The organism is Paenarthrobacter sp. NyZ202 (assembly GCF_049860755.1).
GTDB lineage: Bacteria > Actinomycetota > Actinomycetes > Actinomycetales > Micrococcaceae > Arthrobacter.
In genome coordinates this window covers 1363915-1421585 of the sequence record NZ_CP187556.1, presented here as the reverse complement: position 1 = coordinate 1421585, position 57671 = coordinate 1363915, and the positions used below count along the sequence as shown (strand labels likewise).

Annotated in this window: 49 protein-coding genes and 1 tRNA gene (2 of these 50 only partly in view); 22 read left to right on the top strand and 28 right to left on the bottom strand. The window is 64.9% G+C overall.

The window, feature by feature from the left end; translation table 11 throughout:
- From ACPFL9_RS06720 to ACPFL9_RS06690, 7 genes are all read right to left on the bottom strand, one after another.
- Positions 1–899, bottom strand: partial view of an AAA family ATPase gene (locus ACPFL9_RS06720; RefSeq protein ID WP_426006575.1) — the 5' portion only. Its footprint begins 1762 nt before the window's first position; the window shows 899 of its 2661 coding nt (coding positions 1–899); it begins with the start codon at positions 897–899; the stop codon falls past the left edge of the window.
- Between the two features lie 41 nt (positions 900–940).
- Entirely contained in the window at positions 941–3691 is a 2751-nt protein-coding gene (locus tag ACPFL9_RS06715; protein ID WP_426006573.1) for a LuxR C-terminal-related transcriptional regulator, read from the bottom strand.
- Positions 3692–3847: 156 nt separating this feature from the next.
- Complete coding sequence (gene pth / locus ACPFL9_RS06710) at positions 3848–4432, bottom strand: aminoacyl-tRNA hydrolase (protein ID WP_426006571.1); 585 nt, start codon at positions 4430–4432, stop codon at positions 3848–3850.
- Positions 4433–4537: 105 nt separating this feature from the next.
- The gene (locus ACPFL9_RS06705) at positions 4538–5137 is read right to left on the bottom strand and encodes a 50S ribosomal protein L25/general stress protein Ctc (RefSeq protein WP_426006569.1); all 600 of its coding nucleotides are present in this window, start codon (positions 5135–5137) and stop codon (positions 4538–4540) included.
- A gap of 304 nt (positions 5138–5441) precedes the next feature.
- Positions 5442–6422 carry a ribose-phosphate diphosphokinase gene (locus ACPFL9_RS06700; RefSeq protein ID WP_426006567.1) on the bottom strand — a complete coding sequence of 327 codons (981 nt, stop codon included), beginning with the start codon at positions 6420–6422 and terminating at the stop codon, positions 5442–5444.
- On the bottom strand, positions 6419–7924 hold the full coding sequence (glmU, locus tag ACPFL9_RS06695) for a bifunctional UDP-N-acetylglucosamine diphosphorylase/glucosamine-1-phosphate N-acetyltransferase GlmU (RefSeq protein WP_426006565.1): 1506 nt from the start codon (positions 7922–7924) through the stop codon (positions 6419–6421). The genes ACPFL9_RS06700 and glmU overlap by 4 nt, the downstream gene beginning before the upstream one ends.
- Positions 7925–8047: 123 nt before the next feature.
- Positions 8048–8119: transfer RNA gene (locus ACPFL9_RS06690), tRNA-Gln, on the bottom strand.
- A 190-nt stretch (positions 8120–8309) separates the two neighbouring features.
- Between ACPFL9_RS06690 and ACPFL9_RS06685 the strand changes: the two genes are divergently transcribed.
- Positions 8310–8996, top strand: coding sequence for a TetR/AcrR family transcriptional regulator (locus tag ACPFL9_RS06685; protein WP_426006563.1), 687 nt, complete (start codon positions 8310–8312; stop codon positions 8994–8996).
- A gap of 147 nt (positions 8997–9143) precedes the next feature.
- Positions 9144–9539: a VOC family protein gene (locus tag ACPFL9_RS06680; RefSeq protein WP_426006561.1), complete on the top strand. Its 396-nt coding sequence runs from the start codon at positions 9144–9146 to the stop codon at positions 9537–9539.
- Between the two features lie 146 nt (positions 9540–9685).
- Here ACPFL9_RS06680 and ACPFL9_RS06675 read toward each other — a convergent pair whose 3' ends face one another.
- From ACPFL9_RS06675 to ACPFL9_RS06655, 5 genes are all read right to left on the bottom strand, one after another.
- Positions 9686–11512, bottom strand: coding sequence for an ABC-F family ATP-binding cassette domain-containing protein (locus ACPFL9_RS06675; RefSeq protein ID WP_426006559.1), 1827 nt, complete (start codon positions 11510–11512; stop codon positions 9686–9688).
- Positions 11513–11543: 31 nt separating this feature from the next.
- Positions 11544–12536 carry a 4-(cytidine 5'-diphospho)-2-C-methyl-D-erythritol kinase gene (locus tag ACPFL9_RS06670; RefSeq protein ID WP_426006558.1) on the bottom strand — a complete coding sequence of 331 codons (993 nt, stop codon included), beginning with the start codon at positions 12534–12536 and terminating at the stop codon, positions 11544–11546.
- Positions 12533–13414, bottom strand: a complete 882-nt coding sequence (rsmA, locus tag ACPFL9_RS06665) for a 16S rRNA (adenine(1518)-N(6)/adenine(1519)-N(6))-dimethyltransferase RsmA (protein WP_426006556.1) — start codon at positions 13412–13414, stop codon at positions 12533–12535. Before rsmA ends, ACPFL9_RS06670 begins: the two co-directional genes overlap by 4 nt.
- 26 nt (positions 13415–13440) lie before the next feature.
- On the bottom strand, positions 13441–14586 hold the full coding sequence (locus tag ACPFL9_RS06660) for a transglycosylase family protein (protein ID WP_426006554.1): 1146 nt from the start codon (positions 14584–14586) through the stop codon (positions 13441–13443).
- A gap of 283 nt (positions 14587–14869) precedes the next feature.
- The gene (locus tag ACPFL9_RS06655) at positions 14870–15766 is read right to left on the bottom strand and encodes a TatD family hydrolase (protein WP_426006552.1); all 897 of its coding nucleotides are present in this window, start codon (positions 15764–15766) and stop codon (positions 14870–14872) included.
- Positions 15767–15936: 170 nt separating this feature from the next.
- Here ACPFL9_RS06655 and ACPFL9_RS06650 point away from each other — a divergent pair, with 170 nt between their 5' ends.
- The 3 genes from ACPFL9_RS06650 to ACPFL9_RS06640 are packed head-to-tail and all read left to right on the top strand — an operon-like array spanning position 15937 to position 20957.
- Positions 15937–17025 (top strand): AAA family ATPase, encoded by a 1089-nt coding sequence (locus ACPFL9_RS06650; RefSeq protein WP_426006550.1) that lies wholly within the window; start codon positions 15937–15939, stop codon positions 17023–17025.
- Positions 17026–17037: 12 nt separating this feature from the next.
- Positions 17038–18465, top strand: coding sequence for a DUF58 domain-containing protein (locus ACPFL9_RS06645; RefSeq protein ID WP_426006548.1), 1428 nt, complete (start codon positions 17038–17040; stop codon positions 18463–18465).
- Positions 18462–20957 (top strand): transglutaminaseTgpA domain-containing protein, encoded by a 2496-nt coding sequence (locus ACPFL9_RS06640; protein ID WP_426006546.1) that lies wholly within the window; start codon positions 18462–18464, stop codon positions 20955–20957. Before ACPFL9_RS06645 ends, ACPFL9_RS06640 begins: the two co-directional genes overlap by 4 nt.
- A 120-nt stretch (positions 20958–21077) precedes the next feature.
- On the opposite strand, the gene ACPFL9_RS06635 is transcribed toward ACPFL9_RS06640, so the two are convergent.
- Positions 21078–22559, bottom strand: coding sequence for an NAD-dependent succinate-semialdehyde dehydrogenase (locus ACPFL9_RS06635; protein ID WP_426006544.1), 1482 nt, complete (start codon positions 22557–22559; stop codon positions 21078–21080).
- 160 nt (positions 22560–22719) lie between these two features.
- Positions 22720–23583, bottom strand: a complete 864-nt coding sequence (rsmI, locus tag ACPFL9_RS06630) for a 16S rRNA (cytidine(1402)-2'-O)-methyltransferase (protein WP_426007505.1) — start codon at positions 23581–23583, stop codon at positions 22720–22722.
- Positions 23584–23838: 255 nt separating this feature from the next.
- Here rsmI and ACPFL9_RS06625 point away from each other — a divergent pair, with 255 nt between their 5' ends.
- Together ACPFL9_RS06625 and ACPFL9_RS06620 are read left to right on the top strand one after the other, a co-directional pair.
- Complete coding sequence (locus ACPFL9_RS06625; protein ID WP_426006542.1) at positions 23839–25521, top strand: dolichyl-phosphate-mannose--protein mannosyltransferase; 1683 nt, start codon at positions 23839–23841, stop codon at positions 25519–25521.
- 70 nt (positions 25522–25591) lie between these two features.
- Complete coding sequence (locus tag ACPFL9_RS06620) at positions 25592–27424, top strand: AMP-dependent synthetase/ligase (protein WP_426006540.1); 1833 nt, start codon at positions 25592–25594, stop codon at positions 27422–27424.
- 203 nt (positions 27425–27627) lie between these two features.
- Here ACPFL9_RS06620 and ACPFL9_RS06615 read toward each other — a convergent pair whose 3' ends face one another.
- On the bottom strand, positions 27628–28773 hold the full coding sequence (locus ACPFL9_RS06615; protein ID WP_426006538.1) for a TIGR01906 family membrane protein: 1146 nt from the start codon (positions 28771–28773) through the stop codon (positions 27628–27630).
- A 140-nt stretch (positions 28774–28913) separates the two neighbouring features.
- Positions 28914–29906 carry a stage II sporulation protein M gene (locus ACPFL9_RS06610; RefSeq protein WP_426006536.1) on the bottom strand — a complete coding sequence of 331 codons (993 nt, stop codon included), beginning with the start codon at positions 29904–29906 and terminating at the stop codon, positions 28914–28916.
- A gap of 115 nt (positions 29907–30021) precedes the next feature.
- Between ACPFL9_RS06610 and ACPFL9_RS06605 the strand changes: the two genes are divergently transcribed.
- Positions 30022–30825, top strand: a complete 804-nt coding sequence (locus tag ACPFL9_RS06605) for an RDD family protein (RefSeq protein WP_426006534.1) — start codon at positions 30022–30024, stop codon at positions 30823–30825.
- An 8-nt stretch (positions 30826–30833) separates the two neighbouring features.
- Here ACPFL9_RS06605 and ACPFL9_RS06600 read toward each other — a convergent pair whose 3' ends face one another.
- The 4 genes from ACPFL9_RS06600 to ACPFL9_RS06585 form a co-directional block, all read right to left on the bottom strand.
- Complete coding sequence (locus tag ACPFL9_RS06600; protein WP_426006532.1) at positions 30834–32054, bottom strand: Ig-like domain-containing protein; 1221 nt, start codon at positions 32052–32054, stop codon at positions 30834–30836.
- Positions 32055–32161: 107 nt separating this feature from the next.
- The gene (ahcY, locus tag ACPFL9_RS06595) at positions 32162–33640 is read right to left on the bottom strand and encodes an adenosylhomocysteinase (RefSeq protein ID WP_426006531.1); all 1479 of its coding nucleotides are present in this window, start codon (positions 33638–33640) and stop codon (positions 32162–32164) included.
- Between the two features lie 41 nt (positions 33641–33681).
- Positions 33682–33888: a Trm112 family protein gene (locus ACPFL9_RS06590; protein WP_426006529.1), complete on the bottom strand. Its 207-nt coding sequence runs from the start codon at positions 33886–33888 to the stop codon at positions 33682–33684.
- A gap of 112 nt (positions 33889–34000) precedes the next feature.
- Positions 34001–34396, bottom strand: a complete 396-nt coding sequence (locus ACPFL9_RS06585) for a DUF3499 domain-containing protein (RefSeq protein ID WP_426006527.1) — start codon at positions 34394–34396, stop codon at positions 34001–34003.
- A gap of 121 nt (positions 34397–34517) precedes the next feature.
- Here ACPFL9_RS06585 and ACPFL9_RS06580 point away from each other — a divergent pair, with 121 nt between their 5' ends.
- Positions 34518–35036, top strand: a complete 519-nt coding sequence (locus tag ACPFL9_RS06580; protein WP_426006525.1) for a metallopeptidase family protein — start codon at positions 34518–34520, stop codon at positions 35034–35036.
- A 27-nt stretch (positions 35037–35063) separates the two neighbouring features.
- Here the strand turns inward: ACPFL9_RS06580 and ACPFL9_RS06575 are convergent, their stop codons facing one another.
- Genes ACPFL9_RS06575 through ACPFL9_RS06565 form a run of 3 tightly spaced genes read right to left on the bottom strand, consistent with a single transcriptional unit; the run spans position 35064 to position 40715 of the window.
- Positions 35064–36821 (bottom strand): DUF5719 family protein, encoded by a 1758-nt coding sequence (locus ACPFL9_RS06575; RefSeq protein WP_426006524.1) that lies wholly within the window; start codon positions 36819–36821, stop codon positions 35064–35066.
- Positions 36784–40140 carry a glycosyltransferase family 2 protein gene (locus tag ACPFL9_RS06570; RefSeq protein WP_426006522.1) on the bottom strand — a complete coding sequence of 1119 codons (3357 nt, stop codon included), beginning with the start codon at positions 40138–40140 and terminating at the stop codon, positions 36784–36786. Before ACPFL9_RS06570 ends, ACPFL9_RS06575 begins: the two co-directional genes overlap by 38 nt.
- A gap of 29 nt (positions 40141–40169) precedes the next feature.
- A complete protein-coding gene (locus ACPFL9_RS06565; RefSeq protein WP_426006520.1) occupies positions 40170–40715 on the bottom strand; it encodes a WhiB family transcriptional regulator in 546 nt (181 codons plus the stop codon).
- A 368-nt stretch (positions 40716–41083) separates the two neighbouring features.
- Between ACPFL9_RS06565 and ACPFL9_RS06560 the strand changes: the two genes are divergently transcribed.
- Positions 41084–41779, top strand: a complete 696-nt coding sequence (locus tag ACPFL9_RS06560; RefSeq protein WP_426006518.1) for a TIGR03089 family protein — start codon at positions 41084–41086, stop codon at positions 41777–41779.
- On the opposite strand, the gene ACPFL9_RS06555 is transcribed toward ACPFL9_RS06560, so the two are convergent.
- Positions 41766–42338, bottom strand: coding sequence for a GtrA family protein (locus tag ACPFL9_RS06555; protein ID WP_426006516.1), 573 nt, complete (start codon positions 42336–42338; stop codon positions 41766–41768). The genes ACPFL9_RS06560 and ACPFL9_RS06555 overlap by 14 nt on opposite strands.
- A 240-nt stretch (positions 42339–42578) precedes the next feature.
- On the opposite strand from ACPFL9_RS06555, the gene ACPFL9_RS06550 reads away from it, so the two are divergent.
- The 5 genes from ACPFL9_RS06550 to ACPFL9_RS06530 are packed head-to-tail and all read left to right on the top strand — an operon-like array spanning position 42579 to position 48159.
- Positions 42579–43718: a 5-(carboxyamino)imidazole ribonucleotide synthase gene (locus ACPFL9_RS06550; protein ID WP_426007504.1), complete on the top strand. Its 1140-nt coding sequence runs from the start codon at positions 42579–42581 to the stop codon at positions 43716–43718.
- A complete protein-coding gene (gene purE, locus ACPFL9_RS06545; RefSeq protein ID WP_426006514.1) occupies positions 43715–44278 on the top strand; it encodes a 5-(carboxyamino)imidazole ribonucleotide mutase in 564 nt (187 codons plus the stop codon). Before ACPFL9_RS06550 ends, purE begins: the two co-directional genes overlap by 4 nt.
- A gap of 11 nt (positions 44279–44289) precedes the next feature.
- Positions 44290–45918, top strand: a complete 1629-nt coding sequence (locus ACPFL9_RS06540; RefSeq protein ID WP_426006513.1) for an LCP family protein — start codon at positions 44290–44292, stop codon at positions 45916–45918.
- A gap of 52 nt (positions 45919–45970) precedes the next feature.
- Entirely contained in the window at positions 45971–47221 is a 1251-nt protein-coding gene (manA, locus tag ACPFL9_RS06535) for a mannose-6-phosphate isomerase, class I (protein ID WP_426006511.1), read from the top strand.
- Between the two features lie 2 nt (positions 47222–47223).
- Positions 47224–48159, top strand: a complete 936-nt coding sequence (locus tag ACPFL9_RS06530) for a lipid II:glycine glycyltransferase FemX (RefSeq protein ID WP_426006510.1) — start codon at positions 47224–47226, stop codon at positions 48157–48159.
- Positions 48160–48212: 53 nt separating this feature from the next.
- Here ACPFL9_RS06530 and glpX read toward each other — a convergent pair whose 3' ends face one another.
- Positions 48213–49232: a class II fructose-bisphosphatase gene (glpX, locus tag ACPFL9_RS06525; RefSeq protein ID WP_426006508.1), complete on the bottom strand. Its 1020-nt coding sequence runs from the start codon at positions 49230–49232 to the stop codon at positions 48213–48215.
- 200 nt (positions 49233–49432) lie between these two features.
- Between glpX and ACPFL9_RS06520 the strand changes: the two genes are divergently transcribed.
- From ACPFL9_RS06520 to ACPFL9_RS06500, 5 genes are all read left to right on the top strand, one after another.
- Positions 49433–50110 carry a DUF4245 domain-containing protein gene (locus ACPFL9_RS06520; RefSeq protein ID WP_426006507.1) on the top strand — a complete coding sequence of 226 codons (678 nt, stop codon included), beginning with the start codon at positions 49433–49435 and terminating at the stop codon, positions 50108–50110.
- A gap of 53 nt (positions 50111–50163) precedes the next feature.
- Positions 50164–50778, top strand: coding sequence for a carbonic anhydrase (locus ACPFL9_RS06515; protein WP_426006506.1), 615 nt, complete (start codon positions 50164–50166; stop codon positions 50776–50778).
- An 87-nt stretch (positions 50779–50865) separates the two neighbouring features.
- Positions 50866–52293, top strand: coding sequence for a class II fumarate hydratase (locus ACPFL9_RS06510; protein WP_426006505.1), 1428 nt, complete (start codon positions 50866–50868; stop codon positions 52291–52293).
- A gap of 143 nt (positions 52294–52436) precedes the next feature.
- The gene (locus ACPFL9_RS06505) at positions 52437–53102 is read left to right on the top strand and encodes a TetR/AcrR family transcriptional regulator (RefSeq protein WP_426006503.1); all 666 of its coding nucleotides are present in this window, start codon (positions 52437–52439) and stop codon (positions 53100–53102) included.
- Complete coding sequence (locus ACPFL9_RS06500) at positions 53099–54772, top strand: MDR family MFS transporter (protein ID WP_426006501.1); 1674 nt, start codon at positions 53099–53101, stop codon at positions 54770–54772. Before ACPFL9_RS06505 ends, ACPFL9_RS06500 begins: the two co-directional genes overlap by 4 nt.
- A 3-nt stretch (positions 54773–54775) precedes the next feature.
- Here ACPFL9_RS06500 and ACPFL9_RS06495 read toward each other — a convergent pair whose 3' ends face one another.
- Both ACPFL9_RS06495 and ACPFL9_RS06490 read right to left on the bottom strand, forming a co-directional pair.
- Positions 54776–55252: an NUDIX hydrolase gene (locus ACPFL9_RS06495; protein ID WP_426006500.1), complete on the bottom strand. Its 477-nt coding sequence runs from the start codon at positions 55250–55252 to the stop codon at positions 54776–54778.
- Positions 55253–55269: 17 nt separating this feature from the next.
- The gene (locus tag ACPFL9_RS06490) at positions 55270–55818 is read right to left on the bottom strand and encodes a prepilin peptidase (protein ID WP_426006498.1); all 549 of its coding nucleotides are present in this window, start codon (positions 55816–55818) and stop codon (positions 55270–55272) included.
- Between the two features lie 61 nt (positions 55819–55879).
- Between ACPFL9_RS06490 and ACPFL9_RS06485 the strand changes: the two genes are divergently transcribed.
- Both ACPFL9_RS06485 and ACPFL9_RS06480 read left to right on the top strand, forming a co-directional pair.
- Positions 55880–56674: a hypothetical protein gene (locus tag ACPFL9_RS06485; RefSeq protein WP_426006497.1), complete on the top strand. Its 795-nt coding sequence runs from the start codon at positions 55880–55882 to the stop codon at positions 56672–56674.
- 53 nt (positions 56675–56727) lie between these two features.
- On the top strand, positions 56728–57372 hold the full coding sequence (locus ACPFL9_RS06480) for a GNAT family N-acetyltransferase (protein ID WP_426006495.1): 645 nt from the start codon (positions 56728–56730) through the stop codon (positions 57370–57372).
- Positions 57373–57434: 62 nt separating this feature from the next.
- Here ACPFL9_RS06480 and ACPFL9_RS06475 read toward each other — a convergent pair whose 3' ends face one another.
- On the bottom strand, positions 57435–57671 hold the final stretch of the coding sequence (locus ACPFL9_RS06475) for a PhoH family protein (RefSeq protein ID WP_426006493.1). It continues 1155 nt past the right edge of the window; 237 of the gene's 1392 nt are visible here — the last part of the coding sequence; the start codon falls outside the window, past its right edge — the gene reads right to left on this strand; the stop codon is at positions 57435–57437.

Genomic DNA, 57671 nt, shown 5'->3' with positions numbered 1-57671 from the left:
TTCAGCGCGCTGCCGGGGCCATTCGTGGACACCACCAAACGGCTGTCCATGAGCGACCTGACGGTGTCCCTCCCCACCAGGGCATCCAGCACCGCGGTAGGAACCGGTTCGGAAAGGGCCACGACATACATGGCTTCCCGCTCAGCGTCGCTGGTGCGGAGCACTTTGTTGCGGACCACCTCCGCGAGCCCTTCGCCGCTGCCGGACAGGGCCCTGGTGAGGAACCAGACGCTGTTGCGGCGCACCAGGTTGCCGTCTGCCTTGGAATCGTCCAGCAGACAACGGAGGAGCAGCGGATTCCCTTCGGAGACGGAGTGGAGGACGTCTACCGTACTGGCCATGACCGTGCCGCCCAGCATCATCTCAGCCAGCTGCGCAGCGGTTTCGCGTTCCAGGGGGTGCAGTTCGATGCGTTCGGCCAAGCCGTCGTACCAGAGCTGAAGCAAGGCGGCGGGCAGTCCCGGCCTGGGCCTGCTGGTGGCCACCAGCCGCGCCCACCCGGCCGATACCAGTTCGGCGAGGATCTGGGTGCTGCCCTCGTCGAGGTCGTGGGCGTCATCAACCACCAGGAGCAGCCTTGCTCCCTCACCGCCGCGTCGCTTCTCGAACTGGGCCCAGAACTCCCTCAGGATCGCCACCGGGGACGTGGCCTGCTCCACCGGAAGGTCCAGCAGGTAGGGTGCCAGCACGCCGTACGGTACCGCCGACAGGGCCGGACTGCCGTGGACGCGCATCACCACCATTTCGTGGGACAAGCGGGCGGCTATTTCCGCAGCCATGGCGGTTTTACCCACGCCGGGGTCGGCGATGAGCAGGACCGCCCCCGCTCCGTCCTGGCGCAATATTCCGGTAGCGAGGTCCAGTTCGGCCTCACGGCCCACAAGGTGGTCAGCTTGCATGGGCACCCCGAACCGCGCCATAGGAGGTCAGGGCCGCCACCTCACAGGAGTCCGTTGAGTTCGCCCCGGGACGATACGCCGAGCTTGGTGAAGACTTGGTAAAGGTGACCTTCCACAGTACGCACAGACACCCCAATATCCATTGCGATTTCACGGTTGCTGATACCCTTTCCGGCAAGTTTGGCGATCTGCCGTTCACGCTCAGTCAGGACCGGGGCGTCGCTCCGTGGTTGGATGGGCAACGCCGACACTGACTGTTCCAGCCGTTCAAGCCGCAACTGGGCCGTCCTGGCTGCCGTTGTTTCCCCGGCGTCCCGGGCAAAATCGAGGGCCATGGCCACACAGCGGGCCTCCACCACCAGCAGTTCCATGGCAGCGGCAGCGTCCGCCGCCGCAAGGAGGGACCGGGAGCTGCGGGTCAGGGATCCGCGGGCCAGGTCGCCTGAGATCCGAGCCAAGGGGCCTTGCCTCTTGCCCGCGATCTCTTCCAAAAGCCGGTACTCGGCATCGCTTCCTTCCACGGTGGCACCAAAGAGGCAGATGCCCGCCGTCGTGTACCGTTGCTTGTCCACATCCTGCAGGGCCTTGGCGAACAAGCGCTGCTTGACCTCCGGGTCACCCATCCAGCGGCCGGCCATGTCGGCGCAGAACTCCGCGACCGATTCCGCGAAGAACGTACCCACACCACGGCAGGTGCGGAACAGGTCGAGATACCTGGCCGCTTCCAGCGGGTTTCCCAGCTGGGCATAGGCAAACGCGGTGGCGGCGTAGGCCACTTTGACCATATTCATGGCCGGACGGAGTTCGAACTGCGCCACCGCCGAACGCAGCGGTTCGATGGCGGAAGACGGCTTGCCCGCGTAGGCGTAAGCAAGGCCAATCCCCAGTTCGGTGATGGCACCCCGGTACTGCAACCGTGACGGGGTGGACGGCGCCCGGCGCATCAGTTCAATGCATTTGCGCCACTGGCCGGACAACAGCAGCACCAGATACGCGTGCCGGGCAAAAGCTTCTTCGAGTTGGGGGGTCCGGTCGGTCGCGTTCATTTGGCGCGAAACAGACCGTGCCAGGTCCTGGGCGTCCAGCTCCCTGCCGACCATGCAGCGGGCTTCAATGAGGTAGCACGCCGACCTGAGCCAGTGTTCCCTGTCCTCGCCAGGGCCCTTGGCCAGTTCCGCTTCCAATGCATCCAGCATGCCGGCGTACTCACCGAGGTAGGTCTGGTAGTCGTAGTTGCAAAGGTCCAGGCGGTTGCGTGCCCGGGTGATGATGTGAAGTTTGTTGGTGGTCCCGTTCCCAGGGGCTGCGGCCCGTGCGTCCAACGCCTCACGGGCCGCCGCAATGACCCCTGGCACCAAACCGGACCGGCCATCGATCCAGGTCATGGCCTGGCATTTGGCAGCCGTCACCTCGGCGAACTCCAACGGGTCGGCGGCAGCCAGCAAAGCTTCCGGGATCTCGTCCAGCGCTTGGGCTGCGTGCAGGGGCAGGTCCAGCATCAGGTAGGCGGACGCCTTGACCCGCTGCCCGGGAATCCATTGCGGATCCTTCTGGTCCAGGGACAGCGTGCATTGGATCGCGAAGTTGGGATCGTAGTCATCAAGTGCCGCCCTGCCTGCGGCAAGTGCGTGGGCCGGAGAAGGTGCCGGTTCGTCCTCGCACGCGTGCATCCAGGCCGCATAGCTCAGCAGGTCCCGGGGAGCCAAGCCCTGGAGCTCGGGTTCCTTGGGGCCCAGCAGCATCAGGCGGAGTTCACGGCGCCTGCGGGTGCCAAGCCATCCCCGGACGACTTCCCCCACGTACGGATCGCGGAGGGAAACCCAGTGCTCACCCGCCCGGTCCACCGTGACGAGGCCGCCTTCTTCCATCTCCACCAGCACCTCGGCGCCGAAGATCGCTGCCAGGTCCACCAGGGTGGCGCGCTGGGCGCAGGCCAGAATTTCGACGACGGTCCGGCTGGCCTGCGACTCGCGCGCCAGCCGGGAGCGCACAAAATCCTCCACCACCGTGGCGCCTTCGAGCTTGACCCTGTCCCGCAGCGTCCATACGGAATCGTTCAGCACCAGGTTGCCGGAGTGGCGCTGTTCATCAAGCAAAGCGTGCAGCAGCATGGGGTTGCCGCCCACCGCTGCGTGCAACGACCCCACCAGCGTGGATGACACGTAATGCCCCAGAACCGAGCCCAGCACCTGCTTGGTCTGTTCCTCGGTCAGGGTATTGAGGTGGACCTCCCCCAGTTGCTCCTCCAGGACCAGGCGGTGGAAGTCCTCCGGCAGATCGCTGGCCCGTTGCACCGTGGCAATCATCTTGGCCGTTCCGGTGGCCATGAGGTTAAGCAGGACACCGGTGCTCATGGGGTCCATGCCCCCGGCGTTGTCCACGATGAACACCGCTTGGCGGCCACCGGCTTCTGCCCGGATCAGGGACGTCACTGCATGCAGGATGCCCGTGGGCGAACTGACGGCTTCGGACGGCAGCCGGGCCAGGAGGAAGCCAAGGCATCCGTAGGGCGTCTGGCCGTTGGCTACCGTGTTGCGCAGTTGAAGGCTGTGGACTTTGGGGCCAAGGGAAGCCACCACTGACCGGGCCAGCCCCGACTTGCCGATGCCCCGTTCACCGGTGAGCACCACGCCGTAGGAACCGGGTGACTCCAGGAACCTGCTGGCCCGCGAAAGATCGTGGCTTCTTGCCAGGAGGGACCATGTCTGCCTGTCTGAAGCCCCGCCCACAAGCTCCGGGGCCGCGGCCCTTGCCGCGCCTCCCCCGCTCCTGTTTAGCAACTCCGCCGACATCTGCATCCTTAGCTACACATTCGCGACAGTCCCCCACCGCGTGGCCCCCACCGCTTTCCTGCGTACCATGCACACTACAGCCGGTCAGCGACAGTTTGGTAGATGCAGGTGCCCCCTGTGCCGTCAGGCTTTGATCAGGCTTTCCTCAAGATTCCATCAAGACCGCGCGGCGTGGTGTTTTTGCTGGGCAGCAAGCAGTCCTTCAGCCATGAGCAGCTCCACTGCATCAGCGGCTTCATCGATCAGGAACGGCAGGTCTTTCTTCTCCGCGGTGGCAAAATCCCGGAGTACATAATCCGCAGTGTCCATGCGGCCCGGCGGCCGGCCGACCCCCACACGGACCCGGAGGTAGTCCTTTGTGGCCAGCGCCTTGGAAATATCGCGGAGGCCGTTGTGGCCGCCCTCGCCGCCGCCAATTTTCAGCTTTACAGTGTTGAAGGGGATGTCGATCTCATCATGTACGGCAATGACATGGTCCGGTGCGATGTCGAAAAACTTGGCCAGGTTGGCTACCGGACCACCGGAAACGTTCATGTAGGTCATCGGCTTTGCCAGCACCACGCGGGGTCCGCCGATGCCCAGGCGTCCTTCGACCACCTGCGCCCGCGACTTATGGACTTTGAACTTCCCGCCCACCCTGGCGGCCAGTTCATCCAGCACCATCTGGCCCACGTTGTGCCTGTTGCCGCTGTACTCAGTGCCGGGGTTGCCGAGGCCCACAATCAGCCACGTGTCAGTCATGATCACATCCTAGGGAATCTGGTCAGGTTCAAGGAGCAAAACAAAGTGGCCGGGACCCCGCAGGGACCCGGCCACTGAAAAGGCTAAGCCTCAGGCAGTCGCAGACTACTCGGCGGCTTCTTCAGCTGCAGGAGCTTCTTCGCCTTCGGCTGCTTCTTCAGCCTCGGCAGCAACAGCCTCGGAGACGTTGACCACCAGGGTGTCGGCTTCGGTCAGCAGGCTGACGCCCTTGGGAAGAACGACGTCGGAAGCGTGGACGTGCGCGCCGGCCTCGCGGCCTTCGATGTCAACCTCGAGGGCGGTGGGCAGGTGGGTTGCCTCGGCCTCGACGGAGAGGGTGACGGCTTCCTGGTTGGCGACGGCACCCGGAGCAACTTCACCGGTGACGTGGACGGGAACGTCCACGGTGACCTTCTCGCCCTGGCGGACCGTCAGGAGGTCCATGTGCTCGATGGTCTGCTTGATGGCGTTGCGCTGGATGTCCTTGACGATGGTCAGGTGTGCCTCGCCGTTGATGTCCAGGTTCAGCAGGGCGTTGGCAACGCGGACTGCCAGGGTGGTTTCGCGGCCCGGGAGGGTCACGTGCACGGGCTCTGCACCGTGGCCGTAGATGACGGCGGGGATACGGCCGGCGACGCGTGCGCGGCGGGCGTAGCCCTTGCCGAATTCGGTGCGCAGTTCTGCTGCGAGCTTCTGCTCAGACATGTGTACTCCTTGATTACTGGTGTGCCGTTCAAAAACGGCGTGGTGATCAGCAAGGGCGGAGGTCTGGAGTGACCTTCCACGCCCGCGGGCCTTTGGAAAACCGGCCCGCCTTCGTCGAAGGAGGTTACAGACCCAGTCGATAACGGAGACCCGCTCGGAGGCATGAATGCCATCCGGAAGTGCTCTCCCTCGCCAAGGTATCTCCGAAAGTTTACCAGCGGCACCTCCGAAAACTGAAAACGGGCCATCCGCCGCCCTCGGCGGTGGATGGCCCGTCATGCCGTGCAGCCTTGGCCGGGCCTGACTAAGCCTTGCCGTCGAACAGGCTGGTGACCGAACCGTCGTCGAACACTTCACGGATCGCGCGCGCGATCAACGGTGCGATGGACAGCACCGTCAGTTGCGGGAAGCGCTTCTCGGCCGGAATCGGCAGGGTGTTGGTGACCACCACTTCCCGGGCGCCGGACTCGGCAAGGCGCTGTGCGGCGGGGTCTGAGAAGACAGCGTGGGTGCAGGCGATGATGACGTCCTTGGCGCCGGCGTTCTTCAGCACCTGCACGGCGCCGGAGATGGTTCCGCCGGTGTCGATCATGTCATCGATCAGCACACATGTACGGCCCTCGATCTGGCCCACCACGGTCTTGGACACTGCCTGGTTGGGTACGGTCAGGTCGCGGCTCTTGTGCACGAACGCCAGCGGCGCACCGCCAAGGCGCTCAGCCCACTGCTCGGCAACCCGGACGCGGCCGGTATCAGGCGAAACAACCGTGATGTTCTCGGAGTCCACCTTGGTGCGGATGTAATCCGCCAGAAGCGGGATGGCCATCAGGTGGTCCACGGGTCCGTCGAAGAAGCCCTGGATCTGGGAAGTGTGGAGGTCCACGGACATGATGCGGTCAGCACCGGCGGTACGGTACAGGTCAGCGACCAAGCGGGCGGAGATGGGCTCGCGGCCACGGCCCTTCTTGTCCTGGCGGGAGTACGGGTAGAACGGGGAGACCACGGTGATGCGCTTGGCGGAGGCACGCTTGAGCGAGTCGATCATGATCAACTGCTCCATGAGCCAGTTGTTCAGCGGTGCCGGGTGGGCCTGGATCACGAAAGCATCGGTTCCCCGGACGCTCTCAGCCGAGCGGACGTAGATCTCGCCGTTGGCGAAGTCGTAGGCATCGATGGGCAGGAGTTCTGTCTCCAGTTCCTTCGCGATTTCCTGCGCCAGCTCCGGATGCGCCCTTCCGGCGGCGAGAACCAGTTTCTTCTCGCCGTGTGCGGTGATTTCGCTCATGCCTGATTGCCCTCTTCTGTGGTTGCTGGAGATTGTGAGGAAGTGGAAGCAGGGGTCAGCAGGGCATCCTGCGCTGCCTGGGCGAGCTGCGCGGAGGTGGTGCCCTGGCGGTTTGCCAGCACCCATCCCTCCGCGTTGCGCTGTGCGGCCAGGCTGAGGGCAAGGGCCCCAGGCGGGACGTCCTTGCGGATGACGGCGCCGGCGCCGCTGTAGGCGCCATCGCCAACAGTGACAGGTGCCACGAAGACCGTGTTGGATCCGGTGCGGACGCCCGAGCCGATCACCGTGCGGTGCTTCTTCTCGCCGTCGTAGTTGGCCGTAATGTTGCCGCAGCCGATGTTCGTGTCCTCGCCGATCTCGGCGTCGCCCGCGTAGCCCAGGTGGGAGAGCTTGGAACCGCGTCCGATCGTGACGTTCTTGGTTTCGTAGAACGCACCGATTTTGCCTGTTTCGCCCAGGACCGTACCGGGACGGAGGTAGGTGAACGGTCCAACGCTCGCCTTGGCGCCGATCGTGGAACCGGATCCGTGGGTGCGGACCACCTTCGCGCCTTCGCCGACATTGACGTCGGTGAGGGTTGTATCAGGTCCGACGACGGCGTCCCTCGCCACGGTGGTGGCGCCGTGAAGTTGCGTGTTGGGCAGCAGGCGGACGTCCTCGTCGAGGGTGACAGTGGAATCGATCCAGGTGGTGGAGGGATCCACTACGGTGACGCCTGCGCGCATCCAGGATTCGATAATGCGGCGGTTGTGCTCGGCGCCGAGGGCCGAAAGCTGGATGCGGTCGTTGGCGCCCTCGACCTGCCAGCGGTCGTCAGTAACGACGGCGGCAACCCGGCCACCGGCGTCGCGCGCCAGGCCGAGCACGTCGGTCAGGTACATCTCGCCCTGTGCGTTATCCGTGGTGACGCTTTCCAGGGCCTTGCGAAGGACCGCTGCGTCGAAAGCGTAGATCCCGGAGTTGATCTCACGGATGGCGCGCTCTTGGTCCGTGGCGTCCTTGTGCTCGCGGATGCCCAGCACGGTGCCGTCCTCTGCGCGGAGGATGCGGCCGTAGCCTGTGGCGTCGTCCAGGACCGCTGTGAGGACCGTGACGGCGTTGCCTTCGGACTCGTGGGTGGAGACCAGCTCGCCCAGCAGTTCCCCGGTGAGCAAGGGGACGTCGCCGTAGGTGACAACCACCGTGCCATGCAGCTCGGCCTCGGCGTCGAGGGCCTTCACCGCAACCTCCACCGCGCGGCCAGTGCCCGGAATGTCATCCTGGTCCACGATCAAAGCCTGGGGATCCTGCGCGGAGACGTGTTCAGCCACGCGATCGCGTTCATGCCGCACCACGAGGGCCAGCTTTGCGGGGTTGATGGACCGGGCCGCCAAGAGGGCGTGGCCCACCATGGAGCGGCCGCCGATCTCATGGAGAATCTTGGGAGTCCGCGACTTCATGCGTGTTCCGGCACCTGCAGCCAGAACGATGACCGCTGCGGGACCGGTGGATTCGGGGCTCACGTACTGGCTCTCCTTGCTCGGTTTTGTCCCGGGTAACCCGGCTTCGGAATGCTGCCATCCGGACGTGGACCCGGGCATCGTTCGAGCCGTTCCAAGTACACAGTGGAGCGCGTTTTCCGACCGTTCCGCCCATAGGATTCGAACCTATACTCCACGGCTCCAAAGGCCGGGGTGCTGCCGTTACACCAGAGCGGACCGTGCATGCTTCAGGCGTCCGGACGGCAGGGTCCGGGGCCTTCCGGCGATCACCGGGATGCACACACAAGAATCTAGTTTGCCATGACCATTGCGTGCTTCGCGACTTGACCCCGCCCGTGCGGGTTCCGGACGGCGTTCCGGGCACGTCAACGACCCTCCTGCCCGGCGGGTGGGGCATGATGGACAGGTGAGCAAGCGCACTGGACTCCCCCGCCCCACCACTGGACCTGCGGAGCTGGAGCACGGCCCCGCGGTACCGGCAGTGCGGGCACGGATGACCGGCCAGCAGCGCAGGTCACAACTCATTGGCATAGGCCGCGCCCTCTTCGCCGCACGCGGACTGGATGGCACCACCATCGAGGAAATCGCTGCCACCGCCGGGGTGTCCAAGCCCGTGATCTACGAGCACTTCGGATCCAAGGAAGGCCTCTACCGCCAAGTGGTGGAGACCGAATTCCGCATCCTCCTCGACTCGATCACCGAGGCCCTCAGCACGGAGGCCAAGCCCCGCGTGCTGGTCGAAAGGGCAGCCCTTGCCCTGCTCGGATACATCGAAGACCGGACCGACGGTTTCCGGATCCTCATGCGGGACGCTCCACCCTCCCAACCGGAAGGTGCCTTTTCCACGCTCCTGTCGCACGTGACGGCCCGGGTGGAACATCTGCTGTCGGACGAGTTCGCCCGCCGGGGTTTCAGCGCAGCCGACGGCGGCATGTATGCCCAAATGCTCGTGGGAATGGTGGCGATGACGGGCCAATGGTGGCTCGACAGCCGCCAGCCGGACAAGCGCGCGGTAGCGGCCCACCTGGTCAACCTGGCCTGGAACGGACTGACCGGCCTGCAGAAGGAACCGGAGCTCCGCTCCGAAACCTGACCGTCTCTCACCAAACACCCCCATTCGACCGACCCTCTCTCACCAAACACCCCCATTCGACCGACCCTCTCTCACCAAACACCCCTATTCGACCGACCCTCTCTCACCAAACACCTGGAGATCTGGATTCCCCGTTAGGATCGGGCCATGACTGGCTTGCAGATTTATGTCCTCTTCCCTGGAACGGCCAACGAAGCCCTGACCTTTTACGCGGACGTCTTCGGCGGCGAAGTCGCCCTCCATACATACAAAGAATTTGGACGTACCGACGGCCCTGCCGACGCGATTGCCCACGGCGTGCTGAGCGGACCAGTCGCCTTGGCCGGCGCAGATGCCGCAAAGGGCGAGACGAGCCTCAGGACCGAAGGCCTAATGCTCTCGTTGCTGGGCGCATCGGAGCCAGCTACCCTTCACAGTTGGTTCGAGAAGCTCTCAGAAGGAGGCAAGGTCATCGACCCGCTGTCTCCCAAACCTTGGGGTGCCAGCGACGGCCAAGTGCTCGACCGGCACGGCCTCCACTGGCTCATCGGCTACGAACACTGAGAGAGCGTCCGCCAAAACCCGGCAAACACTGAGAGAGCATCCGCCAAAACCCGGCAAACACTGAGAGAGCATCCGCCAAAACCCGGCAAACGGTGAGAGAGCATCCGCCAAAACCCGGCAAACGGTGAGAGAGCATCCGGGGGAGGCTACTCTCCGAGGATCTCGACAGCCTCAAGCCACTCGAGCTCCAGGCCTTCCTTCTCCTCGAGCAACTCCTGCAGCTTGGCATTGAGCTCGCCCAGGGCATCGAAGTCGCCGGACTCTGACTTCGCCGCCATCTGGGTGTGGAGCTTCTCTTCCTGCTGCGCGAGCTTGCCGAGTTGCCGGTCAATCCGGTTCAGGTCCTTGCGTGCTTCGCGTTTCTCGGCCTCGCTGGGACCGGAGGCAGAGGACGAAGAACCGCCGGAGGAGGCAGCCGTCGGCGCCGTCGATCCCCCGAAAGCGCCGGAGGCCAAGGCGGCCTCACGAAGTTCAAGGTACTGGTCCACGCCGCCGGGAAGGCCGCGGAGTTTGCCGTCGCCGAGCAAGGCCATCTGGTGATCGGTGACGCGTTCCAGGAGGTACCGGTCGTGGCTGACCACGACCAACGTACCCGGCCAGCCGTCCAGGACGTCTTCGACGGCGGCAAGGGTGTCGGTATCGAGGTCGTTGGTGGGCTCGTCGAGCATGAGCACGTTGGGTTCACCCACCAGCAAGCGCAGGAGCTGCAACCGGCGTCGTTCCCCACCGGAAAGGTCCGGCACCGGCGTCCACTGCTTCTCCTTGGTGAAGCCCAGCTGCTCCACGAGTTGCCCGGCAGTGAATTCCTTGCCGCCCACGTTGAACGAACGCTTCTCGCGTTCGATCACTTCGATGACGCGCAGGTCGGAAACCTCGTCGAGTTCCTTCACGTCCTGGGTGAGGACGGCCGTCACCACGGTCTTGCCGCGCTTGAGTCGTCCGGACGTGGGCTGGATATCGCCGTTGAGCAGCTTCAGCAAGGTGGACTTGCCGGCACCGTTGACGCCGACCAGGCCGAGCCTTTCACCCGGGGCCAGCCGCAGCGTAATGTTGTCGAACAGCTTCTGTCCGGCCTCGCCGCCTTCAAAATCCAGCGAGACGTTCTCAAGATCCAGCACGTCCTTGCCGAGCCGCGCCGTAGCCATCTTGTTCAGGGCCACCGAGTCACGCGGTTCCGGAACGTCGGAGATAAGTTCGTTGGCGGCCTCGATCCGGAACTTCGGCTTGGAGGTTCGTGCCGGTGCGCCCCGCCGCAGCCAGGCCAGTTCCTTCTTGACCAACTGCTGGCGTTTGTTCTCGACGACGGCCGCCATGCGGTCACGCTCGGCGCGGGCCAAAACGTACGCGGCGTACCCGCCGTCGAACATGTCCACCATGGCGTCGTGGACTTCCCAGGTGTACTTGCAGACTTCGTCAAGGAACCAACGGTCGTGGGTGACCACCAGGAACGCACCCTGGTTGGCGCGCCAGCGCGACTTGAGGTGCCGGGCAAGCCAGGCGACGCCCTCGACGTCCAGGTGGTTGGTGGGCTCGTCGAGCATGATGACGTCGTGGTCCTCGATGAGGAGCTTGGCCAGGGCAACGCGCCGCTTCTGCCCACCGGACAGCGAGTGAACGTTGGCGTGCCAGTCCACATCGCCCACCAGGCCACCCATGATTTCGCGGATCTTCGGGTTTGCCGCCCATTCGTGATCCGCGCGGTCGCCGACGATCGCAGCGCCCACTGTCAGGTCGCCGTCGAGCACGTCGCCCTGGTCCAGGTAACCGACGTTGACGTCGCCGCGTTTGGTGACCCGGCCGGAATCAGGCGTGGAGCGCTGCGCCAGCAGCCGCATGAGCGTGGACTTGCCGTCGCCGTTACGGCCCACCATGCCGATCCGGTCGCCATCCTCCAAACCGAGGGTGACGCCGTCGAGGACTGTGCGGGTTGCGAAGGAAACCGTCAGGTTTTCGCCGCCAAGAAGGTGGGCCAAGAGGTACTACTTTCTACAGCTGGAATGCGTACTAAAGGAGGGTATCGGAGATGATCCGGGCACCCGGCACCGGACCGTGGACCGCAAGGGCAGTGTGGCCTTGGTGGGTGAAGTCCTCTGCGAGGGCTTCGGCTGAACCAGCATCCCGGGCCAGGAGCGCGATGGTGGGCCCCGAACCCGAGACCATTCCCGCGAGGGCACCGCGGGCCTCGCCCAGCCCGATCGTGTCCTTCAACCCCGGCGCCAGAGCGATCGAAGCCCGCTGGAGATCGTTGATCAGCACGCGGCTGAGAGTCTCCGGATCGCCGTTGCGGAGGGCCTGCAGGATGGTGGGATCCACATCCACGGGTTCTGCAATGTCTGCACCTTCGGCGTCACGGAGGCCATCCAGCGTGCGGAAGACTTCCGGAGTGGAGAGCCCGTAGTCGGCGAACACGAGCACCCAGTCCATTTGCGCTTTGGCCAAAGCAGGCGACAGTTTGTCGCCCACACCAAGCCCGACGGCGGTGCCTCCGAGGAGCGAAAACGGCACGTCCGCGCCGAGTTCGGAGGCAACGTGCGCCAATTCTTCCCGGGACAGGCCGCTGTCCCACAGCGCATCGCAGGCGAGCAGCGTTGCGGCGGCATCAGCGGAGCCGCCACCCATGCCTCCGGCCACGGGGACCCGTTTGGTGATTTCCAGATGGACACCAGTGGGTTTCTCGGACATCTCGGCCATCAGCGCGGCAGCCCTGTACGCGAGGTTCCTCTCATCCAACGGAATGTCTACGCCGTCCAGGTCCAGGGTGCTGTGCGGGCTGATACTGACCGTGATACCCGGGGACTCGGTGCTGGTGGCGGTGACTTCCTCGTAGAGCGAGACCGCCAGGTAGACGCTGGCTACAGAGTGGTATCCATCCGGGCGCAAGGGGCCCACGCTCAAGGAGACGTTGATCTTCCCGGGCGCTTTGACGCGCACGGTCCGGGCCTGGAAGCGGTCTGCCGGATAGGGCAGGCCGCCGGTCTTTCTCGTCCCGGGGGTCATGCTGCCACGGTGTGGCGGGCTTCGGCGATCCGGACATAGGCGGAGATGTCCAGCACTTCACCGCGGGCCGTGGGGTCGACGCCGGCCGCCACCAGGCATCGTTCGGCTTCCGCGGCGCTGCCCGCCCAACCTGCCAGCGCGGCCCTGAGGGTTTTCCTCCGCTGGGCGAAGGCTGCATCGATGACAGCGAAGACTTGCTCGCGGGTGGCGTGGGTTGCCGGGGGCTCGTGGCGGGTGAAAGCCACCAGCCCCGAATGGATCTTGGGAGCGGGCCAGAAAACATTCATGCCGATCACCCCTGCCTTCTTCATCTTCCCGTACCACGCGGCTTTGACCGACGGCACACCGTAGATCTTGGAGCCAGGCGTGGCGGCGAGACGGTCGGCTACTTCGTCCTGCACCATGACCAGCCCGTGTTGGAGGCTCGGAAAATGTTCCAGCAAGTGCAGCACCACCGGCACGGCCACGTTGTAGGGCAGGTTGGCCACCAATGCGGTTGGCTGCACGGGAAGCTCGGTGACCTTCATGGCGTCGGAGAGCACCAGGTGGAAGTTGTCCTTGGCCTGGGGCCGCCATTCACTGACGGTGTGCGGGAGCTTTCCGGCCAGGACAGGATCGATCTCGACGGCCACCACGTGGCTTGCCGCGTCCAGGAGGCCGAGCGTCAGGGAACCCAGGCCGGGCCCCACCTCCAGCACTGTCTCGTCGGCCCCGATATTCGCCGAGGACACGATCCTCCGGATGGTGTTGCCGTCGATCACAAAGTTCTGCCCCAGGGTCTTGGTGGGGCGGACACCGATTTCCCCGGCGAGCCGCCGTATGTCTGCGGCCCCCAGCAAAGGGACGACGGCGGCGGGTTCGGAATTCGGTTCAGTCACCTAGGTATCGTATCGCCTGAACAGGATCAGGCCGCGTGCGCGCAACCCCAGTCGCGCAGGCCGTTCTTGGCGTAGAGACGGTTGGCGATGTCAATCTGTTGTGCCTTGGTGGCGAGGTTGGCCGTGGGGGCGTACGCTCCGCCACCGTTAGCAAGCCACGTGGGGCTGGAGAACTGGAGGCCACCGTAGTATCCGTTGCCGGTGTTGATGGACCAGTTGCCGCCGGACTCGCACTGGGCGATCCTGTCCCACATGGCTTCGTTCGGCGCACCGGTGGGGCCGCTGGAGGTTGCTGCCTTGGTGGCGGGAGCGGGGCGGGCCTTGGTGCCCACGGCGATCTTCTCGGTCACAGGCTGGGTGGTGACATTGCTGGAGACCAGGGTGCGGGAGGCTTCACGGCCATCCACGAGGACCAGTTTGAAGGTCTTGACCACTGAGCCGGCCACGCCCTTCTGGGTGACCTTCTCCTCGCCCTTGTAGAGCTCGGCGCTCTCGGTCTTGACGCTTTCGAACGGCACTTCCTCAGTGGCCTCGGCGGTCTTGGTGGCGTCCACCCGGGAGACCTTGATCACCATGTCCTGGATGACCGGGGCATTGCTGGGCTGCGAAACCCTGTCCGTGGCTCCGACCGTGATTCCGGCGTCCTTGAGGACCTCGGCGACGTCGGATGCGGTGGTGGTGGTGCTGGTGTCCTTGCCGTCAGCGATCAGGCTGATGGTCTTGGGAGTGGAGATGGAAACGAAGGAGCCCTGCACCTCAAGTGTGGCGTCCTTGGGCTGGGAGATTTCCGACGAACCGGCCACCCCGAGTTCGCTGACCAGCCCGGCAACGTCCGAAGCGTTGGTGTTGACGGTCTTGCGGGCGCCATCGAGCTCGATGGAGACCGCCTTCGCCAAGTTGATGTTCACCACGGAGCCGTTGTCCACGGCGGCGTCCAGGGAAGGAGAAACCCTGTCTCCGTCCTTCAACTCGACTTTGGCCGCCTTGACCACCTGGTCCACCGTGCCGCCGAAAGTCTGGATGGAGCTCACTTTGCCGTCCACATTGAGGGTGACGGTCTTGTTGTTGCCGACAAAGGCGACGACTCCGACCACCAGCGCTGCGACAACCAGCAGCTGGGCACCGACTTTGAGAAAGCTGAACTTGCCATCCGTTGTGAAGAACTTGATCACGTTTGCCCATAACTCCCAGACCATCCGGGCACGGGGAAAAGCGCCAAAAAACAATGCCAGCCGCAAAACGGAGGGGCCAGGCAAAAAGCCTGGTCCCACGTCTGCTGCCGGCACCTGCGCCGCCAAGAAGATTCAACTGAGCAGCCCGGAATGAACCGAGCCAGTTGTCCGCAGGCCTTCCCCGACCCCGGCTACTAGTTGTACACAGTAACCGATCCGTTATAAACGGGCCAAGAAAAATGCATACCCGGTATCCACCCGAAGCAATCCCGGGACAACGGAGTCAGTCCCAGGATCCGTATGCTTCCAAGGTGTTGGCGGCCAGTCGGGTACACAGTTCAGCGACGTCATCTTTTGTCACTTCGGCCATGGACCGGACGGTATAGGGCACCATGTAGCTCGCGTTCGGGCGGCCCCGGTACGGGTGCGGGGTAAGGAACGGGGAGTCGGTTTCCACCAGGATCCGGGTGGGTTCGGCGATGGCCAGGGCTGCCCGGAGGTTGGCGGCGTTCTTGAAGGTCATGGTTCCGGCGAAGGACATGTACCAGCCGTTGTCGTTGCAGATCCGGGCCAGCTCTTCATCTCCGGAAAAGCAGTGGAATACCACGCGCTCGGGCGCCCCTTCTTCCATCAGGACCTGCACCACGTCATCGTGGGCATCCCGGTCGTGGATCTGCAGGGTCAGCCCCAGTCGCTTGGCGATATCGATGTGACGCCGGAACGAGTACCGCTGGTGCTTAAGGCCTTCGCCATGGGTCCGGAAGAAATCCAGGCCGGTCTCCCCAATGGCACGTATGCGTGGATGCCGGGCGAGCTCTTCGATCTCAACCAGGGCGCTTTCCAACTCGCCACGTCCTGCATAGACAGGCGCATCGTTGGGATGGATGGCCACAGCTCCCAGCAGCCGGGGATCCGTATCGACTGCCTGCACCGTAAAACGTGAGGATTCAAGATCGCATCCCACCTGCACGGCACCTTGTACCCCTACGGCAGCGGCGGCATCCATGGCATCGCTGACCGCCACTTCGATCAGGCCGTGGCGGAAGTCCAGGTGGGTGTGGTTGTCCATGACCGGCACCGGCAGTGGTTCCGGGGCCGGGGGATATTCCTTGCGGGAGTCCTGGACCTCCGTGGCACCGGGCGCCGGGCGGTAGGGAGCGGGAGCGAGCGAATTGCACATGGATCCACCATAATCGGACCGCGGTCCCCACCGGCCCCTGCCGGGCTCGGGCATAAATTCCACTTGGCACATAAATTCATCCAGCACTCTGTAAGCGACGGCCAAAGACTGGGTAGTCTGGAACGGACAAGCGGCCAACAGCGGCATTGGCCACGGCTGAAGGGCAGTTCATGGAGTCCAAGCGACAAGTCACCGTTGATCCTTCCATGCTCCAGGGCGAGGCTTATGGAACCTTGCCCCGGGACGCGGCTGCGCTCAACGGGCATCGTCACCAGGTCATGGATCCGGAGCGTTTCCATGACGCCAGCCAGCGCATCCTGGACGCCATCAGCAAAGTAATCGACGGTAAAGCCGACGCCACCAAGCTGGCTTTGACCGTCCTTCTGGCCCAGGGGCACCTTTTGCTGGAGGACGTCCCCGGCGTCGGCAAGACGATGCTGGCCAAGACCCTGGCCCGTACCGTGGATTGCACTGTTTCCCGCATCCAGTTCACGCCCGACCTGCTGCCCTCCGACGTCACCGGCGTCTCCATCTACAACCAGTCGTCGCGCCAGTTCGAGTTCCGGCCGGGCGCGGTGTTCGCCAACATCGTCATCGGCGACGAGATCAACCGGGCTTCCGCCAAGACCCAGTCGGCATTGCTGGAATGCATGGAGGAACACCAGGTCACGGTGGACGGACACTCCTACCAGCTGGGACTGCCGTTCATGGTGGTTGCCACGCAGAATCCCATCGAGATGGAAGGCACCTATCCCCTGCCGGAGGCCCAGCGTGACCGCTTCATGGCGAGGATTTCCATGGGGTATCCGGACCAGGAAGCGGAGATCGAGATGCTCGAGACCCACCAGTCCGCTTCGCCGCTGGCCCAGGTGAGTCCCGTGGTCTCTGCCGCCGATGTCGCCGCCATGATCGCCACCGTCCAGCAGGTGCATGTATCCACCGCCATCAAGGAGTACACGGTTGCCATTGGCCGGGCTACCCGGGAAAGCTCCCGGCTGCGCCTGGGCGCCAGCCCCCGCTCCCTGCTTCAGCTGTTGCGTGCGGCAAAGGCAACGGCCGCCCTGGATGGACGCGACTTTGTCCTCCCGGACGACGTCGTTGACGTTGCGGAGTCCGTCCTCGCCCACCGCATCATCCTCGACCGCAAGGCGGCCAGTTCCGGCGATACGCCCCAGACCGTCATCCGGGGCATCCTTTCGTCGCTGCCGGTTGCCCAGGAACCGCCCGGTGCGTGGCGCCGGGACAGGCACTCCGCCTAGGAGGATGACCGAATGGCACTTGTGGACCGGCTTCCGAAACATCTGTTCACCAACCGGGGTTGGGGACTGCTGGCTGCCGGGGCGGTATCACTGGTGTCCGCCCACATCATGGGCCGGCGCGATCTCCTGACGCTGGCGGTGTTCCTGATTCTGCTGCCCCTGGTGGCCTTGGCCGGGGTCCGGGTGTTGAAGCCAAGGTTCCAGGTGTACCGCGAGTTCAACCCTGCGACGGTGGAGACGTCGATGCCCACCACCGTTCGATTGGCCGTTGCCAGGACGGGATTCGCGACCGGCCACGTGATCATGGAGGAACAATTGCCTCCCCGCTTCGGCGATCCACCGGCCTTCCGGTTCCCCGCCCGGTCCGCGTCCGGCGGCACCAGCCGCTACGAATACCATCTGCGGTCGGGCAAGCGCGGCCAGTTCCGTATCGGCCCGGTGACGGCCGAGTTCAGCGACCCGTTCGGTTTGTCGCTGCGGCGCCATGCAATCGACGACGGCGACCTCCTCACCGTGACGCCTGCCGCCGTCGAACTTCCCGCGACCGGCCTGGCAGGCGCGCGGGGCAACGACGGCGTCACCGCCACGCGCATCCGGGCAAATCCCAGCGACGACGATGTCATGACCCGCGAATACCGGCACGGCGATTCAATGCGTCGCGTGCACTGGCCGGCAACGGCCCGTCACGGACAGCTGATGGTTCGCCAGGAGGAATCCGTCACCACACCTGAAGCCACCATCATCCTCGACCAGCGTTTCACCGCGTTTTCGCAAGGTGCCGGTTCCATGTTCGGCGGTCACGACGACGATTCGGACCTGGTCACGAGTCCCGGCTTTGAGTGGACCGTGACAGCGGCCATGTCCATCAGCGCCCATCTTGCCGAACGCAACTACTCGGTGCGGACCCTCGATGTCTTCGGCAATCCGGCGTTGGCGCGTTCACGCTCGGCCTCGGACCCTTTGGCTGAGGAATTCAGCGGTGCCGGCGGACTCCATGCCATTGCCGAGGGCCTGGCTGCCATTGAACTGAGCGGGCCGAGGCACCACCGGGCCGAACACCAGGGGTCCGCCACTGAGCAACGGCCGGCCGCTGACGACGCGGTGGACTCGGCCTTCGATGACCGCCTCATGGACAAGCTGGCCGCCCACCGCCTGCGCGGTCCCCTGCTTGCCTTGCTGGGCAACATCCCGCTTGCCGAAGCGAAAGCCCTGGGACCGGCGGCAGGTTATGGCGCGAATGCTTTCGCCCTGCTGGTCACCGACCCTTCACGCAACGTTGACCAAGTGGTGGAGACGCTGCGGCGCGACGGCTGGCGGGTAGTGGCCGTGACCTCCAAAACGCCGCTGGCGGAGGCGTGGGCGGCGTTCGACGAGGGCGGCATCATGAAGGCCGCGAGTGCAGCCATGGACGTACGGCGTGGAGCGGCGGTGCCGCGATGACTGCCACGTCCCACCGGGCGGCATCCGCCACCCAGCCGTCCCGGCAACCCGACGGCGGACCACGAACTACGGAGCAGGGCACACCACGCCGCCAGGGGAATTCCCTGTATGCATGGGCGATGGCGGGCGCCGTGGCTGTGGCCGTGCTGGGTGCTTCACTGTCCCTCAATGGCGTCTTCCGGGGTTGGGCCTGGCTCATGCCATTGATCACCACGGTGGTGGTGGTATCACTGGCGCTTGCCATCCTCCGGACACTTCGCGTGCAGCCGATTCTCGCCACGGTGGGGGCACTGGCTTCCCTGGCGGGAATCCTGGCGTTCACGTTCTGCCGGCAGGAGAGCCTTGCGGGGTTCATCCCCACAGCCGGGACCTTCGAAGCCGTGGGCAGGCACATCAAAAGGGCGGCCGAGACGGTTGTCTCGGAGAGTTCCCCGGTGGCGCCGAACGCGGGCATCGTGTTTGTTGCCTGTGCCTGCCTGGGCCTGTTGGTCATCCTTGTTGACGCGTTGGCGGTACCGCTCGCCATGCCTGCGGCGAGCGGTATCGGGATCCTTGCGATCATGGTGGTCCCGGCCACCATCAAGCCCCAGAGCGTGGGTCTGCCCGGGTTCATAGGAGGTGTGGTCGGCTTCCTGCTGATCGTGGGGTGCAGCCAGTGGTTCGCCCCGGATTCCCGCCTCCAGTCGGGCGCACCCCGCAGTTCGGGTCAGTTCCGCAGGGCCGTGGTGACCGGGGCCGTGGCGCTGGGGTTGACCATGGTTGTTCCGGTGGCCATCCCCGGCTTCGAAACCGGTACGTTCCCGCAGGGGTCGCGGTTGAGCCCGTGGGGCACATCCAACGGGCTCAACCCCATGATCACTCTGGGCAACAGCCTCCGCAGCCCTACGGGCGCCGGGCGGATCACCTATGCCACGAGTTCCAGTTCGCCGCTGTATTTGCGGTCGGTCACCATCGACCACTTCGACGGCGAGACCTGGGCCCCGGACGACCGCTCGGCCACGCGCCGGGCCGGGGCGGACAGGATGGAGACGGGGTACTCTGTACAGGGCGAAGTCGTGAACGCGGTGACATCCATCAATGCAGGGCTTTTCACCAGTCCCTACCTGCCGGCACCCTTTGCCCCGGTCTCCGTGAACGGGCTCAACGGGCGCTGGACCTGGGATCCGGCAACCTTGAGCATCATGAGCACCGAGACCAGCACGCTGTCACAGCGTTACGTGGTCTTTTCGGCAACTCCCAAGGTGACGGCCCAGTCGCTGTCGCAGGCTACAGCCGCTGCCCAGTCCATCCCGGAGGACTTCCTTCGGGTTCCCGGCAACCTCCCGGGCATCGTCCGTGAAACCGCCGACACCGTGACAGCTTCCGCGGGCAGCAACTACGCCAAGGCCCTGGCGATCCAGAAGTACTTGCGCTCCACAGAGTTCACGTATTCCCTGCAGGCTCCGGTCCAGAACGGTTACGACGGCAACGGCCTGTCCGTCCTGGCCGATTTCCTGTCGGTCAAGAGCGGGTACTGCGTTCACTTCTCCTCAGCCATGGCCGTCATGGCGAGGGTGGAGGGCATCCCCAGCCGCATTGCCGTTGGTTATGCTCCCGGCCGCCTCACCGGGGAGACAGTGTCGTTGGTGGGACAGGGTTCCTTCCCCGAATACGAGGTCGATGCCCGCGACGCCCATGCATGGCCGGAACTGTATTTCGAGGGCCTCGGCTGGGTTCCCTTTGAGCCCACGCCGTCGCGGGGTTTTGTTCCCGATTACGCCACTGAATCGTCCGTGCCCGGCAACCTGAGCACCAACGCGGACGAGAAAGAGGTTCCTTCCACACCGGCCACGCCCGCCCCTTCAGTTGCTCCCTTGCCGCCGACAGGTACTCCGGCCGGCACCGCTGCGGCGCCCGATCCGCTGCCCGGCATTCTGGCTACCGCCGGCGCCGTGGTCCTGGTTCTCGGGTTCCTGGCCTCTCCGTGGCTCAGCAGGACCGTGGTCCGCCGGCGGCGGCTCAACCGGCGCGGCCCGCCCGTGGAAAGCCGCCCGCCGGGTTTCCAGGATCCTTCGGCCGCCTTGGCCTGGGCGGAGCTCCAGGACCTTGCCACCGATTTCGGGGTGCCGTCCAGACCGAGTGAAACTCCTCGACATTTCTCGGCGCGCCTGCGCTCCAGCAGGGCTCTGGGAGAGCCGGGAGGACTGGACGACGCCGCGCACACAGCGGTTGCCTCCCTCACCTCGGACTTCGAGAGGCAACGCTACGGCCGTTCCGCAGTGGTCCCTTCCGCAGCATCGGCGAGGATCGGCGTCGTCCGTCAATCGTTGCGGAACAACGCCGGCTGGGTGGCCCGCTTCCGCGCCACCTGGCTGCCGCCGTCGTTGATGCGCCGGTGGGTCCACGCCCTGGGGGCGCCGTTCCGCGCTGTGGCTTCCGGGGCCCGGCATGTGGGCCGCGCGGCAGTGCGTTCCGGACGGGCCGCCCGGGGCCTTCTCCCCCAGCGCCGCTAGGCAACACCAGGCCTACGAATGGGCAAGGGCCCGGCACCGGAACTTGTGGTTCCAGTGCCGGGCCTTTACCGGTGCCGGCCGTTCTTGTTGCGAGAGCGGCGGATGCGGATCCTGCGATGCCTAGTCGGCGTACGGGTCCGCGATACCTACGTACTGGGTGTAGAGGTACTCTTCGATGCCTTCGGAACCGCCCTCGCGGCCCAGCCCGGACTGCTTGACGCCACCGAACGGTGCTGCGGCGTTGGAGATGACGCCGGCGTTGAGCCCGAGCATGCCGGTCTCGAGGCGCTCACTGACGCGCAGGCCACGGTTGAGGTCCTTGGTGAAGACGTAGGCCACCAGGCCGTATTCGGTGTTGTTGGCCAGGCGGATCGCATCGTCCTCGGTGGAGAACTTGATGATCGGGGCGACCGGTCCAAAGATCTCTTCCTGCAGGATGCGGGCGTCCTCGGCGACGTTCTTCAGCACGGTGGGCTGGTAGAAGTAACCGGGACCGTCGACGGCGGCACCACCGGTGACTGCCTCGGCGCCACCGGCCACGGCGTCGGCAACCAGGGCGTGGACGCCGTCGCGGGCCTTGCCGTCGATCAGCGGACCGACCTTGGACTCCGGCTCGGTGCCGCGGGCGGTGGTGAGCGAACCGATCCTGGCCGCGAACTTCTCAGCGAAGGCGTCGGCGATGGACTCGTGGACAATGAAGCGGTTGGCTGCAGTGCAGGCCTCGCCCATGTTGCGCATCTTGGCTGCGATGGCGCCTTCGACTGCCTTGTCCAGGTCGGCGTCCTCGAAGACGACGAACGGTGCGTTGCCGCCCAGTTCCATGGAGGTGCGCAGGACCTTGTCCGCGGCTTCGCGGATCAGGGCCTGGCCCACCGGCGTCGAGCCGGTGAAGGAGATCTTGCGGAGGCGGTCGTCCTTGATCAGCGGACCGGTGACGGCACCGGCGGTGGAGGTCTGGATGACGTTCAGGACACCTGCCGGGAGACCGGCTTCCTGCATGACCTGGGCGAACAGGAGGCTGGTCAGCGGGGTCAGGTTTGCGGGCTTGAGGACCATGGTGCAACCCGCGGCGACGGCCGGGGCCACCTTGCGGGTGGCCATGGCCAGCGGGAAGTTCCAGGGGGTGATCAGCAGGCAGGGGCCAACCGGCTTCTTCTGCACGAGGAGGCGGTTCTTGCCGTCCGGAGCGGCGGAGTAGCGGCCCGATACGCGGACAGCCTCTTCGGAGAACCAGCGCAGGAACTCGGCACCGTAGGCAACCTCGCCGCGGGCTTCGGCCAACGGCTTGCCCATTTCCAGGGTCATCAACAGGGCGAAGTCCTCGGCGCGCTCCGTGACGAGTTCGAAGGCGCGGCGCAGGATTTCCCCGCGTTCGCGCGGAGCGGTGCGTGCCCAGTCAGCCTGTGCGGCAGCAGCCGCGTCCAGAGCTGCGGCACCGTCTTCGGCACCGGCGTCGGAGATGCTGAGCAGGACCTTGCCCGTGGCCGGGTCCTCAACATCAAAAGTCTTTCCGGATCCCGCCGGACGCCACTGACCGTTGATCAGCAGGCCAGTGGGGACGGAAGCCAGCAGTTCGCTTTCGCGCTCAACCGTGACAGTCATGGCGACTCCTTCGTCTTGGGTGCTTTTGGAGTGTTGCACCACTAGGGTTCCTTGCCAGAAGTGGCTTGAATTACTGCCACGGTACTGCCCGGCCGGAAGCAGTGTCTACGCCTTCGCGCACTGCCCCGCGCCTCTCAATTTGTGCAGCTGCACAGGGCTGTCACCGGGCCGCGAGCACCGCCGCGTACAGCTCCCGCTTGCTGATGCGGGCGTCGTCGGCCACCGCTGCCACGGCTTCTTTCAGGCGGATGCCTTGGGAAACGAGCCCGTTGACGGCGGCAACGTGGTCCTCGGGCTTCGCCGGGGCCTGTTCAGGTGCACCACCGACCACCACGGCGATCTCGCCCCGGACCTCGTTGGTCTCCGCCCATTCCAGCAGCTCGCGCAGGCTTCCGCGGATGACTTCCTCATAGGTCTTGGTCAGTTCACGGCAGACCGCTCCGCGGCGATCCGGGCCGAAGCGTTCGTGCAGGGCCCGAAGCATCACTTCCAGGCGGTGCGGCGCTTCAAAGAACACCATCGTGCGGCGTTCATCGGCCAGGTCGGCCAGGCGGGAGCTGCGTTCACCGGCCTTGCGCGGCAGGAAACCTTCGAAGCAGAAACGGTCCGTGGGCAGGCCGGACAACGCCAGGGCCGTCAGCACAGCCGATGGGCCAGGGACTGCGGTGACCGTGAGCCCGGCAGCGACAGCGCCTTCCACCAAGCGGAACCCAGGGTCGGATACTGCGGGCATTCCGGCGTCGCTGACCATGAGGATGCTTTTGCCTGCGCGCACCTGTTCCAGGAGTTCGCCGGTCTTGGTGGCCTCATTGTGTTCGTGGTAACTGATCACCCGACCGGAGACCTCGACCCCCAGGGCATGGACCAGCCGGTGCAGCCTGCGGGTGTCTTCGGCGGCAATGATGTCGGAGCTGCCCAGCAGCTCAATCAGGCGGGACGAAGCGTCGCCTACGTTCCCGATCGGGGTCGCCGCCAGGACGATCCTGCCGGTCCCGGTGCCGTCAGCCTGTGCGGGCGCTTCCAGCCCGTCCTCAGGAAACTCGTTGTCCAAGGACGCCTCAGCAGGCTCACTACGTTCTTTTTCCACAGGCCAAGCCTAGTGCCCGCGCGTGCCGACCGGCATTTCAGCTTTGCACCAAGAATCGACAGGTAGCATGGGCGGGTGAACCAGTCGTCCGTTCCTGATACAGATTCCGGGACTCCCGTGACGCCGTCCCCGCCCAAAGGGCCCGAGGCGACGGCACAAGGATTTGTAGCCCATCAACCGGTAAGGAAACTGATGGCCTGGCAGCCATCGGGGTCAGCCTTGGGCGGCGGGGCTGGCCACGGACGCGGGCTTGAAGGTCATCGGTGGGTGCAGCGGCCAAGCGAAGCCTTCACCGCGGAAGCATTGCGGACCAGGCTCATCGGCGGGATCCAAAGCTGGCGGGACTACCCGCCGTCGTTGCGTTTATGGTTTTGGCTCATCCCGGCCATCACCGCCGCCATCGGGGGAATCCTCCGCTTCTTCCGCCTTGAAACGCCGCACAGCCTGGTCTTTGACGAGACCTACTACGTCAAGGACGCCTACTCCTATCTGGTCAGCGGCTACGAGCGCAGTTGGCCGGCGAAAGCCAACGACTCCTTCAACGCCGGCAACCCCGATGTCCTCCTGAGCACCCCTGAATACGTAGTCCACCCGCCCGTCGGCAAATGGATGATCGCATTCGGTATGTGGCTGTTTGGGCCGGACAACCCTTTCGGATGGCGGTTCGGCGCGGCCTTGACGGGCACGCTGACGGTATTCCTCGTGTCCCTGATCGCGCTGAAACTCTTCCATTCGCACACCCTTGGCGCTGTCGCCGGGCTGCTGCTGGCGATCGACGGCCACCACCTCGTGTTGTCCAGGACGTCGCTGCTGGACATCTTCCTCGCCTTTTGGATCCTTGCCGCCTTCGGTGCGCTCCTGCTGGACCGCGACGACGGCCGCCGTCGTCTGGCAGCCCGGCTCGCCGCGCAAGCGGCTGCTTCGCCCGGCAAGCGGCCCACGGCGGTCCAGCTCCTGTCCGGTCCCTGGCTGGGCATGCGTTGGTGGCGTCTCGTGGCCGGTATATGCCTGGGGCTGGCCGTGGGCACCAAATGGTCAGCCCTCTTTTTCGTGGCGGCGTTCGGCCTGATGACGGTGTTCTGGGATATGAGCGCACGCCGGATTGCCGGCATCCGGAGTTGGCCGAGTGCCGCGATCATCAAAGACGGCATTCCGGCATTCCTGACCATCATCCCTGCGATGGCCGTCACCTATACGGCCACATGGACCGGGTGGTTCCTGTCCAGGGATGCGTATTACCGGCAGTGGGCGGTCACCAATCCGGCGCCGGGCTGGGACTGGCTGCCCAACCCGGTACGATCGCTTGCGCATTACCACCTGGAAGCCTACAAGTTCCATCAGGGCCTCAGCTCCGACCACCCGTATGAATCCAGCCCCTGGACGTGGCTGGCTATGGGGCGGCCCACCTCGTTCTACTACCAGTCCCCCAAGCAGGGGACGGCGGGCTGTGTGGTGGAAACGTGCTCGGCTGCAATCTCTCCCCTGGGCAACCCCATTGTCTGGTGGGGTGGCGCCATCGCCCTGGTGATCCTGCTGTTTTGGTGGGCAGGCCGCCGGGACTGGCGGGCCGGGGCCATCCTGGCAGGCGTCGCTGCGGGATATCTCCCGTGGTTCATGTACCCCGAACGCACCATGTTCATCTTCTATGCAGTCTCGTTCGAGCCGTTCCTGGTGCTGGCAGTGACCTATGTCCTGGGGCTGGTGCTCGGCCGCAGCAGCGATCCACCCTGGCGCAGGCGCTCCGGCCTCTACATGCTCGCCATCGTTGTGGTGCTGGCCGTGATGGCTACGGCCTTCTTCTACCCCGTGCTGACGGCCGAAGTAGTCAGCTACCAGGAGTGGCGGATGCGTATGTGGATGCCGTCGTGGATTTAGGCTGGACACGCGGGGAACCTCGAAGGAGCCGGGTACAAGACACCCATCCAGGCAGAAAGTGATCAGGGTAGTGAGGGAAGCAAGCACGGAACTCTTGGTGGAGGCCGGCGAGGACACCAACGTGACGGACCTCCTTCTGGAACGCTGCCACAAGGACCCCTACGGGATCCTGTACGCCCACAAGACTCCCAACGGCTGGCTCAACGTACCCGCGGCAAAATTCCTGGCCGATGTGCAGGCACTGGCCAAAGGGCTGATCGCCGGTGGTGTTGCTCCAGGAGATCCTGTGGCTGTCCTGTCCCACTCAAGTTTTGAGTGGACACTGGTGGACTTTGCCATCTGGATGGCGGGTGGCGTCACCGTCCCCATCTACGAGACGTCCTCGGCCAGCCAGATCGAGTGGATCCTCGTGGATTCCGGCGCGCGCCGCATCTTCGTCGAACACGCCGGCAAGGGCGCGATGGTTCACGCGTTGGTGGAAAAGTCGGCTGCTCTCGGTGACGATCCCGTGACGATCATCCGGATGGAGCATGAAGGCGAGGCGCATAACCTGACCAGCCTGGCCGCCGTCGGAAGCGGTATCACCGATGCCGAGCTGGAACGGCAACGCAGCAAAGCCAACCTGGCAGATGTCGCCTCCATCGTCTACACCTCCGGCACCACCGGCAACCCCAAGGGCTGCGAAATCACCCACGGCAACTTCGTGCTCGTGGCCAGGAACGTCATCCCGTTCCTCCCCGAACTCCTGATGCAGGAGGGCGCCAGGACCTTGATGTTCCTCCCTCTGGCACACGTGCTGGCACGGGCTGTGCAGGTCGTGTGCCTGACTGCCGGAGTCACCTTGGGACACAGCGCCGGAGCCAATGGCCTCATGGCCGACCTCGGAGCCTTCAAACCCACATTCCTGCTGGCCGTGCCCAGAATCTTTGAGAAGGTCTACGCCGGCGCAGCCCACAAGGCCGCCATGTCCGGAAAAGCGGCGCTCTTTGCCGCAGCTTCGGCGACCGCCGTGGAATATTCGACGGCGGCAGACCTCGCCTCACGCGGGGAGGGCAGCGGCCCCGGTTGGTTGCTCAGCTTGAAGCACAAGGCGTTCAACAAGCTCCTCTACCCCCGGGTCAGGGACGCTTTTGGCGGTGCCGTGGGGTACACGGTCTCCGGCGCCAGCCCGCTCAGCCTTCGGGAGAACCACTTCTTCCACGGCGCGGGCGTACCCGTCCTGGAGGGCTACGGGCTTACGGAAACCACCGCCCCCTGCACCGTCAACACGCCTACCATGTCCCGCATCGGGACGGTAGGCATTCCACTGCCCGGTACCACCATCCGGGTTGCCTCCGACGGTGAAATCCTGGTTAGGGGAATCGGCGTCTTCAAGGGTTATCACGGCAATGAGCAGGCCACCGCGGAGGCTTTCGTGGACGGATTCTTCCGCACCGGCGACGTCGGCCAGTTGGACAAGGACGGGTTCCTGACCATTACGGGCCGGAAGAAGGACCTGCTGGTCACGGCCGGCGGCAAGAACGTGGCACCCGGACCTCTGGAGGAAAAACTGCGGGAGCACCCGTTGGTGGGCCAGGCGGTGGTGGTAGGCGACGGGCGTCCTTTCGTAGCTGCCCTGGTGGCCCTTGACGCCGAAGGCCTGGCCGACTGGTGCGAGGAGAACAAAGTGCCGCTTCTCTCCCCTGCCGACGCTGCCCGGGATCCACGCGTCCGTGCAGCCGTGCAATCGTCGGTGGATGGGGCCAACACGCTGGTATCCGCAGCGGAGTCCATCAAGAAGTTCGGCTTCATCAATGCCGAGCTCACTGTGGAATCGGGGCACCTCACGCCGTCGCTGAAACTCAAGCGCGCCGCCGTGGTCAAGGACTTCTCCGGGGCGGTGGAAAAGCTTTACGCGAAATGAACCACCACGTGCGCGTATCTGAACCGTCCGCGCGTGGCTGATTCTCCGATTGGACGCGGCAGTGATGCTCGCCGTTGTCTTCAGCTCCGTAGCTCCGAACGGCGAACTACGGGCGCTATTCCTGAACCGGGTGCGAGGGCTCGTCAAGCAACTCCGAACGAAACGGAAGAGGCTGCACCCGGATATTCGTAAGCTGTGAATGGCTAGCGGACGCCGGCCACCTCAGGGCCCTCCTCCGGAGCCTCATCGTTTTCCTCTTTGCCTTCTTGCTTCGCGCCCAACCCACGGCGCTTCCGCGTGGGCCAGGTCAGGATGAAGGTCAGCGTCGCTGCCAGGAAGGCCAGTGCAGCTATCACGATCCCCGCGTCCACCCAGAACTGTCCCGGGAACAAGCGGATGAGGGTGTCCTCCAAGGCGAAGGTCCATGTGCCGCTGGCGAAGAAGATGCGGTGGAACTCGGTGAAGAAGGTCTGCCAGCTCAGCGTGGCAAGGACGGCCAAGCCGATGATGATGGCCAGCGTGACGATTGATCCTGCGAACAGGCCACGCCGTACGCCGCCTTGGCTCCGCTTCCGCAAGTACAGGATGGCGATGATGCTGAGGATGATGAGGAGCAGTCCCGCGCCGAAGGACGACAGTATGACCAGCTTGACGTCGGCCATGTGGGCAACTTCGCTGTCCTTGAACAGCTTTCCGCCATCCTGGTTGACCAGCCCGCCCAAGTATCGCGGGCCGGCCCAGTTACTGAGGTAGTCCACGGCGTAGGATCCGTAGGTCATGCGGTCGTCCGTGCTGAAGCCGTAGCCGTCGCCAGGGAATCCCGGCCGGTTGTACTCCACCCAAAGGAAGAGCGGACTGGTGACGGCCCGGACTGCGAGAACGAGCAGGATGATGGGGTAGAAAACGGCGAGGAGGACCTGGAAGATGCGCGGACCCAGGGGTTTGACCTTGGCTGCCTGCTCCCGTTCAGCGTTGCGGCGGGCGACTTCGTCCTCCGGTGGCCGCACCTGGAGCGCCGACGTCGGCAGTGACTCAGAGTAGTGCCGCGTTTGTTCTCCGGTGGCCGCTACGGTGTCAGCAAAGAGCGGCGGTTCGGGGTCCGCATCGGCGGCTTCGGCAGCTTTGCGGTCGGCACGGCTTTCGGGCTGTCCGGTCACGGCTTGCCCTGGCGCCTGCCCCGAATCGGGCACAGTGGACGAGGCAGCCGCTGCGGGCCCGGCGGAGGCCGGAGAAGCTGCCGCGGAAGAACCACTGGATGATTGCGGCTTCATCCAGTCAAAGGCCGGTTCCTCGGTGTCGTCATGGACGTCCGTATCCGGTTCCTGTGGTTTGGGGGTCTTCTCGCTCACAGCGTTTCCACTTCCGTAGGCATCGACCGGCATTCGAACATTGCCGGCTCTCTTGTCTGCATTCGAGCCTACAGTCAGGGCTTGCTCTGACACGCTCTGCCACCCCGCAGGCCGCCACATTGAAACGCAACTGTAAGGTGCTAGGCAGCGATGCCGCGGTACCCGGCGTCGTGGGCGTCCAGGTCGCCGGTGGCGCCGGAGCGGAAAGCCCTGCGTCCCAAAACCAGGGTATAGACCCAGTACGCGGCGAGCACCAGCGCGCCGATCGCGATCTTCGCCCAGACAGGCAGCGGGCTTGGCGTGACGAAGCCTTCCACCACGCCGGACACCAGCAGGACCAGCACGAGCCCCAAAGCCACGGTGATCAGCGAGCGCCCTTCGTCGGCCACCGCCTGCATCCGCGTCCGCGGCCCCGGGCGGACCATGGCCCAGAAAATCCTCAGGCCGGCTGCGCAGGCAATGAACACGGCCGTGAGTTCCATGAGCCCGTGGGGAAGGATGTAGCTGAAGAAGATCTCCAATTTCCCGGTGGCCACGAACAGGCCCGCGGCGACTCCGACGCCCTGGGCGTTGAGGAACAGGATCATGGGGACCCAGAAGCCGGTGATGCCAAAGGCAACGGCTTGCGCGGAAATCCAGGCATTGTTCGTCCAGACCGCGCCGGCGAAGGAGGCAGCAGGGTTCTCGGAGTAGTAATCGATAAAGTCTTCCTCCACATAGCGGCGGACTTCTTCCTCGCTCGCCACCGCGCGCAGCGCCTCTGTGGACGTTCCGATCCAGAAGGCGTAGGCACTTCCGACCACAACGAAGAACACCCCGCACCACACCGTCAGCCAGCGGATGCGGTAGAAAGCCGCCGGGAGGGAGATCACGAAGAACCGGGCCAGGTCCTCCATGAAGTTGGAACGGGCACCGGTGAAGCGGGTGCGGGCCTGCGCCAGCGCTGCGGACAACGACGACGACACGGCCGATTCCGGTGCCACCGACCGTATGAGTGAAAGGTGCGCAGAAACTGTCTGATACAGGCGCAGCAGTTCGTCGGCTTCAGCCCCGGTCAGCCTGCGCTTATGGGCCAGCAGCGTGAGCCGCGACCATTTTTCCCCATGCACCGCCGAGAAGGCATCGATGTCCACGCCACCACACTAATCCCTGCCGGCCCCGGGGGCGTCCATCCGGAGGCAGAGATAGACTCGTGCTGCAGGGGTCGGTATCAGCCGGACCCGGACAAAGCAGAACCGGGGGGCGGTCTTGAGTTCGATCATCACTGGCGAGGCAGTTGTCCTGGAACTTCGCCCGGCCTCATTCGCCGCGAGGGCCCTTGGCCTCATCCTGGATGTCATCGTCCACGTGATTCTGCTGGTCGTGCTCATCATCCTCATCGCCATGGCCTCAGAAGACTGGGACGAGGCCGCCATGCGGGCTGCGATCATCTTCAGCGTGGTCTTTTCCTTCGTGATCGTGCCGGTCACAGTGGAGACGCTCACCCGCGGGCGGTCGTTGGGCAAGCTGGCTGCCGGACTCAGGATCGTGCGCGACGACGGCGGCGCCATCCGCTTCCGGCATGCCGTCATCCGGGGGCTCCTTGGATTCCTGGAGGTCTACCTGACGTTCGGAGGCCTGGCCATCGCTGTGGCGCTGTTCAACGAGCGGTCCAAGCGCCTTGGCGACGTTGTTGCCGGTACCTACTCCCTCCGGCAGCGCGTCCCCTCGGTGCCGCGGATCCTGCCGGCGGCCCCGCCCTACCTGCAGGCATGGGTATCCATGGCCGATATCGGGAGGGTGCCGGACGCCACCGCGCGGCGTGCGGGTACTTTTGTGCAGCAGGCTTATTTGATGGCACCAACCTCGCGCAGCAGGATGGCCGGATCGCTGGCCACTGAACTGGCAGGTTTCGTGGCTCCTCCCCCGCCCGCCGGCACACTTCCCGAGGACTACATCGGGGCAGTGCTCGGGGAGCGCCGCAACCGTGAACTCAACCGCCTGCGCCAGGCCGAGCAACGCAATTCATCCGTTGGCGCCCGGCTGAGCCGCCTTCCGTTCACTGACGGTTAGGCAGCGGCTTACCTCTGGGCGTAGGAGGCCCAGGGAATGTTCCAGTCCCCGAAGCCCTCCAGCGGCTCAACCGCGGGGGCTCCCGTATTGAGGATCTGCACCACATCGCCGGTCTTCATATTGTTGAAGAACCACGCGGCGTCCTTGGGCAGCAGGCCCACACAGCCGTGCGAGACGTTGGCCACGCCGATGGAACTCCATGCAGCTTCGAGTGCCTGGTGGACGTAGACCCCGGACCAGGTGAGGCGGTTGGCGTACTCCACCACCAACGGCGGGTAGTACCCTTTGTCTCCGGGCTTCAGGCCGATGGTCCCGGCATTGAAGTTGGAATGCCGCTCCTGTTCCATGATGACGGCGTACCCGGTAGGCGACAACCAGTCCTCGCCGCCCAGGGAAACCGGAGCCGTATGCGCCAACTGCCCGTCGATGTAGACGTTCATGGTCTTGGTCTTGTCGTCCACTACGGCAATGCGCTGCGGCCCGGTGGTGAAGGTGGAGGTGACGTCTCCGTTTCCGATCATGCCGTTGCCGAAGTCCACGCCCAGCAGTTTCATGTCCACAGTGACCGTGGTTCCCGCCGCCCAGAAGGCCTCAGGACGGATCCGCACCTTCTTGTCCGAGTACCAGTGCCACGCCACCGGCTGGCCGGAGGAAACGGTGATGCCTACCCGCTTCTCCATGGCCGCCTTGTCCAGCACAGGTTCACTGAAGTTGATTTCAATGGGCTGCCCGGTCCCGGCCACGGCACCATTGCGCGGGTAGATCGAAGCATCTGCCTCGTACGCCGCAGATACCGTGGTGAAGGTCTGGGTCTTCCTGGTTTCCTTGCCTGCGGTATCCACCACAGTAAAGGAGTAGCTGTATTGGGTTTTGAACTGCAAAACCTCCTGGGTGGTCCAGGTAGTGCCGTCGGGACCCGTGGTGCCCTTGACCGGTTCCCCGCCGCCCACAGGGGCCAGGACGACATCCTTGATCTTGCCGTTGACGGCCTTGATCTGCGGGCCGACCACTGGATTCCATTCGACGGCTCCGTCCAAGGGCGTAACACCCAGTTCAACGGGCTTGGCCTCCGGCGTGGGGGTCGGCTGCGCGGTGGTGGCGCTGTTGGTTCCGGACCCCGGCAGCAGACCCGGGATGGTGGCAACGCCGACACCGCCTGCGGCTATGGCAGCGCAGATCCCCACGATCGCGAGGATCCTGCCCGTTTTGCGCTTGGCGACTTCCGTCATGGTTTCCGTCTTCCTGTCCCCCGGCAAGCAATACTGAACATCCAATTCTAGCCGAAAGGCCGGCAACGCCTGGTCAGCGTGTCCGGCCCTTCGGGTGTTTCAGGCTATTAGTAGCGGTAGTGCTCCGGCTTGTACGGGCCTGCAACGTCCAGGTCCAGGTATTCAGCCTGTTCCTTGCTCAGCTCGGTCAACTCGACGCCCAGCGCGGCAAGGTGGAGGCGTGCGACCTTCTCGTCCAGGATCTTGGGGAGGACGTACACCTGTTTTTCGTACTCACGTTCGCCGGCCGGCTGGTCCTTTTTGGTCCAGAGTTCGATCTGCGCGATGGTCTGGTTTGCAAACGAGTTGCTCATCACGAAGGACGGGTGGCCCGTGGCGTTGCCCAGGTTCAGCAGTCGACCTTCGGACAGGACGATGATCGAGCGTTCGTTGTCAGACCCGGAGTCGAAGACCCATTCGTGGACCTGCGGCTTGATCTCGACCTTCTTCACGCCGGGAACCTTCGCCAGGCCGGCAATGTCGATCTCGTTGTCGAAGTGGCCGATGTTGCCCACGATCGCCTTGTTCTTCATGCCCACCATGTGCTCGGCCAGGATGACGTCCTTGTTGCCGGTGGTGGTGATGAAGATGTCGCCCTGGGCCAGGACGGATTCGAGCCTGGCAACCTGGTAGCCGTCCATGGCGGCCTGCAATGCGCAGATGGGGTCGATCTCGGTGACCACCACGCGGGAACCCTGGCCCCGCAGCGCTTCCGCGGCGCCCTTGCCGACGTCGCCATAGCCACACACGACGGCGACCTTGCCGCCCATGAGGACATCGGTGGCACGGTTGATGCCGTCCGGCAAAGAGTGGCGGATTCCATACTTGTTGTCGAACTTGCTCTTGGTCACGGAGTCGTTGACATTGATGGCCGGGAACAGCAGCATGCCCTGCTCAGCCAACTGGTAAAGCCGGTGGACACCCGTGGTGGTTTCCTCGGTGACGCCCTGGATTTTTGCCGCCGTCCGGGTCCACTTCTGCGGATCTTCGGCGAGGGTCCGGCGCAGAACGCCCAGGATGATGGCGTATTCCTCGGGGTCATCCTCCGTGGCGGCTGGAACGGCGCCGGCAGCCTCGAACTCCACGCCCTTGTGCAGCAGGAGCGTCGCGTCTCCACCGTCGTCGAGGATCATGTTGGGGCCCAGTTCCGGGTTGCTGTCCGCGCCCGGCCACGTGAGGATCTGCTCGGCCGTCCACCAGTATTCCTCCAGGGTTTCGCCCTTCCAGGCGAACACGGGAACACCCTGCGGGTCCGCGGGGGTGCCCTTCCCAACAACGACGGCGGCAGCGGCCTCGTCCTGCGTGGAGAAGATGTTGCAGGAAGCCCAGCGGACCTCGGCACCCAAAGCCGTGAGGGTCTCAATCAGCACCGCGGTCTGCACGGTCATGTGCAGTGAACCGGCGATACGTGCCCCCGCGAGCGGCTGCGAAGGGCCGAATTCCTCCCGCAGGGACATCAAGCCGGGCATCTCATGCTCCGCGAGGCGGATCTGGTGGCGGCCGGCCTCGGCAAGGTTGATGTCGGCCACTTTGTAGTCGAAAGTCATGGAAGTCCTTAGGGGTACCGTGTGGTTTTGGTGGAGGAAAGTCAGGCGTGCGGGCCGGATGCAGCGTCAGCCGCGGCGCGCAGTTCCGGCGGCAGGAGCAGGGGAATTCCGTCTTCGATTCCGTAGCGGACCGGCTTGCCATCCTTGGCGGCGGTGGTGGACACGAGTTCCTCGCCCTCCTGGACCAGCGGCGAACCCGTCACGGGGCAGCGCAGGATGGACAAGAGTTCAGGACTGACCTTAGGCATGGATGATGCTCCCTGGGTGGCGCCGTTGTGCGCCGCTGGCGGATTTATCTGCAGATTCCAGCCTACCTCGCACCATCACGCCGCACGGAGCCGGCGATGTAATACATGCAGGTCAGGACGGCTCGCGCAGGATACGGAGGTGGCCCCGGCGGGTTCCTTCAGCCACTGGCGCTTCAACAGGCGGGTGGCTGGTGCGGATGGGCGTTTCAGGCGCCGACGATGCGGCTTCCCGGACGGCGTTGGCCAAGGCCAGCAAGTCGTCGGGTCCTGGTTGGGGTGGCGTCCCGGGCATGGCAAGCCGGAGGACTTCCCAGCCCCTGGGTACGGTCAGTGTTTCTGCGTGCTGGGCGCACAGGTCATAGGCATGGGGCTCGGCGTAGGTGGCCAGGGGTCCCAGAACGGCCGTGGAATCGGCATACACGTACGTCAGAGTTGCCACCGCGGACTGGCGGCAGGCTGACCTTGAACACTGGCGAATAGCACCCACAACATCCCAGATTAGCGCCATTGGACACCGGAACCGTGCATTGGCCCCCTGCGACGCGGTGTCATGACGCAGGCGTTGGCCGCTACGGCGCGGCAGTACCCATGGTGTCGCGTTGGGCGATTCGCCGGACTAAAGTCGATATATGCAGTCACAGCCACATGTTCCCGGCTTCCAGGTCCGGTGGGCTGACGCCAATGGCGATCAGGCAGAGGGACTCGTTCGCTCCGAGGCCCGGGGCTTCCGCCGGCGCCGGCGGAACCGTCACGGCCGGGGATTGCGGGGAGAACTGATGCTTCCGAGCCTTCCGGGTTTCCGGACACGGGCCGAGCGCTTTGATGACATGGTCCTGGACTCCGCCGAGCGCCTCCAGGACATGTGGGGCAAGCAGTTGGACGGCGTATTGTTCGCCGTTGATGAGATTCCGCCCAACCTCGAGCAGCTCGTTTCAGCAGGAACTGCGGCCCCGATGGGCGCCTACACGCCGGGAGGCCGCGGAGAGCCCCCCATGATCACGGTGTACCGCCGCGTGGTTGAGCAAACGGCCGGAACCCGCGACGAGCTGCAGGACCTGGTCCACGACGTCGTGGTGGAGTACACGGCCGAGATGCTCGGGGTACCGCCGGAAACGCTGGACCCTGTGTACCGCCGTCGTTATCAATAACAACGGCGGAACAGCCGGCCCGCAGGCTCAGTAGCCCACCGACACCGGGACCTTCTCCAGTCCTGCGGCGGCATCCTGGATAGCCACCACCGAAACGTCGTTGCGTCCTTGCTTGCCCAGGAAAAGCGCCCCGTACACAGGGTCGCCCGAGGCGGAGACCACATACCCGGCGACAACAGCTTCACCGGATTTCGCCGGCAACTCGATCATGGACGTCGTACCGCCCGAGATGTCCACATCGACTGCCTTGCCTACTGCACCGTCGTCCGTCACGGGTGCGTAGCTCACGGTTGCGCGGCCTTCGGGCACTCCGAAAGCCAGGAAGCGCTGGCCGTCCCGGGGCACGGCCACCAGGTGCTGGCTGCCGAGCCGCGAGGACGACGGCGACCATGCGAAGTCCGTAGCCTCCTCAGCGTTGGAGCCGCGGGCGACCCTGGCGGAGGCCACGAAGGAAACATCCGAACTCGCCGCCACCGTGTAGCTTCCGGCCGGGACGCCATCGAGGTTGAGGGTAGCCACCGTTCCGCCCTTCACCGTCACAACTCCCCCACTGGGGAGCTTGCGTTCGCCGTTGGCTCCATACAACCGGACCTGCACCACAGCGTCAGCCGTTCCCGGCACGGCAATCTGGAGCGCGGGCACGGCGTCCGGGAATCCGGCCTTCCCGCTGAGCGCCTTCAGCGCTGCCGGGTCCTGGATGTCGACGCCGGCCATCACCTGGAGATTGGCGGGCCCGTTTCCCGGTGCCAGAAATTCAACCCCGCCCGGAACCAGGCCCCGCAGGACGCTCTGCTGGACCGTGGCAGCCACCGGTCCACCGGTGCTGCGCACGCGAACGGCCAGTTGGGCCTCGCCCGGGGCGAGTCCGGCGAGGTTCACCGAGCGCGTGGTGCCCGGGGCTACGAGGAGGCCCCTCGCCCCGGGCGCCTGGATCTGTCCCTGGTACCCGAAGAGGTCCAGGCTGACTGTGGCCGGGGTTTCGGACGCGTTGCTGACGTTCAGGACGGCCGTGCGGCCCAGGGAAGTGTTCGCTCCGAGCAGCCACGAGTCATTCCCGGGCTGCTGGCACGGGGCAACTGCCGAACCGCGCAAGTCACCGTCTGTAGCGGAGTAGCTGAGATTGGCCGCAAGGGACGCCTGCTCGTTGCCGATGGGGTCCGCACCCACCACGACCGGGGCCGTGACAGGGCTGATGGACGCCGTACCGGCAGCGAGGACCGGAGGGCCGGCCGTAGGCGAAGGAGTGCTGGTGGGTGCCTTGGCGATCTCGGCAACCTGGTCTCCGGCAAGCGACGTCACCTTGGTACCCGGGACAGTACCGGCGGGGTTGCTGAGCACTACGGCATTGAGTGCACTGGTTGCCGTGGTGGAGACAGGGCTGAAATCGGCGTCCGTGCCCACCACGGTTCCGCTGACCAGGCGTGCCGGTTCCGGGCAGACCCCCAGCGAGCGGCCAGCAGGGACATCGGCTTGCCTGATGTCCGTGGCGGTGCCACCGGAAGGCTGGGGAACCATGGTGGCGGCGGCCACCGCACCACCCCCGGCAGCAAGGATCACTACTGCGGACAACACGCCTGTCACCACTCCCGTTCGGGAGCCGCGGCCGCTTCTGCTGCCGTTCCGGGACTCCGGCCGGGTTTCGCTGGAACCGCGGGCGCGCTTTTGCCGGGCGTCTTCGGGCCGAGCGGCCTTTACGGGCCGCCCGTCATCCGGCGTGGGGGTTTGGCCGACCGTCTTCCGGGGGTCGTCAGACACTGCTGTACTCCTTACGGAGGGACACTTCATCCCTCGACATGCCCGTTCGGGAACGACGCGCCGGCATGGGTACGGCCAGCAACGCGGTGAGTCCGAAGACGGCGGCCTGCAGGATTTCCAGCCACGGCGCCCAGGGACTCGTGTACCGGATTTCCAACTCTCCGCCTCCTGCGGGAAGTTCAAAAGCCTGCGACCAGCCCACTGTTGCCGGCTTCAGCCCGCGGCCATCCAGGGTCGCGGTCCAGCCCGGGTCTGCCCGCTCAGCCAAGACCACCCGCCGGCCTTCCGCGCCGGGAGCAAGGTCGGCTTCCACCGTAATCTCCTCCGAGGGGAGCGTTCCGATGACAGCACCCTCCGCATCCACGATCCTGGCGCGGTACGCGGTGTCCGCGGCTGCACCGGATGACTCCCCGCGCGGTGTGACCCGCCACAGCCAGCCCGCATTCGTCTGGCCGACGGCCACCAGGCCAGGGACGGCGTCAATCCTGCTCGCGGTGAGCTGTGCTGCGTTGTCGGCTGCCTTGAGCACCACGAAGCCGACGCCCAGCTGTTCCAGGTCGGCACGGGGATCGACGTCGCTGCTCGCCACGATCGTGGCAACGGCTCGTCGCATGGAGGAGGTCGCGGCGTCGTCGGTGGTGATTTCCTCACGGCCCGGAGCGCCCATGATCGTCCGGGCAGATGCAATGGTGGACAAGGTGTCCAGTGTGGTTCCAGCGTCCCGCATCAGCGAGGAGGTGTATGCCCCCTGCTCACCACTGGTGATCACCAGGGTCCGCGTCCGCTCCGGCCCCGTCCCGCGGTCGACGGCGGTGGCAGGCAGGGTGCTGCTCTCCACCGGCCACACCAAGCGGGCCGCGCCGAGGGATCCCGGCGGCGTATCCGGGTTATCGGAAGCTCCCCCTTGCGCGGCTGGCTGGGAGCCGGTGACCGGGCGCTCGGCTATGTTATTGCTCGCCCATGCGGTCATCGCCGCGAGCGGTCCCGCTATAAGGACCATGACCACCGCTCCGGAGGCCGCACGCCGCAGAGGCAAGCGCCAACGAGCGCCGTCGTTGTTCCTTCCCGCAGCACCGGCAAAGATCTTCTCTGCCCCGAGGAGGGCGGCCCCCAGGAACATCATCATGGCCACAGAGACTGCCGGGCCCGTAAAGGGTCCCACAATGACATCGTTGTTGACCCCGGTGGCAACGTGGCCGACCAGCCAGTTGCTGGCCAGGGTGCCCAGGGCCACGAGCCAGAACACCCTGACCAGCGGGGCCCGCTTGCCCGGAACGAACAATGCAGCCACAGCGAGCAGGACCACCGGCGCACCAACCAGGATCGCAAGGATCAGCGCCCATGGCACAGCGCCGGGTCCCAAGGCACCCAAGCCGGTCAAGCCGCCGTCGGACTCAAATGCCAGAGGCTGGCCCAAGACCTGCTGCCACAGCGGAGCGGCCTCGAAGGTGAGCGGAAGACCTGGATCTGAAAGCAGGGACCGCGGTCGGTCCAGCACGGACACAACATAAGGAACAAACAACGCGAGGCTGGGAAGGAGGGACCACCACAGTGTCCTGCCGCGGTGGCCGAGGACCACGGCTGCCAGCACAATCGCTACCGTGATCGGGCCCAGCAAGGACGGAGCCGACGCCGTGATCGCGGCCATGGCCAGGCCAGCAGCAGCGGCAGCAGTCCATGACGGTGTTCCATTCACTCCCGGCTTGCCCCGGAGCGGCTGGGGCCGGCGACCGGCCGTGACCCCGGACGTCGCTGCCGACCTCGGCTGCACTATCCCCGAGCCGGAGGCACGCATCAGCGCCAGCAGCAGCAGCGGCATGAGAAGGTGCGCGATCAGCGCACCAAGGCGGCCTTCATTGAGGGCCGCCAGCAGGGCAGGTGCGCCCGCCCAGACAAGTGCAGCAACAGTCCGGTAGCGGCGTTTGGTGGTCAGGGCCCCGGCGGCAAACCACGCCGCCACGGCTGACAGCGGCATGGCCAGGACAAGGAGCCAGATGATGGCGGCGTTGCCGTCTCCAGCACCAAGAATCGACAGGACCCACAGGACGTAGCCGAAGGGATCACCGTGACCGGGAAGTCCTGCTCCCAGGGGGATCCACCAGGTAGACGCGTTGGCCCAGATATCACCCGGAGCAGCTGACACGGGAAGGAGGGCACCGCCGGCAGCGGCCTGGGAGCGCAGGAGGCCCAGGAATCCCACCAAGGCTGCGGCGAGGGCGATCACGGCCGCCGTTACCGCGCCGGTTCCCACCCATCCGCGTTCGTTGGTTGCCAGCGCCGCGAAATCGTCTGCGGCGTCGCCACTGGGTTCCGGCGCCAAGAGGTCCGTGACGGCCGGGCTGTCCTCGCCGGGACGGATGGCTTCCAGCAAGGACCGGCGGTTCGCCCGAACCTCCCGGGACGGCTTCTGCAGCCCACGGACCTGGGAACGCGGAACCGCACGGGTACGTGCGGCCGTACGCCGGCCACGGGCGATGGCCGCGGGACGCGACAAAGCTGCGATGGTGGCTGTGAATTGCGAGAAACCGTAACCGGGTTCCTTTACGAGGATGCTGAGCAGCAACCGGATCAAAGCACCGAGCGCGGCTCCGACACCTTGGAATGGGACCTTCCACCACTGCGTGTGCTTGAGCCGCATATGGATCTGGGCTTTACGGGCGGCCGATGGGGTGCCCAGCCCGTGCGGCCGGTTCTCCACATGGAACATCCGTGCGTTGGGAACCACCACAACACGGTTGCCGGCAAGCCAGTTGCGCCAGCAGAAATCGACGTCGTCACCGCTGCCGGGCAAGGCCGGGTCGAACCCCTGCAGGTGCTCCCAGACATCGCGGCGCACCAGCATACCGGCTGAGTTCACGGCGAAGGTGTCCGTACGGGCGTCATACTGCCCTTGGTCGACCTCGTCTGCATCAATCAGGGTGAGCCGTTCAGCCCATCGGCTGGTGGACAAGCCAACGTCCACCAGGTGGCGCTCGTTGTCCCAGCCAAGCTGCTTGCAACCGGCCACAGTGACGGATGTGGTGCGCTCCACGGCGTGCAGCAGTTCGGCCAAAGCGTCGGGCGCCGGTGCGGCGTCGTCGTGAAGCAGCCAGATCCATTCCACGGTCTCCGGGCGCGGATCGCCTGCGGGCGCCAACTCCCGCAGCCCGGCCTGGACTGCGGCGCCGAACCCGGTTTTGGGATGCGCGAAGACAGTGACGTTGCCGGCGCCCAGCGCTTCACGGAGCAGTTCCGGGGAGTTGTCGGAGGATCCTGTATCAACGCCAATGGCGGCATCTGCCGAACGCGTCTGGTTCGACAGAGCCGCCAAGGTCCTGGGGAGATAGTCGCCGCCGTTGTGCGCAACCACAACGGCGGTGACGTGTACTTCCTTAAGAATCAGACCGCTCGCTTCCTCAGCCGACGGCGCTCACGCTCAGAGAGGCCGCCCCAAATACCGAACCGCTCATCATTCGCGAGAGCATACTCAAGGCACTGCGACCGGACGTTGCATGCCCCGCAGACCTTCTTGGCGTCCCTCGTGGAACCGCCCTTCTCCGGGAAGAAAGCCTCCGGATCAGTCTGGGCACACAGTGCGTCGGTCTGCCATCCCAGCTCGCCTTCGTCATCGAAGCCGTCCTGCGTGGGGAGCCCGATCCAGACCGGCTGCCCCGGGTTTTCGAGCGGCCGGTGCAGCTCCATGGGAGGATCGTCGAGATCCTCGTCACCGCCATCGGGCAAATCCCCGATCAAAGCCTCATGTGCGGCCAGAAGGGCAGTTGCCTGGTCCTCCAGCGACTGCTGCACGTTCTGGTTGTATTTTTCTGCCGCTTCCGGATCCGCCGGGTCCACATACCAATCCCCCGGCACCTCCCGCGATCGGTACTTGACCGACGCGTGTTCTGCGACGACTGCATCTTCCTGGATACGCAACGCTTGCCCCATGGCGTCCCTCCTGAGTTTGCAGCTGCTGCCTGAATGTCTTTCAGATTCCCGGCGGTGTTCCGGTCCTCTATGCAGCGGCGTTGATTACTAATTACACGTGTGTAACTACCCGCCAGTCAAGCCGCGCCGGGATAATAATCAAGGTTTTGTAGAAACGTGGGATGCGCCACGCCCAACAATTTTCGGCGTGCCGCCGGGCGCGTCGCTGCGAAAAACGGAAGCCTTACGCCACTTGGCTGAACATTCGCTGAATTTCCGGCGCTGTGGACGTTCACTACCCTGTCCGCGGGCCTTCACGTCGGAACCTTATGTGCGGCATCTCACAGAAGCGCGGGTCCCGGCCAGCCGCTCCGTGCCAAGATGGACCCATGAGCATCCCGGCAGCAGACCTGATGACCGCCCTTCGTTCCGGACATTCAACGTCACCACGGCTGACCTGGTACGGACCGGATTCCGAGCGCGTGGAGCTATCCGGACGTGTCCTGGACAACTGGGTGGCAAAAACCAGCAACCTGCTGCAGGACGAACTCGATGCCGAACCAGGAACATCCGTGAGGCTGGACCTGCCCGCGCATTGGAAATCGTTCGTCTGGGCGCTGGCTGCCTGGCAGTTGGGCATGGAGGTGGTTTTCGACGATACCGCTGCGGACCTGTTGGTCACTGACACTCCCGACGGCGGTGCCGGAGGCCGCTACGACGCGGTGGTCGCCGTGCCACTGGCGGCACTGGCCATGCGCTGGCCCGGCGAACTGCCGGCCGGCGTCGTGGACTACGCAGCGGAAGTACGCTCCCACGGCGACGTGTTCATGGCCCATAACGAGCCGGAAACCGGGCGCGGAGCCGTCCGAAGCGGCGCGGCGCACCGTCACGAGGAACTGCTCGACGGCTTCGCCACCGCCCAGGACACCGGCGTACGACTGCTGGTGAAGGCGTCCGAAGGACTGGAAGCAGGATTGGCCGCCGCTTTGGGCGCATGGAAACAGGACGGGTCAGTGGTGCTGGTCCATCCGGACGTTCCGGTGACTGAACACCTTCTGGAGAACGAGCGCGTCAGCCGTTCTTGACCGAAGGCAGTTCCCCGGTGTGCGGTGCGGCAGCGACGGTATCGACAGCGCCCGCCCGGGGCTTGTGGTGCAGGTCGATTATCTCGTGGTCGTGCGAGTACGCGGGCTCTGCATCCAGTTCTTCGTTGAAGACCCAGAAACGGTAGGCGAAGAAACGGAAGATGGTGCCGAGGATCAGGCCGACCACGCTGCCTGCGATGAACAGCGAGAATTTGTCGTTGAGTTCAAGGATGTACTTGGCCACCCAGACGCAACCTGAGGCAATGAGCAGGCCCACGAAGTTCATGATGGCGAACAGCACGGCTTCGCGGACCACGTTGGCCTGCTTGCGGTGGCGGAACGTCCAGAACCGGTTGGCCACCCACGAGAAAATACTGGCCACGATGGTGGCAATGGCCTTGGCCCACACTTCGCTGCCATGCATCGGCCCGGAAAAAAGCCAGATGAAGACAGCGGAGTCGATGACGAAGGCAACACCGCCCACGGCGCCGAACTTGGCTACCTCACGCCAAAAAAGCGAGGCAAGTCCGCGGATGCGATCTGCAAGTGTGGTGATCATGACCCTCCAGGCCGTTGTAAAGATGGGCCAGTGGGCCACGTCCATTTTAGCGCCCATTTCCAAACGTTGCCCGGGACAAGGCTGGGAGAACGCCCGGAAAGCAGGCCCGGCGGCATTTAATACAGCCTCGAAAATTGCCCGGGAGGGCGGCAGAATAAGTGATCCAGCCGCCGGTTCGGTAGGCTGAACCTTGTGACTTTTCCAGTAATCGGCGTTGTTGGCGGCGGCCAGCTCGCCCGCATGATGGCCCCGCCCGCTACCGCTTTGGGCTTCGAACTGCGTGTACTTGCCGAGGGTGAGGACGTATCAGCCGTCCCCGCCGTGGCAACCGCGCCGGTCGGAGATTACAAGGACCTGGATACCCTGTTGGAGTTCGCCAAAGGCGTGGACGTCCTGACTTTCGACCACGAGCACGTCCCCACGGACCACTTGCGTGCCCTCCTGGACGCCGGCGTCAACGTGCAGCCCGGTCCGGATGCCCTGGTGAACGCCCAGGACAAGCTGGTCATGCGGGCAGCGATTGACCGTTTGGGCCTGCCCAACCCCGAATGGTCTGCGGTCGGCACCGTGGAAGACCTTGTGGAGTTCGGCGACAAGATCGGCTGGCCCGTTGTCCTGAAGACCCCTCGCGGCGGATACGACGGCAAGGGCGTCAGGATTGTAGATTCCGCCGATGAGGCGGCCGGCACTGCGGACTGGTTCCAGTCCATGAGCCCCCTGCTCGCAGAAGCCAAGGTGGACTTCAGCCGTGAACTCTCGGCCCTGGTTGCACGCACGCCAGGTGGCGAGTCCCGCGCCTGGCCGGTGGTGCACACCATCCAGGTGGACGGTGTCTGCGATGAGGTCATCGCTCCGGCCCAGAACATCCCGGTGGAGGTCGCCGCGGCTGCAGAGGAAGCCGCGTTGAGGATCGCCAACGAGCTCGGCGTCACCGGTGTCATGGCAGCAGAGCTGTTCGAAACACCCGGGGTCGGCGCAGGCTTCCTGATCAACGAACTCGCCATGCGCCCGCACAACACCGGCCACTGGACCCAGGACGGTGCCATCACCAGCCAGTTCGAACAGCACCTGCGCGCGGTCCTGGACCTGCCCCTGGGAGCCACGGACGCGTTGGCGCCCGTGACGGTCATGAAGAACTTCCTTGGCGGCGACAACCAGGATCTTTTCAGCGCTTTCCCCCTGGCCCTGGCGTACGAACCTGCAGCCAAGGTCCACTGCTACGGGAAATCCGTGCGCCCGGGACGCAAGATCGGGCACGTCAACCTTGTTGGCTCCGCAGCATCGGATGCAGACTCCGTCCGCCAACGCGCAACCGCCGTGGCAAACATCATCCGCGACGGCCGCGGACCGGCATCGACAACCCTCGAGGAGACCGAATGACGTCAGCAGCTCCAGCCCCCCTCGTAGGGCTCGTCATGGGCTCGGACTCGGACTGGCCCGTTATGGAAGCCGCGGCCGACGCCCTGGCCGAGTTCGGCATTCCGTTCGAAGCAGATGTTGTCTCCGCGCACCGCATGCCCACGGAGATGATCCGGTATGGGCAGACAGCGCATGAGCGCGGCCTGCGCGTGATCATCGCCGGTGCCGGCGGAGCCGCGCACCTGCCCGGCATGCTGGCATCGGTAACCCCTCTTCCCGTGATCGGCGTCCCCGTTCCGCTGAAGACGCTCGATGGCATGGACTCGCTGTTGTCGATCGTCCAGATGCCCGCCGGCGTACCGGTGGCCACGGTCTCGATTGCCGGAGCACGCAACGCCGGCCTGCTGGCTGTCCGCATGCTTGCTTCCGGAACCGATGAGCTCGCCACCCGCCTCCGCGAAGACCTGCAGCGCTTCGCCCAGGAGCTGAACGACGTTGCCACGAAGAAGGGCGAGAACCTGCGCAACAAGGTGGAAGAGGTCTTCTCCCCTGCCAACGCCTCGGGCCGGAGCAGCCGCTAGGAAGGCAGCGGATGACCACCATGCACAAGAATCCGAGTCAGTCCGGCGGTGCCCTGACTGATCCTGTCCGCTATCCGTCCGGGGCCAGCGCTCCGGTACGGACCAAGCGCGCCTTCGTGCTGGTCCTCCTGACCCTCTTCATTCCCGGGAGCGCCCAGATTGTGGCCGGCGACCGGAAGCTCGGGCGCACGGCCCTGCGCGTCACCCTGACCGTATGGGCACTGGGCATCCTGGCCCTGGTCATCGCCGCGGTAAACCGGACCATGCTGTTGAGCATCGTGACCCATCCGGTGGGGTCGCTGGTGATCATTGTTGTCCTGGTGGCTTTGGCGCTGGGCTGGGCGTTCCTGTTCCTGAATACCTTGCGCATCATCCGGCCCGCCCTCCTGGCCCCCGGTATGCGGCCCATCATCGCCGTGGTCCTCGCGGTGGCCACCCTTGCCGCCAGTGGTTCACTGGGATATCTGGCCTATGTGCTGAACGTCAGTCGCAATGCGATCGGCAGCATCTTCAATGCCGGCCCCGCCATCGATCCCGTGGACGGCCGCTACAACTTCCTCATGATGGGCGGCGACGCCGGAGACGACAGGACCGGCCGCCGTCCGGACAGCCTGTCCGTCATCAGCGTGGACGCCAAAACCGGCGAAAGCGCCATCATCTCAGTGCCCCGCAACCTGCAGAACGCGCAGTTCAGTGAGGACTCGCCGATGCGCCAGGTCTACCCGGATGGCTACAACTGCGGCAATGAATGCCTGATCAACGCCGTCAATACAGAGGTCACCAACAACTACCAGGACCTGTACCCGGGCGTGGCCGACCCCGGCGCGCAGGCAACGCTTGAAGCCGTCTCCGGGACCCTTGGCATCACTGTCCAGGCCTACGTCCTGGTGGACATGGATGGTTTCGCCAAGCTGATCGACGCCATGGGCGGCATCCGCATCAAGGCCGGCGGCTGGGTTCCCATCAGTGGTCCCGTGACCGACGAGGCCAACGGCATCCACGGCATGCCCGACGGCTGGATCCCCGCCGGTGACGTCCACCTCAACGGTTTCCAGGCGCTCTGGTACGGGCGGTCCCGTGAATTCGTGGATGACTACGCCCGTATCGCCCGCCAACAGTGCGTGCAGCAAGCCATGCTCAGGCAGTTGGATCCGGCCACGTTGCTGACCAAGTTCGAGGACATTGCCAATGCAGGCACCAAGGTGGTGGACTCCAACATCTCCTCCGGCCAGCTCGGCAGTTTCGTAGACCTCGCCCTGAAGTCCAAGAACCAGCCCGTCAAGCGCCTCACTATCGGGCCGCCGGACTTCGATGCGTCGTTCTCCACCGTGCCGGACTTCGACCTCATCCACGCGCGGGTGCAGGAACTGCTCACCCCCTCAGCCACACCGAAGGCGAATGACTCCCTGGTGACGGACGGCTCCCCGGGAGCATCCGCTGTCATGGCCGGTGGCGACCTCGCTGCAGGCCTGCCTGCCGGACAGCTGCCGTCGCCGGGTTCGACTGACTTCACCCCGGTCACCACCACGCCCGATGGAACCCTCATCACGGAAGAGCTGCTCAATGGCCTCAAGGCCCAGGGTGATGAGCAGGGCATCCGCGACCTCGTGGCAACCAACGGGCAGTGCGCCCCGCTGTAGGCCCCGCAGCCGCTCCATCCCACGTTCAGCGCGACGATAAGGACTTTCCTTCGTGTACCAGATTGAGAATGTTTTGCGACCCTACGCCTGGGGTTCGACGACGGCGATCGCCGGCTTGCTGGGGCGGCCGGCATCAGGTGGGCCGGAGGCTGAACTGTGGATCGGGGCCCACCCTGACTCGCCGTCCACGGCCATCCATCCCAATGGCGTCACCCAGCCGCTGGATGCACTGATCGCCAAGGACCCCGCGCATTTCCTGGGCGGGGAGAGCGTGGCCGCCTTTGGGCCGAGGCTGCCGTTCTTGACCAAGATCCTGGCCGCTGACCAACCTTTGTCCCTGCAGGTCCATCCCAGCCTGGAGCAGGCGCGGGAAGGCTTCGCCCGGGAGAACGCAGCGGGCATCGCGGCAGACGCGGCCCACCGCAACTACCGGGACGACAACCACAAGCCCGAGATGATTTTTGCCCTGACCCCGTTCCGGGCGCTGTGCGGGTTCAGGTCCCCCGCTGCCTCCAGGGCGATCTTTGAACATCTGGCTTCGGTGCTGGAATCGGCGGCCCTGGATGTTCCGGAGATCATCAAGGGTGTCATCTCCGACCTTGGCCTGCCCGTGGAAGAGGAAGCGCTCCGGGCAGCGTTTACCCGACTCATCCAGGGCGGCACGGAAGCCACCGAGGCCATTCAGGAAATCGAGGCCGTGCTCCGGGCAGGCGCCCCGCAGGAACCGCACGAGGACGCCCTGACCGCCATGGTCGGCATCAATGAGGCCTTCCCCGGTGATCCCGGCGTCCTCATCTCGCTCCTGCTGAACCACCTGTCCCTGCAGCCTGGCCAGGCCGTCTATCTCCCGGCCGGCAACGTCCATGCCTACCTCCAGGGCACGGGCGTGGAAGTCATGGCCTCGTCCGACAACGTGTTGCGCGGAGGCCTGACGCCCAAGCACGTGGATGTCCCTGAGCTTCTCAAGACTGTCCGTTTCGAATCGCTGGGTGTTCCCCGTGTGGAAGCGGTCCGCACCCCGTTCGGACAGGAGTTGTACCAGCCCCCGTTCGAGGAGTTCCAGCTGCAGCGCATCGAACTGGAACCCGGCGCCGAACCGGTGCCTTTGGCACAGTCCGGGCCGGCCGTCGTCGTGGTTGTTGCCGGCACCGTGGTGCTGGACTCCCCGAAGAGCGACCTCCGGCTCCAGCGCGGTGATGCCGCCTTCATCCCCGACGTGGAGAACCCCGTGAACGTGCACTCCGTTCAGGGCGCCACAGAGACCAGCATCGCCTTTGCCGTAACCACGGGGCTGGTGAAGTAGGCGTGGAGTTTTTCCTGCAGACACCTGCGTGGGCAGAGGTGCAGCGTTCGCTGGGCCGACGCGTCCACCAGCGCTCGGGCACGGGGTGGAGCTTCCTCGCCATCGAGGAGAAGAATCCCGCGGGCAAGGTGATCTACGCACCTTACGGCCCGGTGGCCACCTCGGTGACGGCCTTTGATGCCGCCACGGCCGCCCTGGTGGAGCTCGCCCGCAAGGAACATGCCGTATTTGTCCGCATGGAACCCGTGGACGCGGGTTTCGCAGCGTCCGACGCCGGCCCCCTCCTTCGCGCCCGGGGGCTGCGTCCGGCGCCGGTCAACCAGCAGCCCGAGTTGAGCTGGGTGGTTGACCTTGACGGCGACTTCAAGGATGTCCTTGCCGGCATGAAGCCGACCAACCGGAACCTCTACCGGAACATCCACAAGAAGGGTGTGACGTTCCGTTCCTCACAGGACCCCGCAGACATTTCCATCCTGCTCCACTTCCTGCACCTGACAGCGGCACGTAACGGCTTCAAACCGCAAAGCGACGAGTACCTGGCCACCGTGGCACAGTCCTTGCTGCCCGCAGGCGCCGGAACCCTCTTCATTGCCGAACTGGACGGCGAACCAATCGCCGCGGCCTTCGCCTACGATTCCGCCGATACCCGCGTCTACGCCCACGCAGCACTTGACGACACCCACCGGAAACTCAGCGCAGGCATCCCCTTGCTGGTGACGCTCATGGCCGATGCCAAGGAGAAGGGCCTCAAGTATGTGGACCTCTGGGGCGTGGCGCCAGAGGACGAACCCGACCACAAATGGGCAGGTTTCACGGCGTTCAAGAAGTCCTTCGGCGGCCGTGAGGTCTCCTACCCCGGCACGTGGGACCTTCCGGTCAACAAACTCCGCTATGGCGCCTACCAACTGGCCAGGGGCCTCCGCGACAAACTCCGCTAGAACAACAGAAGGACGGCAGGATGCTCCTGCCGTCCTTCTGTTGTTTTACGGGCTTACTTGCGCGCGTACGTCTCCCACTTGGAGGCGTGGTGCTCTGCGTCCACGAAACGCACCGTGCCGGACTTGGAGCGCATCACGATCGACTGGGTAACCACACGGTCCTTCTGGTAGCGCACGCCACGCAGGAGGTCGCCGTCGGTAATGCCGGTTGCCGCGAAGTAGCAGTTGTCCGAGGTGACGAGGTCGTTGGTGGACAGGACCCGGTCAAGGTCGTGTCCGGCGTCGATGGCCTTCTGCTTTTCCTCATCCGAGGTGGGCCACAAACGGCCCTGGATGACGCCGCCGAGGGACTTGATGGCACAGGCGGCCACGATGCCCTCGGGAGTTCCGCCGATGCCCATGAGGGCGTCCACGCCGGTACCGGAACGTGCGGCGGCAATGGCGCCGGCCACGTCACCGTCCATGATGAACTTGGTGCGGGCCCCGGCCTCGCGGATTTCCTCCACCAGCGGGCGGTGGCGGTCGCGGTCAAGGATCATGACATTGAGTTGGTTGACCTTCACGCCCTTGGCCTTGGCGATCAGGTGCAGGTTCTGCTTGACCGGAAGGCGGAGGTCCACCATGTCGGCGGCTTCAGGGCCGGTGACGAGCTTCTCCATGTAGAAGACAGCCGAAGGATCGAACATGGAGCCGCGTTCGGCTACCGCCAGGACGGCGAGGGCGTTGTTGATGCCCAGGGCGGTGAGGCGCGTTCCATCGATGGGGTCGACGGCGACGTCGCACTCAGGGCCGGTGCCATCGCCAACCTGTTCACCATTGAACAGCATGGGGGCTTCGTCCTTTTCACCCTCACCGATCACCACGACGCCGTTGAAGTGGACAGTGTGGAGGAATGAGCGCATGGCGTCGACGGCGGCACCGTCGGCCTTGTTCTTGTCGCCGAAACCTACCCAGTGGCCACCGGCAATGGCCGCGGCCTCAGTGACACGGACGAGTTCCAGCGCAAGGTTGCGGTCTGGCTCGTCAGTGCCGACGGCGAGCGACGGCGAAATCGTGGAATACTGCTGGGTCATTGGTGCAGGAGACACTTGAACCTCTTCTTCGAGTGACGATTCACGGGACCGGACACGGTTGCACGAGGCGACCTGGGGCCCCTCTACCAACGATCATAGTCGGCGCACCGCCGCGGAGTCGCTGGATGACCACGCCCCGGACAACAGACGGTGAGGTTGCCGGTTGTGTGTTCGGAGCCGCCATAAGGGACTATGGAAGGGTGAGTGAAACGCAGGACAAGCCAGCCGCCGGCAACAACCCCGCCGGTGCGCAGGCACACCGGAACAGCGCCCCGGATGCCACCGATGCCCCGTTCAAACCCGTCATTCCGGCAAAAGCCGCCAAGCGGGCCAACGCTTCGGTGATCGGCATGGTCATTGCACTGGTGCTGTGTGTCCTCGCTTTCCTTCCCGTGGTGCTGATGAATCCGGCGCCCAAGGGCGAAGGCTTCCGCCCGGAGGTGGACGTTGCTTCTGCCGCGCGCAATGCCGGCGATGTGGCCGGATTCACACCCGTCACACCCGATACGGGCGACACATTCACCCCCAACTACGCGCGGTGGGAATCGGGAACCTCCACCGGCGTGCCCACTTGGGAGGTCGGTTACCTGACGCCCAAGGAGGCGTTTATCGGCCTCACCCAGACCAGGCAGGCCAATCCCACCTGGATCCTCCAGCAGACCGGCAACCTGCCCTTGACCGGAACCAGGAATGCGGGCGGACAGGAGTGGGAACTGCGGGATTCGGGCAAGGACAAGCGCAGCATGGTGCTCGAATACCGCGGCACCACCATCATCCTGAGCGGCACTGCCAGCCTGGACGAGTTCGCGGAGCTGGCAGCCGCCGTCGTGAAATCCGCGGACCAGGCACCTGCCGCAAGCAGCGCACCCGCGGCCTGACATCGTTTCGCAACACTTCCCGCTCCCCGGCACCGGCCCCGTAAAGTAATAAGGTGCCTACTAATCTGACTCCGGCCCTGGCCTGGCAACGCCTGCGCGAGGGCAATGAACGTTTTGTTTCCGGCGAATCCCAGCACCCCAACCAGGATGCTTCCCGCCGCTCCTCCCTCCTTGAGGGACAGAATCCCTTTGCCGTTATCTTTGGCTGCGCCGACTCGCGCCTGGCGGCCGAAATCATCTTCGACCTCGGTCTTGGCGATGCCTTCGTGGTGCGCACGGCAGGCCAAGTGATCGATGACGCGGTCCTTGGCTCCCTGGAGTACAGCATCAGTCAACTCAAGGTTCCGCTGATCGCCATCCTGGGCCACGACAGCTGCGGCGCCGTGTCGGCCACCAAGGGAGCCGTGGAAACCGGAGAGATGCCGCCGGGCTTCATCCGCGACCTCGTTGAACGCATCACCCCCTCGGTGTTGACCGCCAAGCGCAACGGCCAGGAAGACGTCAACGAGATGGTGGTGGAACACGTCAAGCAGACCGCCGATCGGCTCGCAGACAGCTCACGTGTGATTTCCGACGCCATCGAAGAGGGCCGTGTTGCTGTGATCGGCCTCTCCTACAAGCTCGATGAGGGCCAGGCGGCCCTTGTTTCCGCGATCGGACAGGTCTAGGACCACGTGCCCCGGCCCCGTGGCCGGGGCACGTAGCACTGCCTTCCGGGTTTTCGGTGGAGCCCGCAATCGCCATAAGCTAGCCCCATGACTTCCACCACTGAGTTCCGTATTGAACATGACACGATGGGCGAAGTTCGCGTCCCCGTGAACGCCCTGTACCGCGCACAGACGCAGCGTGCTGTGGAGAACTTTCCGATCTCCGGCAAGACGCTGGAACGCGCCCACATTGAGGCACTTGCCCGCGTCAAGAAGGCCGCTGCACTCGCGAACGCCGAACTGGGGGTGCTCGATGGCGAGCTCGCCGAGGCAATCGCTGCAGCTGCCGATGAGGTTGCGACCGGCAAGTACGACGGCGACTTCCCGATCGACGTCTTCCAGACCGGCTCCGGCACGTCCTCCAACATGAACACCAACGAGGTCATCGCCGAGCTCGCTACCCGTGCCCTCGCCGCCGGCGGCAGCGACAAGGTGGTCCACCCCAACGACCACGTGAACGCTTCCCAGTCGTCCAACGACGTCTTCCCTACATCCGTCCACGTTGCGGCAACCTCGGCCCTGATCAATGACCTGATCCCGGCCCTGGAGTACCTGGCAGCATCCCTCGAACGCAAGGCTGCGGAGTTCAAGGACGTCGTCAAGTCCGGCCGCACGCACCTCATGGACGCAACCCCGGTCACGCTGGGCCAGGAATTCGGCGGCTACGCAGCACAGGTCCGCTACGGCATCGAGCGCATCAACGCCGCTCTCCCCCGCGTTGCCGAAGTTCCCCTGGGCGGAACCGCCGTCGGTACCGGCATCAACACCCCGGCCGGCTTCCCGGAGCGCGTGATCGAACTCCTCGCCGCCGACACCGGCCTTCCCCTGACGGAAGCCCGCGACCACTTTGAAGCCCAGGCCAACCGCGACGGCCTGATCGAAGGCTCCAGCCAGCTGCGCAACATCGCGATCTCCTTCATGAAGATCAACAACGACCTCCGCTGGATGGGTTCCGGTCCCAACACCGGCCTCGGCGAGATCGCCATCCCGGACCTGCAGCCCGGCTCCTCGATCATGCCCGGCAAGGTCAACCCCGTCATCTGCGAGGCCTCCATCATGGTGTGCGCCCAGGTCATCGGCAACGACACCGCCATCGCCTGGTCCGGCACCAACGGCGCTTTCGAGCTCAATGTCGGCATCCCCGTCATGGCGGCCAACCTGCTTGAATCCATCCGCCTGCTGGCCAACACCAGCCGCGTCATGGCCGACAAGATGATCGACGGCATTACCGCCAACGTGGAGCGCGCCCGCTTCCTGGCCGAGGCTTCCCCGTCCATCGTGACGCCGCTGAACAAGTACATCGGCTACGAAAACGCCGCCAAGATCGCCAAGCTCGCTGTCAACGAAGGCCTGACGGTTCGCCAGGCTACCGAGAAGCTCGGCTTCGTCGGCGAAGGCGAGGGCAAAGTTTCCGAGGCTGACCTGGACAAGGCCCTGGACGTCACCACCATGACGTCGCCGGCGCACAAGGCATAACTGCCGGAGCAAGACCCAAAGTACGACGACGGCCGGTACCTTCCGCACGGAAGGTACCGGCCGTCGTCGTACTTGCTGGATGTGAGGAGTGACACCCCGCCATCTTTTTGCACTACTAATTAAGAAGTGCAAAACTTTACTTTGTGGAAAATAGTGCAAATACTGACGGCGGACTGCGTGAACGCAAGCGCGCTGCCACCCGGCAGGCGATCACCGCCGTCGCGCGTTCCCTGACCGCTGACCACGGCCTCAACGGCTACACCGTCGAGGAAGTCTGCCAGGAAGCGGGCATTTCCCGGCGCACTTTCTTCAACTACTTCCATTCAAAGGAAGACGCCGTGATCGGCGCTTTCTCCGACGATTTGCCGCCCGACGCGCTGGAGTCGTTCAACCGGGATCCGCGCCGACGGAAAGACAGCATCTCCGGCACGCTGCTGGCGGCCCTCTACCGCCTGACGCTGGACATCGTGGAACGCTCCACCATCAGCCGCGCCGAAGTCCACCAGCTCATCGCTGCCATCAAGGCGGAGCCCCAACTCCTGGGCAGGATGACGTTGGAGGGCGAGGCGAAGGAACAGCAATTCACCGAACTGATCGCCGCGCGGGAGGGATTGTCCCCTGACCACCCGGAGATCGTCATGGCGGCGGCAGTCTTCGGTGCCGTCAGCAAGAAGACAGCCCAGCAGTTCTTCTCGCAGGACAACACCAGGCCCTACCGCGAGCTGCTGGACCAGAACCTCGCGGCCGCCCGGAAACTCTTTTCACAACCGCTGGACACATCCGCAGAACCTTCGAAGGACCTCCCATGAGTACTGTCTCCAAAGCGGCCGAACCGCTGCTGCTGACCCAGAAGAGAATCTGGATCATCTTCTCCGCGCTGATTGCAGGCATGCTCCTGTCCAGCCTGGACCAAACCATCGTGTCCACTGCCATGCCCACCATCGTGGGAAAGCTCGGCGGCGTGGAACACCAAGCCTGGATCACCACCGCGTACCTCCTGGCCACCACGATCGTCATGCCCATCTACGGCAAATTCGGCGATATCCTCGGCCGCCGCAACCTCTTCCTGGTAGCCATCGCCCTGTTCACCCTGGCATCGGTCGGCTGTGCTTTCGCTACCGACTTCTGGGGCTTCGTGATTTTCCGTGCCATCCAAGGCCTGGGCGGTGGTGGCCTGATGATCCTGTCGCAGGCCATCATTGCGGACATCGTGCCCGCCAACGAGCGTGGCAAATACATGGGTCCGCTGGGTGCGATCTTCGGCCTGTCAGCGGTGGCCGGCCCCTTGCTGGGCGGCTTCTTTGTCGACCACCTGACGTGGGAGTGGGCCTTCTACATCAACATCCCGATCGGCATCGCAGCCTTCATCACGGCCTGGTTCACGCTGACCCTGCCCAACAAGAAGGCAGAGAAGAAGATCGACATCCTGGGTGTCCTCTTCCTGTCCGCCGCCACCACCTGCCTGATCTTCTTCACCGACTTCGGCGGCAAGAAGGAGGAAGGCTGGGACTCGCCGCTCACCTGGGCCTTCGGTGCGGGCATGGTGGTGGCCGCTGCCGCCTTTGTCATGGCCGAGCGCCGGGCAGAGGACCCCATCATTCCGCTGAGCCTGTTCCGCAACCCGATCTTCATCAACGCCACAGCCATCGGATTCACCCTGGGCCTGGGCATGTTTGCCGCGATCGCTTTTGTGCCCACGTTCCTGCAGATGTCCTCAGGTACATCGGCTGCCGAGTCCGGCCTGCTCATGCTCCCGATGATGGTGGGCCTCATGGGAACCTCCATCTTCTCCGGAATCCGGATTTCCAAAACGGGAAAGTACAAGCTCTATCCGATCCTGGGAGCCGCACTGACCATTGCCGCCATGCTGTGGCTGACCACCCTGGCCGCGGACACGCCCATCTTCGTCATCTGCGTGCAGCTCTTCATCTTCGGAGCGGGTCTTGGCCTGATCATGCAGGTGATCGTGCTCGTGGTGCAGAACTCAGTGCCCGCGGACCAGATCGGTACCGCTACCAGCACCAACAACTACTTCCGCGAGGTTGGCGCCTCGCTGGGCGTAGCTGTGTTCGGGTCAATCTTCACCAACCGCTTGGCCGAGTCCCTGACGGAAGCCTTCACCGGTGCAGGCGCGTCGGCGGAGCAGGCATCCCGGTCCACCAGCACCCTCGACCCGCAGGCACTGTCCCAATTGCCGGACCAGCTCCGGGACGCGATCGTCAACGCGTACGCAAACTCACTGGCACCGGTGTTCTGGTACCTGGTTCCCTTCATCGGAATCGCCCTGCTGCTGGCCATCACGCTCAAGCAGATTCCCCTCTCCGACACGGCAGGGATGGTGGCCCGTGGCGAGGCAGTAGGTGGCGCCGAAGCAGAACGCCTGGAGGCCGAGCGCCTGGACTCAGCCAACCCCGGATCCGGGGCGGCCGTAGATGACGCTGACAAGGACCGTCCAACCGCCGGGGCGGCACACCGGTAGCAGTTAGTCCTCTGTTTGGTAGGCCACGGGACCTTCGGGTTCCGTGGCCAGCCGTATCGCCTCGAGGTTTCCCGCACTCATATCCGGCAGTTCATCCAGTCCGAACCATCCGACATCCACTGATTCGTCGTCGTTGACCGTGGCTTCGCCGGAGATGTAGCGGCAGCGGAAAGTGATGTCCAGGAAGTCGCACTCGTCGCCGTTGGGGAAGGTCACAGGCCCCACCACCCCAACCCCAAGGATCCGCTCCGTCTCGGCCACCACGGCTGTTTCCTCGAAGATCTCCCGGACGAGCCCCGGCGCCGGGTGCTCGCCCGGCTCCAGGATGCCGGTGATGAGGGTCCAATGCCCATTGTCGGCACGTTGGCAGAGGAGCACCCTGCCGTCGTCGTCGAAGACCACGCCGCGGACGGCAGGCAGCCAGAGGGGGTCGTGGCCGATTTTTTCCCGCAGTTTGAGCACGAATTCAGGGGCACCCATGGGGCCAGCTTACGGCGTCATGCAGGCAGCAGCACCATGGCCGCAGCCGCACCGGCGAGCATGAAGGGGCCGAACGGGATCGCGGAGCGGAGCGTTCCCCGCCGGGCGAGGAGCAGGGCCAGGCTCCAGAGCCCGCCCAGCAGGAATGCCGCAAACGTCCCGGCAAAGAGGTGCTGCCATCCCAGGTACCCCAGATACAGGCCCAGCACGCCTGCAAGCTTCACGTCCCCGAACCCCATACCGGGCGGATGGATGAGCCTGAGCACGAAGTAGAAAACCCACAGCACGGCTGCCCCTGCGATGACACCGAGCCCGGGAATTCCGAACAGGGACGCGTCGGCAGCCCTCCCGGTACCAGGCACCGCGAAAGCGGCCACAGCAGCGGCGAGCAGGAGCACGCCGGCGATCCCATACGACGGAAAGACGATGCGGTTGGGAAGCAGATGGCTGCGAACATCGATGACCGTGAGCCGTACCGCCATGACGAGGTAGTAGGCGCACGCCAGCAGCACCAGCCAGAAGCCCACGGGGCAGGCATTCCACAGTTCTGCGAGTCGTCGGATCACCCTCGGATGCTATCCCGATTCCGGCCCCCGGCACTGGTGGACGCGTAGGTAAACTGTGGATATGGGGCGTTTCGGTGGTACTGGTTCGGAATTCAACCCTGCAAACGCACAGGGCTGTCCCCTCAATGACTCGTCCTCCACATTCCGCAACCTGTGCAGGTCCTCACCGTGGAAATGGAACAGCCTCCGCTTCGAATACCTCGAACGGCCGGGCACCGGGGCAGCGCTCGTGCGGGCGTGGCTGAGGCGTCCTGGAGCCCTTCGGCTCGAAACGCCGGACGGTCAGCTGCTCCATAGCACCACCGGCATCAACGATTCGCGGGATGACCTGTATGTCAGTGCGACGCGGCGCTCGTGGTTGCTGCCGCCGCACCTTGTCACTCCGGTCCATGACGACGCCGGACTCGTCCGCCGTCGTCCCGAGGCCGCGTACGGAGAGCCGTCCTTCGGCAACGGGAGGCTGGCGGCCGCACTGGATCCCGTGGAACTCGCCGGCAACGCCCCGGCTCCCTTGGAGTTCCCGGATGCGAATCCCGTGTCAATGGACGAGCCCCGGATGGTGGACCACGAGGGCCGTCCCGCCCTCGAAACCGTGGTGATCCGGGGACGCACCTACAAACCCTCGGATCCTGCCGAGCCGCTGGCCCATCCGGGGAGGACACTGATCAGGATTGATGCCGCGACAGGTGTCTGCGTTGCCAGCCAGTCCCTTGACGGGGAAACCAGCGGCAAGGGGCACTGGCTCAGAATCCTGGCTGTTGACGAGTACATGCTCGATGACCTGTTCCTGGCCGAATCCATGAACCTGACCGACGTGCGCCAGCATATTTCCTGGGATATCGGGCCTGCAGCCTGACGGGCAGGGTGGACCCTCCACGGGCTTCGCCCAACTGCGGCTAGACTACGGCGATGACATCGCTGGCAGACATCTGGCCCCCCTTCGGACTTACCCTCGCTACCCCGCGGTTGGTTCTTCGCCCGATTCTCGACGCCGACATCCCGGCTGCGGTTGCTGCGGCAAGGTCAGGCATCCACGAACCAGGCAGGAACCCGTTCAGCACCCCATGGTCCGAGCTACCCAACGACGAACTGGCCCCAAACATGGCCCAGTGGTATTGGCGCTGCCGGGCGGGATTCACGCCCGACGACTGGACGCTCCTCTTCGGCGTTTGGCAGGACGATGAGTTCCTGGGCGTGCAGGACATCGCAGCCAGGAACTTCGGTGTCCTCAAGACGGTCCGCACGGGCTCCTGGTTGAAGCAAGCGGCACAAGGCCGCGGCGTCGGCACGGAGATGCGTGCCGCCGTCGTCGGCTACGCGTTCGATTACCTGCAAGCGGAAGTGGCCGAGTCGGAAGCCGCAGTGTGGAACAAGCAATCCCTCGGCGTCTCCACCACCCTGGGCTACGAACCCAACGGGATCGTCCGCCACACTTGGGGCGCCACAGTGGAAGAAGTCCAAAAGGTCCGCCTCATACCCACCACCTTCAAACGCCCCGACTGGACCCTCACAGTCCAAGGCCACGAAGGGCTGAAATCGTATCTGGGACTCTGACCTGCGGCACGGCGGACCCGGCCGCGGCTTGCTCTGGTGAACAAGCCGCGGCAGTACCCCTCTTAGATTTCTGCCCCTTCAAGCAACTCCGTCACCAGGGCCGCAATCGGCGACCTCTCGGAACGCGTCAGCGTGATGTGGCCGAACAGCGGATGTCCCTTCAGCGTCTCGACGACGGCCGCCACACCGTCGTGCCTGCCGACCCTGAGGTTGTCACGCTGGGCGACGTCGTGGGTGAGGACGATCTTGGAGTTCTGTCCGATCCGGCTCATGACGGTCAGGAGGACGTTCTTTTCCAG

Bases quoted from the DNA above. Each gene is read 5' to 3' on its own strand.
- ACPFL9_RS06715 (WP_426006573.1), bottom strand. From the start codon at position 3,691: ATGTCGGCGGAGTTGCTAAACAGGAGCGGGGGAGGCGCGGCAAGGGCC.
- pth (WP_426006571.1), bottom strand. From the start codon at position 4,432: ATGACTGACACGTGGCTGATTGTGGGCCTCGGCAACCCCGGCACTGAG.
- ACPFL9_RS06705 (WP_426006569.1), bottom strand. From the start codon at position 5,137: ATGTCTGAGCAGAAGCTCGCAGCAGAACTGCGCACCGAATTCGGCAAG.
- ACPFL9_RS06700 (WP_426006567.1), bottom strand. From the start codon at position 6,422: ATGAGCGAAATCACCGCACACGGCGAGAAGAAACTGGTTCTCGCCGCC.
- ACPFL9_RS06680 (WP_426006561.1), top strand. From the start codon at position 9,144: ATGACTGGCTTGCAGATTTATGTCCTCTTCCCTGGAACGGCCAACGAA.
- ACPFL9_RS06670 (WP_426006558.1), bottom strand. From the start codon at position 12,536: ATGACCCCCGGGACGAGAAAGACCGGCGGCCTGCCCTATCCGGCAGAC.
- ACPFL9_RS06655 (WP_426006552.1), bottom strand. From the start codon at position 15,766: ATGTGCAATTCGCTCGCTCCCGCTCCCTACCGCCCGGCGCCCGGTGCC.
- ACPFL9_RS06650 (WP_426006550.1), top strand. From the start codon at position 15,937: ATGGAGTCCAAGCGACAAGTCACCGTTGATCCTTCCATGCTCCAGGGC.
- ACPFL9_RS06645 (WP_426006548.1), top strand. From the start codon at position 17,038: ATGGCACTTGTGGACCGGCTTCCGAAACATCTGTTCACCAACCGGGGT.
- ACPFL9_RS06640 (WP_426006546.1), top strand. From the start codon at position 18,462: ATGACTGCCACGTCCCACCGGGCGGCATCCGCCACCCAGCCGTCCCGG.
- ACPFL9_RS06635 (WP_426006544.1), bottom strand. From the start codon at position 22,559: ATGACTGTCACGGTTGAGCGCGAAAGCGAACTGCTGGCTTCCGTCCCC.
- ACPFL9_RS06625 (WP_426006542.1), top strand. From the start codon at position 23,839: ATGGCCTGGCAGCCATCGGGGTCAGCCTTGGGCGGCGGGGCTGGCCAC.
- ACPFL9_RS06600 (WP_426006532.1), bottom strand. From the start codon at position 32,054: ATGACGGAAGTCGCCAAGCGCAAAACGGGCAGGATCCTCGCGATCGTG.
- ahcY (WP_426006531.1), bottom strand. From the start codon at position 33,640: ATGACTTTCGACTACAAAGTGGCCGACATCAACCTTGCCGAGGCCGGC.
- ACPFL9_RS06590 (WP_426006529.1), bottom strand. From the start codon at position 33,888: ATGCCTAAGGTCAGTCCTGAACTCTTGTCCATCCTGCGCTGCCCCGTG.
- ACPFL9_RS06585 (WP_426006527.1), bottom strand. From the start codon at position 34,396: ATGGCGCTAATCTGGGATGTTGTGGGTGCTATTCGCCAGTGTTCAAGG.
- ACPFL9_RS06580 (WP_426006525.1), top strand. From the start codon at position 34,518: ATGCAGTCACAGCCACATGTTCCCGGCTTCCAGGTCCGGTGGGCTGAC.
- ACPFL9_RS06575 (WP_426006524.1), bottom strand. From the start codon at position 36,821: ATGAAGTGTCCCTCCGTAAGGAGTACAGCAGTGTCTGACGACCCCCGG.
- ACPFL9_RS06565 (WP_426006520.1), bottom strand. From the start codon at position 40,715: ATGGGGCAAGCGTTGCGTATCCAGGAAGATGCAGTCGTCGCAGAACAC.
- ACPFL9_RS06560 (WP_426006518.1), top strand. From the start codon at position 41,084: ATGAGCATCCCGGCAGCAGACCTGATGACCGCCCTTCGTTCCGGACAT.
- ACPFL9_RS06555 (WP_426006516.1), bottom strand. From the start codon at position 42,338: ATGATCACCACACTTGCAGATCGCATCCGCGGACTTGCCTCGCTTTTT.
- ACPFL9_RS06550 (WP_426007504.1), top strand. From the start codon at position 42,579: ATGATGGCCCCGCCCGCTACCGCTTTGGGCTTCGAACTGCGTGTACTT.
- purE (WP_426006514.1), top strand. From the start codon at position 43,715: ATGACGTCAGCAGCTCCAGCCCCCCTCGTAGGGCTCGTCATGGGCTCG.
- ACPFL9_RS06540 (WP_426006513.1), top strand. From the start codon at position 44,290: ATGACCACCATGCACAAGAATCCGAGTCAGTCCGGCGGTGCCCTGACT.
- glpX (WP_426006508.1), bottom strand. From the start codon at position 49,232: ATGACCCAGCAGTATTCCACGATTTCGCCGTCGCTCGCCGTCGGCACT.
- ACPFL9_RS06510 (WP_426006505.1), top strand. From the start codon at position 50,866: ATGACTTCCACCACTGAGTTCCGTATTGAACATGACACGATGGGCGAA.
- ACPFL9_RS06500 (WP_426006501.1), top strand. From the start codon at position 53,099: ATGAGTACTGTCTCCAAAGCGGCCGAACCGCTGCTGCTGACCCAGAAG.
- ACPFL9_RS06495 (WP_426006500.1), bottom strand. From the start codon at position 55,252: ATGGGTGCCCCTGAATTCGTGCTCAAACTGCGGGAAAAAATCGGCCAC.
- ACPFL9_RS06485 (WP_426006497.1), top strand. From the start codon at position 55,880: ATGGGGCGTTTCGGTGGTACTGGTTCGGAATTCAACCCTGCAAACGCA.
- ACPFL9_RS06480 (WP_426006495.1), top strand. From the start codon at position 56,728: ATGACATCGCTGGCAGACATCTGGCCCCCCTTCGGACTTACCCTCGCT.